Consider the following 57349-nt stretch of genomic DNA (forward strand, 5'->3'; position numbering starts at 1 on the left):
CCCCCCCCCGCCCCCCCCCCCCCCCCTCCCCCCCCCCCCCCCCCCCCCCCCCCCCCCCCCCCCCCCCCCCCCCCCCCCCCCGCCCCCCCCCCCCCCCCCCGCCCCCCCCCCCCCCCCCCCCCCCCCCCCCCCCCCCCCCCCCCCCCCCCCCCTCCGCCCCCCTCTTCTCATGCGGAGGCGGGCGTACCCGCTCCATTGGTGACCGATGTCCAGACGCGTGCTCTTCCGACCCGGGGCGGCGTCGGAAGGCGCGGCCGCGGGCGGCCGGGGTCGCGGCGGTGCCGGCATGGGCGACGGTGGTGGCCGTGGGGGCATGGGCGGCCTCCTCCAGTCGCAGAAGGTCGGCTCCGCCGTGAAGGCGGCACTGGAGAAGAACGCGTCGCGCTACACGTGGGTGGCGGCCGCAGTGGGCTCGCAGAACGCGGCGGGCTACCAACTCGCCACCGAGCGGCCCGTGATGCCCATCGGGGGCTTCAACGGCAGCGACCCCTCCCCCACGCTCGCGCAGTTCAAGGCGTACGTGGCCCACGGCCGGATCCACTACCTGCTGGCGTCCGGTCAGGGCGGCGGTGGCGCCGGCCCGGGCGGCGGCACCAGCAGCGCCATCACCAGCTGGGTGGAGAAGAACTACACCGAGGTGACGGTGGGCGGCACGACGCTCTACGACCTCACGCAGCCGAAGAACGGCTGACGCGGCCGACGCCGAGGGGTGAAGGGCCGGAGAGGCACGGCGAGGCGCCTCTCCGGCTTTGCCTACATGATGTAGTAATTCGGTAGGCTGCCCCTCATGGCGAGGACCTACGCGGACGAGGCGGAGTCGGCGCCGGCCGGGAGGCGTGCCGCCACGCCGCGGGCCGGCGGCGGTGACCTGTGGCTGGTCGCCGTGGCGCTGGCCTTCACGGCGTGCGAGTTCCTGTTCGTACGCGTCCACCTGGGCCTGGGCTTCGACGAGTCGGTCTACGTCAGCCAGGTCAGCCCGCGGGCCCCCGCCGCGTTCTTCAGCGCTCCGCGCGCCCGCGGCGTCTCCTACCTGGTCGCCCCGGTCGTGGCGGTGACATCGTCCACCGCCGCCCTGCGCTGCTACCTCGCCCTGCTCGCGGGCGCCGGCCTGCTGGGGGCGCTGTGGGTGTGGCGGCGCTTCCTGCCCGCACGCAGGGTCGCGCTCGCGGGCCTGCTGTTCGCCGGTCTTTGGATCACTCAGTTCTACGGTCCGCAGGCGATGCCCAACCTGTGGGTCGCGCTCGCCGCGCTCGCCTGCGTGGGGTTCTTCCTGCGGTCGGCGAGCGTCCCGCATCCCGCGCGCACGGAGCGGGGCGCGCTGCTCGGCACCGCGCTGACCCTGGCGGCCGCGGTCCAGTTGCGCCCGCCCGACGGGTTCTGGCTCGTGCTGCCTCTCGCCGTGGCGGCACTCGCGGTGCGCGCCTGGCGCCGTGCGCCGGTGTTCGGCGCGCTGGCCGTGGGCGTGGTGGCGGGCGGGGCGCAGTGGGTCGTGGAGTCGTACACGCGGTACGGGGGCGTGCTGCAGCGGCTGCACACGTCGGGGAAGGTCGAGGGCGGCTTCAGCTGGAGCCCCGCGTTCGCCGACCAGCTGCGGTCGCTCGGCGGGCGCACCCTGTGCCGTCCGTGCGACATCCCGTGGCACCACAAGGGCGTCTCGCTGTGGTGGTTCGCGCTGCCGCTGCTCGTCGTGGGCGGGGTGCTCGTCGCGCGGCACGCCCGCCGCCTGCCGGCCATCCTGCTGCCCACGCTGTGCGGGGCGTCGATGGCCGTGCCGTACCTGCTGCTCATCGGGTACGCGGCACCGCGCTTCCTGCTGCCCAGCTACGCGCTGCTCGCGCTGCCCGCGGCCGAGTGCCTGGCGTGGCTCGCCGGGGGCGCGGGCAGGCCGCGGCTGCGTCCGGTGGCGACCGGCCTCGTGGTCCTCGTCGTCGTGGCCCATCTCGTCGTGCAGAACGTGGTGCTGACCCGTACCGCGACGCGCAACAGGGAGGCACACGCCGGCTTCGCGCGGATCGCCGCGGCCCTGCACGCCGCCGGCGTCACCCCGCCCTGCCTCGTCACGGGGACCAACGCGATCCCGATCGGCCTCGCGGCCCGCTGCGCGTCAGGAGCGACGTCGGGCCACAACGCGAACATCACCCCGCGGGACATCACGGCGACGGCACGCCACCGGCCCGTGGCCGTCCTCGTGCCGCGGGGCCACCCCCGTCCGGCCTACGCGAGAGGCTGGAGCGCCCACCCGATGCCCGTGTCGCGCCGGCTCACCCCGTACACGGCGTACGTGTCGCCGCCCTAGCCCGCGCCGCCGCCCTGGCCCGCGCCGCCGCCACCATCGCCGCCGCCCCGGGCGCGCTCCTTGGCGAGGGAGACGCACTCCCGCTCGCCCTCGCCGCGGCGCACGACGCCCGGCAGCGTCCTGAAGACCCAGGAGCGGTACGACCAGAAGCGGAAAAGGGTGGCCAGGCCGATTCCCAGGAACTTGAACACGTTGCTCTGAAGCGGTGAGTGCCATCCGAAGCCGTAGGTCGCCGTGTACAGCGTGCCGTTCTCGATCACCAGGCCCGCCGCACTGAACAGCAGGAACAGGGTCAGCTCGCGCGCGCCCTCGCTCTTGTCGCACTCCCGGTAGGCGAAGTAGCGGAAGCCCAGGTAGTTGAAGCCGATCGAGACGACCGTGGCCACGATGCTCGCCCGCACGACCGGCAGGTGGGTGGAGTGGCGCAGCAGGTTGAACACCAGCAGGTTCACCAGCACGCCGGCGCCGCCGACCAGGGCGAACCTGACCAGCTCCGACGCGAGTCCCGCGCGGGCCCGCGCCTGCGGCGGGGTCCTCACCGTACGGGTGTCCGTACGCACCAGGCCACCTCCTACAAGATGTAGTAGTACATGCAGGGTACCCCGGCGCGCCGCGCGGAGCGTGCGGGGCGTGCGGGGCGTGCGGGTCCGACGGAACAGATACCCCGCGACGGGGCACACTTCGCACCCCTGCCCTCGCACGGCGCAGCGGCGCGACGGCAGCCGCACGACGGGCGCGGCGCGACGACGCGGCGCCGGCCGCATGTTCGTCCCGCCCGAGTGCGGGCACACGGACTGCACCACACCTGTCCGGTGTGAAGGAGGAAGGGAGCGGACATGGCAGCGACGGCACGGTACGCGATCGGATCCGAGGTGCGCTGTTCGGACGGCGCGTGCGGAAGCCTGCGGCGGGTGGTGGTCGATCCGATCGCACAGTGCGTGACGCATCTGGTGGTCGGCCCGGGCAGCGACGGCGACAAGCTGGTGCCCGTGGAGCTCGTGGACGACCGTGCCGAGGCCACGGCGCTCACCTGTGACCGCGCGGCCTTCGACAAGCTGGAGCCCGCCGAGGAGCACCGGTTCCTCCAGGGCCGCGAGGGCGACCTCGGCTACAACCCCACGCAGGTCATGATGTGGCCGTACTTCGGCCCCGGCGTCGCCATGGCGGGGCAGCTCAGCGCGCCGGTGTTCGCCCCCTCGCCGTACGACCCGAAGCCGTCGGCCGAGGAGCGCGTGCCCGCGGGCGAGGTGCAGATCCACCGCGGTGACAAGGTGGAGGCCACCGACGGTGAGACCGGGCGGGTGCACGGACTCGTCGTCGACGAGGCGGACCACGCGGTGACGCACGTTCTGCTCGCCGAGGGCCACCTGTGGGGCAAGAAGACCGTCGCGGTGCCGATCTCCCAGGTCAGCCGTACCGAGGGGACGATCAGGGTCGCGCTCAGCAAGGAGCAGCTCAAGGAGCTGCCCGACGCGGAGGCCGGCTCCGACGGGTGATGCCGGGCGAACGGGCGCATGCTGGAGGTATGCCAGGTGCGCCGATAGTCGTGCTGCGGCCGTCCGGTACGGGCGGCCGTCGCGTCACGGCGCACGGGCAGGTGCTCGGCCTCGCACACGACGACTTCGACCTGGTCGAGTTCCTGCGCAGGGCCGGGCTCGACGACGCGTGGCCGCTGCTCGACAACCCGTCGTGGGTCGAATGGCGCGGCGGCCGGCCCCACCACTGGGACACGGCCTGACGCGGCCGGGGACCGGCCAGGGCGCGAGCCCAGGCCGGGGGCGCGGCTACTCGAAGCGCGACACGTCGCCGGCGCCGCGGCGCACGATCTCGGCCTCGTCACCGGAGAAGTCGACGACCGTGGTCGGTTCGGTGCCGCAGTCGCCCGAGTCGAGGACCGCGTCCACCACGTGGTCGAGCCGCTCCTTGATCTCCCAGCCCTGCGTCATCGGCTCGTCCTCGTCAGGCAGCAGGAGTGTGCTCGACAGCAGCGGCTCGCCGAGCTCGGCCAGCAGGGCCTGGGTGACGACATGGTCGGGGATGCGGACGCCGACGGTCTTCTTCCTGGGGTGCAGCAGCTGGCGCGGCACTTCCCTCGTGGCGGGCAGGATGAACGTATAACTGCCGGGTGTGGCCGCCTTGACGGCCCGGAAGACGTCCTTGTCGACGTGCACGAACTGCCCGAGCTGGGCGAAGTTCTGGCATACGAGGGTGAAGTGGTGCCGGTCGTCGAGGCGCCGGATCGACCGGATGCGGTCGAGGCCGTCGCGGTTGCCGAGCTGGCAGCCGAGCGCGTAGCAGGAGTCCGTGGGGTAGGCGACGAGCGCGCCGCCGCGGATGCTGGCGGCCACACCGCTGATGGTGCGCCGCTGCGGGTTGTCGGGGTGCACGTCGAAGTACTTCGCCATCCGCCGAGTGTAGGGCTTCTCCGCGGGCGTCAGGCCCCGACCGCGGCGGCGACGGCATCCGGCAGGGTGTGCGTGACACCGTCACCGAGCCGTTCGAACTCCCGTCGCAGAAAGGGGCCGGCGAGCTTCGCGAGGCCGTTGAACACGATGGTGGCCTCGTAGGTGATCCCGGTCCGCCCGCCGCGTTCCGTGAACGTCAGGTCGTCGGTGGACGTGGCGGTGTCGTTCGTCCCGACGAACGTCAGCCGGTCGCTCCCCATGCGGTCGAGCCGGTAGGTGAGTGTGGTCGAACGCCCCCTGAACTCCGAGACGTTGCGCCACAGAGCACCCTCGCGCACCGGCCCCTCGTCGAGGCGCAGGCACTCCCGGGTGCCGGGGTCCCACTCGACGGCGTGCGCGAAGTCCGCCAGGTAGGCGATCACCGCGGGCAGCGGCCTCGCGACGTCGATGTGCCGCACCACGTGCACCATGCTCCCGCTCCTCTCCGCGGTGGTAGGTCCTGCGGCCGGGCGGGGCGCGCACCGTCAGGTCCGACGCGCCCCGCCCGTGGCTGCCGCAGCAGACTCACATCTTCGGCATCAGCACGCTGTCGATGATGTAGACCGTGGCGTTGGCGGTCGGGACGTTGCCGCACACCACGTTGGCGGTGTCGTTGACCTTGAAGGACTCACCGGAACCCGAGGTCGTGACCTTGCCCTTCTCCAGGGTGGTGAAGGAGCCGTTGGACAGCTGCGACGGCGTCACCTTCTGGCCCACCACGTGGTACGTGAGGATCTTGGTCAGCGTGGCCTTGTCGGCGAGCACCTTGTCCAGCTTGGCCTTCGGGATCTTGGCGAACGCCTCGTTGGTCGGCGCGAAGACCGTGATGCCCTTGGCGTTGTTCAGCGTGTCGACCAGGCCGGCCTTCTTGACCGCCGTGACGAGCGTGGACAGGTCGGGGTTGTTCGACGCGGCGGTCGCGACCGGGTCCTTCGCCATGCCGTCGAAGCTGCCGGCGCCGGTCTTCGGCACCGAGGCGCACGCCGAGCCGAACGGCTGCGAGGCCATGTCCGAGGTGCCCGAGGAGGACATCGGGGCGGACGGCGTCGACGCGGCCGAAGAGCTGCTGCTGTCCTTGCTGTCGCTCTTGCTGTTGTCGCTGGAGCAGGCGCTCAGCGCGACCGGCAGGGCGAGAGCCGCGACGGCGAGGGCGGTGGTACGGCGGAAACGGTGGGCGAACATCTCAATCTCCTCATATCGACGTGTGGCGTGCGGGATGCGACCTCGCGCGGAATGTGACTCCCGTGCGTCCGGTGTGCCTCCCGGCGGCCTTCCACGCTGCGTGCACACCGGCTATTCGGCGGTGGGGCGGTTCCGGATTGGCCGTGTCACTCGATTAGTTGGGATTTTCCTGTGCGACGAAGAACACCGGACGCGCACCAATCCCGCGGCGCACCGGCTACGAAGGCAACGGGTCCGTCGGGCGGCGCGACCCGGGCTCACCTGCCGTCAGCCCCGTGTGACACGCCGGAACCTGCTCACCGCGAACACCATGAAGAACGCGGTGATCACCGCGGCGCAGACGAGCGCGTAGGGCAGGGCGTGCACCACGGGCCACGCGTGGCCGTAGGCGAGGCCGGCGGGCGGCTCGTTGCCGAACAGCCTGCGCACCGCCGTGGCGGTGGCGGACACCGGGTTCCACTCGGCGACGGCGCGCAGGGGCCCCGGCATGCTGCTGGTGGAGACGAACGCGGACGACACGAAGGTGACGGGGAAGAGCCAGATCAGCCCCGCGCTCTGCGCGACCTCGACGCTGCGCGCGACGAGCCCGATCGTCGCGCCGACCCACGACATGGCGAACGCGAAGAGCAGGATCAGGAGGTAGCCGAGGACCGCGGTGGGCACGGAGGCGCTGATGCGCCAGCCGACGAGCAGCCCGCACAGCGACGTGACGGTCAGGGTGACGACGCTCATCAGGAGGTCGGACAGCGTCCTGCCCAGGATCACCGCCATCCTGGGCATGGGCAGGCTGCGGAAGCGGTCCACGATCCCCTTGTCCATGTCGCTCGCGAGGCCGAGGGCGGTGAACGCCGCGTTGAACGTCACGGCCTGCGCGAAGATGCCGCCCATGAGGAAGGTCCGGTAACCGGCGCCGCCGAGGCTGCCGCCGAACACGTAGGCGAGCAGCAGCACGAACATGACGGGCTGGACGAGCGCGGCGATCACGGAGCCCGGGGTGCGCCGCAGGTTGAGCATGTTGCGCCACGCGAGGATGGCCGCGTCCCTGGCGACCCGGTTCACGATCCTCACCGGCCCTCCCCCCTGGCGTGGGAGCCGGTGCCGGCCGCGGCGGCGGCGGGTGCGTGTTCCGGCGTGCTGTCACCGCCGCCCTCCCCCGGTGGTTCGCCCCCGTCCGACTCCCCCGCCGGCCCGTCCCCTGTGAGGGCGAGAAACGCGTCGTCGAGGGTGGGCGGCGCCAGCGCCACGTCCTGGACGGGGATGTCCGCGAGGCGCAGGAGCCCCAGCGCGTACTCGAGCGTGCGGGCGCCGTGCTCCGTGGTGACGGTGAAGCGGCCGGTGCGCTGATCGAGGTCGGGGGTGTGCGGGCCGAGCGTGGAGAGGATGTTCTCGGTGAGCGTGCGCGCCCACGCGGCGGGGACGGTGAGGCTCAGCCGTTCGCCGCCGACCCTCGCCTTGAGGTCGGCCGCCGAACCGCGTGCGATGACGCGGCCGCGGTCGATGACCGTGATGGAGTCGGCGAGCTGGTCCGCCTCCTCCAGGTACTGCGTGGTGAGCAGCACGGTCGTGCCGCCTGCCACGAGCTCCCTGATGGACGCCCAGGTGTCGGTCCTGCCGCGCGGGTCGAGGCCGGTGGTCGGTTCGTCCAGGATCACGACCGGCGGGCTCGCCACGAGCGCCCCCGCCAGGTCGAGGCGTCGCCGCATGCCACCGGAGAAGGTGCCGCTGGGGCGGTCCGCGGCCTCTTCGAGGCGGAAGCGTGCCAGCAGTTCCGCGGCTCGGCGCCGCGCGGCACCGCGTCTCATCCCGTAGAGGCGTGCGACGAGGTAGAGGTTCTCCCGGGCCGTGAGCTTCTCGTCGACGGCGGCGTACTGGCCGGACAGCCCGAGGCGTTCCCTCACTGCGTGCGGGTCGCGCCGCACGTTGTGTCCCGCGACCCAGGCCCTGCCCCCGTCGGCGCGCAGCAGCGTGGACAGGATCCGCACGGTCGTCGTCTTGCCCGCCCCGTTGGGGCCGAGGACGCCGAGCACGGTGCCTTCGGCCGCTTCGAGGTCCACTCCCGCGAGTGCCTGCTTGCTCCCGAACCGCTTGGTGAGCCCGACTGCTCGTATCGCCGCTTCGTCCTGGTGCCGCGCCATGTGCCTCTTTTCGTCGGGTGGGGTGTGTCGCCTCGGGCCCGGGGGTCAGGCGACGCGGACGCGGGCGCTGCGGGGGGTTATGTCCGTCCAGTTGTGCTCCACGTACTGCAAACACTTGGCCTGTTCCGCCGGGCCGAAGACGACGGTCCAGCCGTCGGGTACCTCAGCGAAGGAGGGCCACAGGGCGTGCTGCTCCTCGTCGTTGACGACGACGTGGTGCTCGGTGCGGGGGTCGTCGAAGGGGTTGGTCATCTCGTTCTCCTCGTGCGTTCGGTGCTGTCGGGTGATGTGCGGGGTCAGGAGGGGTCCTGTTTCGCGGTGTGGTGGAGCGAGCGGAGCGCGGCGGCCACGGTGGGCCCGATCCGGTCCCTCGATTCCGGGCGCATCATGTGGGCGTGGGCGCAGGGCACGTCGTGGTTCTCGATGTGCCCCGTGATGTACGGGTCCCACAGGGCGAGCCGGAACATGTCGGCGGGACGCCCCTGGGTGGCGGTGAAGAACAGCACGGGACCGTGGAACGTGTGCGGTGCGAACTGCCTCATCAGGCGCCCCTGGTCGACGAAGCCGTCGACCATCGCGTCCAGGGTGGCCGGTTCGAGCGAGCCCATGGGGCTCCCGTTCCTGCGGAACTCGTCGCGCACCGCGGTCACGTCGAGCGGGCCCTCGCCCGCCATGGCCTCCGGATTCATGCCGAGGTTGGCGAGCAGCGCCCGGAACATGGTGTCGCGGTCGGCGCCGTCGAGGCCGTCGAGGGGGGCGACGGGGAACGCGTCGAGCAGCGCGAGCAGCGCCACCTGCTCGCCGGCGTCCTGGAGCTGTACGGCCACCTCGTGGACGATGTTGCCGCCGAAGGACCAGCCGAGCAGGTGGTAGGGGCCGTGCGGCTGGACGGCGCGCAGCTCGGCCACGTACCGCGCCGCCAGGTCCTCCATGGTGGCGGGGAAGGGTGTGGTGCCGTCGAGGTGCGGCACCTGGAGCCCGTACACGGGCTGGTCGTCGTCCAGGTAGGGCAGCAGTCCGCCGTAGGTCCAGGCGAGCCCGGTGGCGGGGTGGACGCAGAACAGCGGCGGCCGCCCGCCCCTGGCGCGCAGGGGCAGCAGGGTGGCCAGCGGGTCGTCGGCCGCGCCGTCGTCGAGCCGTGCGGCCAGCAGGGCGACGGTCGGCGCCTCGAACAGCGACCTGATGGAGAGTTCGACGCCGAGTACGGTGCGGATGCGGCCGATGAGCCGGGCGGCGAGCATCGAGTGGCCGCCCAGAGCGAAGAAGTCGTCGTCGATCGAGACCTTCTCCGTGCCGAGCGCCTCGGCGAACAGCGTGCACAGCACGTCCTCCCGCGGGTTGCGCGGGCTGAGCCTGCCCGTCCCGCCGTGGGCGGCGGTGGTGGCGGCGGGCAGTGCCCGGCGGTCGAGCTTGCCGCTCGGGGTGAGCGGGATGTGGTCGAGCAGCAGCCAGGCGGTGGGGACCATGTAGGCGGGCAGCAGCCGGCTCGCGTGCTCCCGCAGCCGCTCCACGGTGTCCTGCTGTTCGGCGTCCTGCTGTTCGGTGTTCTGCTTTTCGGCGTCCTGCTGTTCGGCGTTCGCCGGCACCACGTACGCGGCGAGCCGCGATGTCCCGTCCTCGTCGTCGCCGGCCACGACGACGGCCCGGGCCGCGTCGGGGTGGGACGCGAGGACGGCGGCGATCTCGTCGGGCTCGACCCGGAAGCCTCGTATCTTCACCTGACCGTCGGAGCGGCCGGCGAACACCAGCTCACCGTCGGCGGTGCGCCGCGCGCGGTCGCCGGTGCGGTACATGCGTCCGCCGCCGGGCCCGAACGGGTCGGGCAGGAAGGCCTGCGCCGTCTGGGCGGGCCTGTTCAGGTAGCCGAGTGCGAGGCTCTCGCCCGCGAGGTAGAGGTCGCCGGTCACGCCCACCGGCACGGGCCGCAGGGCGGCGTCGAGCAGGTGGACGCGGGTGCCGGTCACGGGCGTGCCGAGGACGGGCCGCTCGTGTGCGGCCAGGCGCGTTTCCAGCGTGTCGACGGTGGCCTCGGTGGGCCCGTACAGGTTCCAGCACGTCACGTCGTCGCCCGCCTCCTCGCGCAGCCGGGACCAGAGCGCGGCCGGGACGGCCTCGCCGCCGAGCGCCACCACCGCGGGCCGGTGCGCGTGCGGGGTGAGCAGTCCGGCGTCCAGGAGCTGCGCCACGTGGGTCGGGGTGGATTCGACGACGTCGTAGCCGTGCGTGCGCACGGCCTCGACCAGTGCCTCCGGGTCGCGGCGTGTGAGGTCGTCGACGATGTGCAGGGTGTGGCCGTCGATCATCCACAGCAGCGGGTCCCACGATGCGTCGAAGGACATCGCGGCGGTCAGGGCGACGTGGAGCCGCGGGCGGCCGCAGGCGCGTGCCGCGGGGGTGAAGACCTCGCGGTGGTGGTGTTCGAGCAGCCGGGCCAGTGAACGGTGGCCGACGAGCACGCCCTTGGGCCGGCCGGTCGATCCCGAGGTGTGGATGAGGTAGGCCGGGTCGTGCGGCGCGGGCGGCGTGAGCACCTTGCCCGGCGCGCCCGCGTCCGCGCCCGCTCCGGTCTCCGGCGGCGCGGCGCGGTCCAGTACGAGTACGGGGTGCGCACCGGAGACCCTGGCCACGGACTCCTCGGTGGCGAGGACGAGCCGTGGCGCCGCGTCGTCGAGTACGGCCTGGACGCGCCCGTCCGGCAGGTCGCGGTCGACCGGGGCGTACACCGCGCCCGCCTTGAGGACGCCGAGCAGGCAGGCGACGGACTCGGTCGACCTGGGCAGGAGGACGGCGACGACGTCACCGGGTCCGACCCCGGACGACACCAGCAGGCCGGCGACGCGGTCGGAGCGTTCGTCGAGCTCGGCGAAGGAGAGCCGGCCGTCGGGCGCGACGACGGCGGTGTCGTCGCCGCGCACCGCGTCCACGGTCCTGGCGAACCGGTCGAGGACGGTGGTGGCGGGGGTGCCGGCGTCCCCTCCGTCGCCGAGGGCCAGCAGCCTGGACTCCTCTTCCCCGTCGACCAGGCGCAGCGCCGAGAGTGGTGTGCCGGGCCGCGCCACGGCGTCGTCCAGGAGGGCCACCAGCAGCGAGCCGAGGCGCTCGGCCGTCTCGCGGTCGAACAGGTCCCCGCTGAACTCCAGTGTGCCGTCGAGCCCTTGGGGCGCTTCGGCGGTCCCGGTGTCTCCCGTGAAGCTGAACGACAGGTCGAACTTGGCGCCACCGGTGTCGACGGCGTCGAGCCGCGCACGGAGCCCGGGGAGTTCGAGGCGCGGGGAGCGGGTGTTGTTCAGTGTGAGCATCACCTGGAACAGGGGGTGGCGGCTGAGCGAGCGGACCGGTTTGACCTCCTCCACCAGCCGCTCGAAGGGCAGTTCCTGGTGGGCGTACGCGGCGAGGTCGCACTCGCGCACACGTCCGAGCAGTTCGCGGAAGGTGGGGTCGCCGGTGGCGTCCACGCGCAGGACCAGCGTGTTGACGAAGAACCCGACCAGTCCGTCGAGCGCCTCGTCGGTCCGTCCCGCCACGGGCGTGCCGAGGGCGATGTCGTCGTCGCCGCCGACGCGGTGCAGCAGCGCGGTCAGCGCCGCGTGCAGCACCATGAAGGTGCTGGACGAGGTCTCCCTGGCCAGCCGGGCGAGTCCGGCGGTGACGGCGGCCGGGAGGTGCAGCGGCACGGTGCCGCCGCCACCGCCGGAGACGGCGGGCCGCGCCCGGTCGGTGGGCAGGCTGGTCTCCTCGGGTGCGCCGGCCATCCGGTCGCTCCAATAGGCGAGTTGGCGCGCCGCCAGGGAGTCGGGGGTGTCCGGCGAACCCAGCAGCTCGCGCTGGAAGAGCGTGTAGTCCACGTACTGCACGGGAAGCTGGGCCCAGTTGGGCCCGCGGCCCGCGGTCCGCGCGGCGTAGGCGCCCGCGAGGTCCTCGGCGAGCGGGCCCATCGACCAGCCGTCGGCGGCTATGTGGTGCACGGTGACCGCGAGGACGTGCCGGTCGTCGGCGAGCCTGAACAGCTCGGCGCGCAGCGGTATCTGCCCGGCCAGGTCGAAGGGGCGGGCCGCCGCGGTGCGCAGCGCGGCGGCGAGTCCCTCCTCGCCGACGGGTGCCAGCGGCAGGTCGGGCCGTGCGTCGCCGGGGTCGAGCACCGCCTGGTACGGCTCGCCCCCGTGCTCCTTGATCAGGGTGCGCAGGCTCTCGTGGCGTGCGACGACGTCGGCCAGCGCGAGGTTCAGCGCGGTGCGGTCGAGACGCCCGTCGAGGGTCACCGCCACGGGTATGTGGTAGGCGGGGTCGCCGGGTGCCATGCCGTGCAGGAACCAGAGCCGGCGCTGGGCCGGGGACAGCGGCGGGTGTTGCGGCCTGACCGCCGCGCGCAGGGCGGGACGCGCCGCGCCGCCCTCGTCGAGCCGGAGCGCGAGCGCGGCCGGGGTGCTCGACTCGAAGAGGGTGCGCACGGGCAGTTCGACGCCGAACGCCGCGCGTACGCGGCCGACGAGCCTGGTGGCCATGAGCGAGTGGCCGCCCAGGTCGAAGAAGTCGTCCTCGCGGCCGACGCCGTGCCGGCCGAGGCTCTCCGCGAACAGGGCGCAGAGGATCTCCTCGCGCGCGGACCTCGGCGGCGCGCCTTCGTGGCCGGCGTCGCCTTCGGCGCCGGGCAGTACGGGCATGGCGTCGAAGTCGACCTTGCCGTGCACGGTCAGCGCGAGCGCGGTGACGGGTACGACCGCGGAGGGCACCATGTAGCGCGGCAGGCGGTCGGCGGCATAGGCACGCACCGCGGTGCCGGAGAGCTCCTGGCCGTCGCAGGGCACGACCCAGGCGACCAGCCGCCCGTCGCCGTCCGCGCCGGGCCGTACGGCGACCGCGGCCTGGGCGACGCCCGGGTGGCCGGTGATCGCGGCCTCGACCTCCGCGGTCTCCACGCGGAAGCCCCTGATCTTGATCTGCCCGTCGGCCCTGCCCACGTACTCGAGGCGGCCCTCCCTGCGCCGCACCAGGTCGCCGGTGCGGTACATGCGCGAGCCCGGTGCGCCGTAGGGGTCGGGCAGGAAGCGTTCCGCGGTGGCGGGGGCGCGTCCCTCGTAACCGCGGGCCAGGCCCGGTCCCGTGAGGTAGAGCTCGCCGGTGGTGCCGGGCGCCGCGGGCCCGAGCCTGGCGTCGAGCACCCGCGCCCCGGCGCCCGCCACGGCGCGGCCCAGATGCGGGCGGGCGCCGGGGGTGACGCGTCCCATGACGCTGTCGACGGTGGCCTCCGTGGGGCCGTAGAGGTTCCACACCGCGACGTCGGGCAGGTCGGCCAGCTCGCCCCAGAGGGTCCCGCCCAGGGCCTCACCGCCGAGCGCGAGCAGCCGGGGCCTGGGGCGCCCAGGGGCGAACAGGCCGCAGGCCCTGAGCTGTTCGACGAACGACGGGGTCGTCTCGACCACGTCGACGACCTGGTCGCGCAGGTAGGCGGTGAGCGCCTCCGGGTCCCTGCGGGTCGCGTCGTCCACCACATGCAGTTCGTGGCCGCGCACCATCCACAGCAGCGGGTCGAAGGAAGCGTCGAAGGTCATGGCGGCGGTCAGCGCGACCCGCAGAGGCGCGTCACCGGCGGCCTCGGTGGGCGCGAAGAGCCGTTCGCTGTGGCTCGCGAAGAGGTTCGCGAGGGCGCGGTGCTCGACCACGACGCCCTTGGGCCGGCCGGTGGACCCCGAGGTGTAGAGCACGTAGGCGGCGTCCTCGGGACGCGGGGGCTCGGGCAGGGGCCCGTCGGCGGCGCCGGGCAGCGCGGGGCCGTCCAGCAGGAGGAGGCGGCCCGTCTCCGGCAGCACGCCGTGCAGGGCCGGGGTGGTGACGACGAGCCGGGGGGACGCCGTCGAGAGGATGACCCGGTTCCTCGACGCCGGATGGGTGGGGTCGAGGGGTACGTAGACGGCGCCTGCCCGCAGCACGCCGAGCACGGCGACGATGTTCGACGTGCTCCTCGGGAGGGCGACGGCGACGCGGTCGCCCCGGCCGACGCCTTCGGCGGCGAGCAGGCGTGCGAGGCGGCCGCTGCGTTCGAGGAGGTCCGCGAAGGACAGCCGGCCGTCGGCGGCGACCACCGCGGTGCGGCCCGGTGTGGTGGCGGCACGCACGGCGAGGGCGTCGAGGACGGTCCCTCCGGGCGGGGCCGCGGGGCTTTCCTCCGTCCCGGCACGCCCGCGGCCGTCGCCGGCCGGCGCGCCGGGTCCCGGCACGCCCTCGTCGAGCGCGGCCGCACGCTGCTCAGGCGTGAGGAAGCCGACGTCGGTGAACGGGGTGCGGGGGGCTTCGAGGAGCGCGCCGAGGAGCCGTGAGAAGTGCTCGGCGAAGCGTTCCGCCGTGTCGCGGTCGAAGAGGTCGCGGCTGAACTCGAGCTCGCCGGTGATCCCGGCCGGCCCGCCGTCGTCGTCGCGCTCTTCCGTGAAGTCCCACGTGAGGTCGAACTTGGCGCCGGTACGGCCGATCGAGGGGTCGTGGCGAGCGTCGAGTCCGCCCAGCGCGGGGCGCGGCGCGGGCACGTTGTTCAGGGCCAGCATCACCTGGAACAGCGGGTGCCGCGCCAGGGAGCGCGAGGGGGCGAGCTCCTCCACCAGCCGTTCGAAGGGCAGGTCCTGGTGGGCGTAGGCGGCGAGGTCCACCTGGCGCAGCCGGCGCACGAGCTCCGGGAACGTGGGGGCGCCCGAGGTGTCGGCGCGCAGGACGAGCGTGTTGACGAAGAATCCGACCAGCCCGGTCAGGCTCGCGTCGCCGCGCCCGGCGACCGGGGTGCCGACGGGGAGGTCGTCGCCCGCACCGAGCCGCGTCATCAGTGCGGCGAGTGCGGCGTGCAGCACCATGAAGGTGCTGGCCTCGCAGGAGGCGGCGAGCTCCGTCAGCGCGCGGTGCGCGGCGGCGTCGACACGTACCGGCACCACGCCGCCCCGGCCCGAGGGCCGGGTGGGGCGCGGCCGGTCGGTGGGGAAGGACGCCTCGGCGGGCAGGCCGTCGAGGACGGCTGCCCAGTGTGCGAGCTGCCGCCCCGCGACGCTTTCCGGGTCCTGCGCGTCGCCCAGCAGCTCGCGCTGCCACAGTGCGTAGTCCGCGTACTGGACGGGCAGGCCGTGCCATGCCGGGTCCGTGCCGTCGCACCGTGCGGCGTAGGCGGTGGACAGATCGCGCAGCAGCGGCCCCATCGACCAGCCGTCGGCGGCTATGTGATGGAGCGTCAGCACGAGGGTGTGCTCGTCCTCGCCGGCCGGGAACAGCTCGGCCCGCACGGGGAGTTCACGCTCCAGGACGAAGGGCGCCCCGTCGGGCCGCACCCCGGCGCGGCCGGTGTCCGTGCCGGTGCCGGTGCCGGTACCCATGCCCGTGCCGGTGTCCGTGTCCGTGTCCGTGTCCGTGTCCGTGTGCACCGTCAGCGGGACGCGTACGGTGGCGGCGTCCAGCACGCGCTGGTACGGCCCGTCACCGTCCTCGGCGATCAGCGTGCGCAGGCTCTCGTGGCGCCGGACGACGTCGGTCAGCGCGTCTCCGAGGGCCGCGCGGTCCAGCGCTCCGGTCAGCCGCAACGCGACCGGCAGGTGGTAGGCGGCGCCGCCCTCCCCCATGCGCTCGAGCAGCCACAGCCGCTGCTGCGCGTGGGACAGCGGGACGCGCGAGGGCCGGGGCGAGACCGCCACGACGGGCGCGCGGGCGGGGCGCGCGGTCCCGAGGGCGCCGACGAGGCCCGCGGGCGTGGGGGCCTCGAAGAGGGCGCGTATCGGCAGTTCGACGCCGAAGGCCGCCCTGATCCGCCCGACCGTCTCGGTCGCGAGCAGCGAATGACCGCCGAGGGTGAAGAAGTTGTCGTCGCGGCCCACCCGCGCGGCCCCCAGCACGTCCGCGAACAGGGCGCACATCCGCTCCTCCGCGGGGGTGCGCGGCTCGCCGCCACCTGCCGCGACGGGCTGGGCGGCGGGCAGGCGCGCCGTGTCGAGCTTGCCGTTGGGTGTGAGCGGGAGTCGGTCCACGGTGGCGTACGCCGTCGGCACCATGTGCTCGGGCAGGACCTGGTGCAGCGCCTCGCGTACGTCGGCCGGTTCGGGTGACGCCCCGTCGGGGCCCGGCACCAGGTAGGCGCTGAGCCGCTGGGGCCCGTCGCCCGGCGCCACCAGGGCGACGGCCGCCTCACCGACGCCCGGCAGGCGGCGCAGGGCCGCCTCGATCTCGCCGGTCTCGACGCGGTGGCCGCGTATCTTCACCTGGCTGTCGCTGCGGCCGAGGAACTCCAGACTGCCGCCGGAGCTCCATCGCGCCAGGTCGCCCGTCCGGTACATGCGCGAGCCGGGCGGCCCGAACGGGTCGGGAAGGAACCGCTCCGCCGTCAGGTCGGGGCGGCCGGCGTACCCGCGAGCGACGCCCTCGCCCGACAGGTACAGCTCGCCCGTGCCGCCCTGGGGCAGCGGGTGCAGCGCGGAGTCCAGCACGTAGGCGCGCGCCCCGTCGACGGGCCGTCCGATCACCGGGGAGGTGGTGTCCGTGACCCGGGCCGTCACCGCGTCCACGGTGGTCTCGGTCGGCCCGTAGAAGTTGAAGACGAGCAGGTCACGCCGGGCCGCCAGGTCCTGCCACAGCTGCTCGTCCACGGGCTCGCCGCCGAGGGCGACCACCCGCGGCCTGTGGTGCGGGGAGGTCAGCAGTCCGGCGAGCAGCATCTGGCGCAGGTAGGTGGGCGTGGTCTCGATGGCGTCGATGCGTTCGGCGATCAGGAACGCGACGAGCGCCTCGGGGTCGCGGCGCACCGTGTCGTCGACGATGTGCAGTTCGTGTCCCGCGACCATCCACAGCACCGGGTCCCACGACGCGTCGAACGACGTGGCGGCCGTCAGCGCCACGCGCAGTCCGCGCTCCAGCGTGTCCCGCGCCAGCGCGTGGGCCTCGCTCCTGTGGTGTGCCAGCAGGTTGGCCAGGGACCTGTGCTCGACGACCACTCCCTTGGGCCGGCCCGTGGACCCCGAGGTGTAGATGACGTACGCGGCGTCGTGGCTGCCCGCGGCGACGGGGGCGTGAGGCGTGCCGCCGGTCCCGTCGGCGTGGTCGCCTTCGCCGGATCCGGCGTGTCCCGGCCGCGGGTCGATCAACGGCAGCGCGCCGGAGGGGTCCATGCGTGCGGCGGTCCCCGCCGAGGCGATCAGGGCGACCGGTTCCGCGTCGCGGACCATGTGGGTGAGGCGGTCCGCCGGGTAGGACGGGTCGAGCGGGAGGTACGCGGCGCCCGACCGCATCACGGCGAGCATGGCCACGACGAGGCCGGTGCAGCGGTGCAGGCCGACACCGACGCGCGTGCCGGGGCGTGCTCCGCCGCGTACGAGTGCGGACGTCAGCTCGGCCACGCGCGCGTCGAGTTCGGCGAAGGTGAGCCGCTCGTCGCCCGACACGACGGCCGTGGCGTCCGGGGTGGCCCTGACCTGCCGGGCGAACTGCTCGGGCAGCGTGGCGGCGTCCTCCGTCGCGCCGGCGCGACCGGGCGTGCCCGAACCGAGACCGATGATGCGGCGGTGCTCGTCGTCGCCCAGGAACTTCAGCGACCCGACGCTGCGGTGCGGGTCGTCGGCGAGCGCCGCGGCGAGGCGGCCGAAGCGCTCGCGCTGGGCTTCGAGTTCCGCGCTGTCGTGCAGGTCCGGGTTGCCCAGCAGTTCGATCCGCAGCCCGCCGTCGCCGTAGGAGGCGTGCACGGCGAGGGCGAGGTCCTCGACGGGGCCGATGGACAGGTTGTGCAGGGTCGCGGTCGCCGCGCCGAACCGCAGCGCGTCGTCGAACGCGAGCACGTTCACGGACGGGCCCGCGAGGCGCCGCGTCGTGCCGCTCATGCCGAGGTCGCGCCGCAGCTGCTCCGAGGGGTAGCGCTGGTGCCTGAGCACCTGTCTGGCCTCCGCCGAGGCCCGGCGCGCCACATCCGACACCAGGTCGGACGGCGAGACGCGCAGCCGCATCGGCAGGATGTTCGAGACCATCGTCGGCGTCGTGCGTGCCCTCTTGGTGCGGCGCCCGGTCACCGGGAGCCCGAGCACGACCTCCCCGAGGCCGCGGCCACGGTGCAGGTAGATGCCCATGGCGGCCATGAAGAGGGTCGGCCAGGCGACGCGTGCCTCCTTCGCCGCGGCCTTCAGCCGGGCGGCGTCTACGGGCGGCGCGTCCCTGCCCGCGACGACGAAGCCGTGGCCGAGCGGCGCGGAGGAGTCGAAGAGGCCGGTCGCCGCCGGCGCGTCCTCGAGGTACTCGGCCCAGAAGCGTGCGTCCTCGGCGCGGTCCTGGGACTCCCGGTAGGCGCGCTCCTCCTCCCCGAGCGGTGCCAGCGGCGCGGGCACGAGGGGCACCGGGGTGCCGGGCGAGGCGACGAGGGCGCTGTAGACCTCCGCGATGCGGGAGAGCGCGAGTACGGCGCCGTAGCCGTCGAGCGCCAGGTGGTGGACCTGCTGGTGGAACAGGTGCCTGTGCGGCGCGAGCCGGTACAGCGTCAGCCGGATGAGGGGTCCTTCGGCGACGTCCGACGGGCGTGCGAGGTCGCGCTCCATGCGGCGCAGCGCCTCGTCGCAGGGCCTCTCGCAGTGGCTCAGGTCCACGAAGTCGTACGCCAGGACGCCCCCGGAGTGGACGCGCTGGAAGGGGACGCCGTCGCGTTCGCCGAAGGTCACGCGCAGGGCTTCCATCTCACGTTCCGCGTGGCGCACCGCGCGCAGCAGCACGGCTTCGTCGAACTCGCCGTGAATGTCCGCGTATTCGGCGATGTTGAACGAAGGGTTGTCGGGATCCAGTTTCCGCGCGAACCAGAGCCCGTCCTGGGACGAGGTCAGCGGAAGATCTTGCGGCGAACTCTGCTCGAATTTCGCGTCGGACACGCGGCATTCACCTTTACGTCACCGTGCGGCAGGGCCCCGGGAAATGACAGGGCATCCGGCCTGAGGAACTGTGCGAAGAAAGAAGTCGGGGGCCGAAGTCAGGTGGCTCCGTGCCGTCGAACGGGGCCGTGCGCGCCTCCCGGTACGCCATCCGGCACACGACGCACACGCAAACTCCACGTCGTTCGGCAGAACACCGACACCGCCTCCTCAAGGTCGACCTTCTGTAACTCCCCTTGCGAGAGGCCATTCGGAGTCACGGCGGCCCCGGATTGCTCCTGTGTCGCAGACCACTGCGGCGCCATCAGGGATTCACATACGCACAACATGAGACCTGCGTCACAGTCGTCCGGCCGCGCCAATCCTTTGGGCCGTCAGCACCGAAGGCGGGCCAGTGAATCGGCCCGAAACAGAGCAACCGGAGGACTTTTGAGCATCTCCCGAACTGTCACGCGCTGGAGCGCCGCAACCGCCGCCGCCGGAGCCCTGCTGATAGCCGGCACGAGTGCCGCGAGCGCGGCCACCGTCACTCCAGCCGCACATCAGGCGACGGCGACAAGGGCGGCCGGCGCGAGTCCGCAGCGCATTTCCATGCCGTCCTGGGCGGCGTCCTACCAGGGAATTCAGGGATTCAACCTGTGCCTGCTCGCCCGCTGCTCCGTGGGAGGCGGCGGGCAGGGCACGGGTCCGAGCAACACGCAGGGAGGCAGCCTTTGCCTGCTCGCCGTGTGCTCCGTGGGCCCCGGGCGGGCGTAGGCGCCCCGCCGGGCGCGCCCACCGGCTCGGACGCCGCCGGCCTCGTGCCATGACGGACGACACACGCTCGCGGCCGTAAGAGCGGCGCGGGAACGCACGCGTACGCGTGGAGAGGAGCCGCGGACCGACCGCGCGGCCCCTCTCCACCGACCGTCACCCGCAGGGACGCGCCACGAGGAGATGCCCATGCACCAGGAACCGCCGCGATCGACGAGCCCGCTGGTCCTCGACCCCACCGCCAGGCGGCGCGCGGAGGAGGAGCGGGTGCTGCGCAGCAGCCAAGCGCCGGTACTCGTCGACATACTCGGCGAACTCGCCTGGGCCGTGGGCGATCCCGACCTGCTCGCGAGGCTGCTGACGGACCCGCGGGTCTCCAAGGACCCGCGTCAGCACTGGCCCCGCTTCATCGCCGGGGAGATCGTCGGCAAGTGGCCCCTCTACCTGCAGGTCTCGGTGGACAACATGTTCACCGCCTACGGGCGGGCGCACCGCAGGCTGCGGCGCCTGGTCTCGCCCGCCTTCGCGGCGCGGCGCCTCGACGCGCTGGTGCCGTCGGTCGAGGCGAACACGGCGGAACTGCTGGACGCGCTGGAGGAGCACCGCGGCGAGGTGGTCGACCTGCGGGCGGCCTACGCGGTGCAGCTGCCCGTCCGGGTCATCAGCGACCTGCTGGGCGTCCAGGAGCGGATGCGGGGCCGGTTCAAGGCCACGATCGACGCCATCTGGAACACGACCGCGACGCCGCAGGAGGCGGTCGCCGCCGCCGAGGCCGTCTACGAGATGCTCGGCGAGCACGTCAGGGCCAAGCGCGCGCGGCCCGCGGACGACCTCACGAGCACCTTGATCGCCACGCGCGACGACGAGGCGGACGGCACGGCCCTCACGGAGCGGGAGCTCGTCGACACCCTGCTGCTCGTCGTGGCCGCGGGCTACGAGACGACGGTGAACCTCATCGACTCCGCGGTCACCGCGCTGCTGGCCGACCCCGCGCAGCTCGCCCATGTGCGTGAGGGGCGGGCGGCCTGGAGCGACGTCGTCGAGGAGACGCTCAGGTTCGCCGCGCCCGTCAGCCACATGCCCATGCGCTACGCCGTGGAGGACATCGAGATCCCCGGCGGGCCGACGATCCGGCAGGGCGAGGCCATCCTGCCCTCGTTCGGCGCCGCCAGCGGCCACCCGAAGCGGCAGGGCGTCTCCGCCGGCCGGTTCGACGCCACGCGCCCCGACAGGTCGCACATCTCGTTCGGGCACGGCGTCCACTTCTGCCTCGGTGCGCCGCTGGCCAGGGCGGAGGGCGCGACGGCGCTCGCCGGACTCTTCGGCCGCTTCCCCGAGGTACGGCTCGCGGTGCCGGCCGCGGAGCTCGAACCGCTCCCCAGCATCCTCGGCAACGGCCACCAGGAGCTTCCCGTGCGCCTCGGGTGACGGGGCGCGTCCGGGCGCCCCGGGCGACGGCGCGTCCGGGCGGCTAGCTGACGTCGATCCACACGGCGTGCGACGGCGTGCCGTGCCGGTCGGTGACGAAGATCATGTGCCAGCCGGCCGGGACGAGTGAGGGGTCGCCCGGGATGGTGAGGGTCACCGCGTCGCCCTTGCGCTTGATGCCGAGGGCCACGGAGCGCTGGTCGAAGTTGGTGACGTGGGTGGCGGAGCCCGGGTGCATCAGGCGGGCCGTGGCGATGCGGCCCGCGTCCGGTGTGTGGAAGGTGACGCTCTGGCCGCGCTTCACCGCCGTGGGCCCGGTGCCGAGACTGGGGCGGTCCGTGCGGTAGAGGTAGGGCGGCCGGTAGACCTCGACGCGCTGCTCGAACGTGCCGGGCCTGGTGTTGTCCTTGTCCCCGAACAGCGGGTCGGAGCCGAACACGGCGACGCGGCCGTCCGGCAGCAGCAGGGCCTCGCTGTGGTAGTTGCGGCCGAGCGTGGGTGCGGCGGCCGCGCGGAACGTGCCGGTCCTGGGGTCGTAGAACTGGGCGGTGAGGATGTCGCTCTCGCTGCGTCCCCGGTAGTCGCCGGAACCGCCGGTCGTGAACACGGTGTCGTCCGGCATCAGCACGGCGTTCAGGTAGCGCGTGCTGTGCGGCAGGTCGGGGCCCGAGGTGAACGAGGGGTGCGCGGCCTTGAGATCGACGACGGCCGTGCGCGCGGTGGCCTTCTTCGACTCGCCGATCCCTCCCCCGCCGAAGACCATCACCTTCTGGTCCTGGGCGGGCGGCAGCAGCACCGAGGCCGAGGTCTCCAGCACGTCGGGGTCCTCGAGACCCGGGACGGCGCGGAAGGTGTTGTCGTCCAGGTTCCAGATGCCGGGCTCGCGGCCCTTGTCGGCCGGGCCGTACCCCGCGTTCGAGCCGGAGTAGAAGACCTTCCCGCCGTTCATCAGGAACAGCGAGGGATAGGTGGGGAAGTAGTGCGAGGGCGCCTTGGACCAGTGCCGGGTCGCCGGGTCGTAGATCTCGTTCTTGCCGGGGACGACCTGGCCGATGTCGTCGAGGCCCGAGGTGGCGAGTACCTTGCCGTTGTCGAGTGTGAGCAGCGTCGGGTACCAGCGGGCCTCGCTCATCGAGTCGACCTGGGTGTACTTCTCGGTCTCCGGGTCGAACACGTAGGCCTGCCTGATGCCCTGGAAGTCCTTCTTGTCCAGGCCGAGTTTGTTGGCGATGCCGTAGAAGTTGTCGTCGTCCTTGCCGTGCAGCCCCTCGATCTCGTACTGCTGCGTGGAGTTGGTGACCCCGGCTGGGCCCTTCTTCGTCGCCTCGACGAACACGCGCGCCTCGCTCGCGGTCACCGTCACCTTGCCCGTGGCCGGGTCCGTGCGCTTCCTGGCCGCCGGCACGTGGACGGGGAACTGCGAGCGGTAGGTGAGTCCGGAGGCGGAGAGGAAGACGGTCCCCTTGGGGAAGGTGCGGCTCTTGGTGGGGTCCTCGTTCTTGACGAGCATGGCCCCGCCCGCCCGTTTCACGTCGCCGCCGAGCACCTCGTAGCGGCCCGTCCCGCCGGCGATCAGCACCTTGCCGTCGGGGAGCTGGGTGTGCCCGGCACAGAACATGTCGCGGGGCGTGTCGATCTTCTTGAAGGTGTTCTTGACCGGGTCCCACAGCGTGCTCTTGAAGGTGCCGCCCTCGAACAGCTTGATGTTGTTGCCCGATCCGGCGATCAGGAGCACCTTGCCGGTGTGGAGCAGGATGGCGTGGATCGCGTTGAGCTGGTAGCGCTTCGGCATGTCCACCACGTTCCAGTGGCCGCGCGCCTCCTTGTAGCTGTCCTTGTTGACCTCGTAGGTGTGGTAGCGGTCATTGGCGAACCCGAGCACGGCGGGCGCGTTGAGCCCTGCGAGTACGAGCACGGCCGCGGCGCCGATCCATGTCTTGCGTGACGTCAGACGGGATGGGCGAGCGCGCATGCGAACCTCCGGGAGCGGTCGGCCTGAACATGGTCCAAGGCTTCGACAGCTACCGCAGCCCGGCGAGCGGCCCGGGCCGACACTCTGCTCCGCGCCACGCCAACAACCCGAAGAGGGGATCGGCCCGCCGGCGGGCGCGGAGCACCGGGTTCAGCGCAGGGTGCCGCAGAGAGCCGGGTCGGTGGCTTCGGCGGGCAGGCTCGCGTCGAGCTCACTGGCGCCCAGGACGTTGTCGTACGTCCCGTTGTGGTTGTAGTCGATGCCGTGCACCACGACGACCGCCTTGCCGTCCTTGACGTTCTTCACGGCGTCATCGGACAGCTTGATGGTGCGGCTGTAGTGGAACGTCCCCTTGTTCGGGAAGCGGTCCACGGCCAGGGCGCTGGCGGGGCTGGTGTCGCCGCTCGTGGTGAGCGAGGTGCCGATCATGCCGTAGTTCTTCATCGCGTCGGCGACGTTGATGCTGCGGTGGCCGTTGTGCAACACGGAGGCCTTCGCGGTGGGGCAGGTGCCGTGGCCGTCGACGTGGATGTGCATGGCGTGCGGCACGCCGTTCAGCAGGCCGGCGGCGGTGACGTCCACGCGGGCGGTGGAGCCCTTCAGCGTGACGGACGCGAAACCGATGCCGTAGACGTGGTTGGTCGGCACCGGGAGCAGCAGGCCCGAGCTGAACGTGGTGCGCTGGTGGCCCCAGTGGTGGTGCCCGGTGCTGGCCGAAGCCGTGGTGGTGGTCAGCACCAGCGGAAGCACGGCGGCGGCCGCGACTGCCGCGTACTTGGCGGGGGTTTTCATGAGACGGCGTTCCCTTTCCTGGTGTGCCGGCCGCGGCGCTCTCCCCGGGTGGGGCGGCGTCGGCGGTCGGCACGGTTCGGAGATCCGCATGACGGCTGTATTCGGAACCGCGCGGTGTGCGGATTGCCGGGGGCGCGCCGTTTTTTCGGTGGGTTCCCTTGGCGTCCCGTCACGCTCTCGTGGCGGGACGGCGTTTGGCGCCCACGCGATCAGCGCGGGGAGCGGTCGATGCCGTGGCCTCGCGTGCCGCGTACGACGGCCACCTTTCCGAACCTGCTCCACAGCGTCCGCTGGGCCAGCAGGGTGAGCGTGCCGGAGATCAGCATCCCGGCCAGGTTCACCCCGAGTTGCACGAACGACACGGCGACCTCCCCGCCGTGCCCGAGCGCGATCGCGATCGCCGCGTTCCCCGCGGCCGGCACCGTGGTGACGGAGATGAAGACGCCGACCAGCACGGACGACTTGCCGGCCGTCAGCGAGAGGATGCCCGCGACGCCCGCGAGCAGCGCCACGATGAACGACCACTTGTCGGGATGGATGATGAAGTCGGTCAGCGGGCGTGAGGCCAGCATCCCCGGCTCCACCCAGCCGAGTCCCCGGCCCACGAGGGCGCACAGCAGCGTGGTGGCGATCGCGACGGCGAAGCCGATCAGCAGGGACCTCGCCGCCGGGAGGACGACACGTCCCTCCCGGCGCAGCAGGCCGAGGCACATGGCCGCGACGGGCCCGAACTCGGGCCCGAGCACCATCGCCCCCACGATCAGCACGGGCTGGTCGAGCAGGGCCCCGATCGCCGCGATCTGGGTCGCCAGGGTGAGAAAGGCGAGGAACGCCCAGGTGAGGCGGGCGTCGGCGGAGGTGCGCGCGGACAGCTCCGCCCAGACGACTGCGTCGTCCCCCTCGCCGGGCGCCCTGGTCTCGGCCGCGTCGGCCGCGGCCGACAGCGAGACGTCGAGCTGCTCGACGGTGATGCCGCCGACGTCCCGCAGGCCGAGCGCGCTCAGCTCGTCCAGCACGTCGTTGGCGGCCTCACGCGCGACGTCGAACTCGACGAGGTCGCCACGCGGCGAGAGGGCGGCGCCCGGCACGCGCAGGACGTTGACGACGGCGGGCGACGCGTCGGCGATCCGCAGGACGTCGTCGGTGTGAGCGGCGGGGCTGATCACTCGGACATGCAGCACGCACGCAGTATGCCGCCCTCGCGCCGCACGCCGGAACTCCGTACGCCCGCCGGTGCGGGGCCGGCCCCGGCGACCGGTGTGTCACTCGCGGCCGAGTGCTCGCAGGAGCCCGGCGATCTGGTGGGGTGCGACCTCGCGCACTTCCTGGGACTCGTGGACGCCTACCGAGGCGATCAGCTCGTGCACGGTGACCGCTCCCATCCCGGGCACGGCTCTGAGCAGCGCCGACATGCTGATGTGACCGGCCGCTGCGTCGCGGCCCTCGTGGGCGCGCCGGATGACGCACAGCAGGGCGGACGTGCCACCGTGTGCCACCTCGCTCAGCAGTCGCGTCCGGTCGTGGTGGTCGAGCCGGCGTGTGGTGGTGTCCGTCACGTCCTGGCTGATACGGCTCATGGAGCCCTCCTCGCCTGCGAGTTCCCGGCCGGGAACCCCCGGCCCGCGGCCTCTGCCGCTCGTCTCGGCGCCTACCCACCGTTGCACAGGGCAAAAGTCCACACTCGGGTCATCCGTGTCACTCGCCCACGCGACCCGCCTGCGCCGGCGCGTTCGGCGCCTCGCTCCCGCTGCCGCCCGCCGTGTCCCGGTGGAGGGCGTGCAGGACCGACTGGTGGGTGATCCAGCCGACGAGACGGGTACGGGACGCGTCGAAGACGGGCAGGCCCGCGCCCTCCGCCGAGACGAGCGCGTCGAGCGCGTCGGGCAGGGCGGTCTCCTCGGTGACGGGCCTGGGCAGATGCACGACGGAGCCGACGCTCGGAGCGGAGTCCGCCGCGGCCGCCAGGCCCTCCGCCGCGGAGCGCGCGGTGACGGTGCCCAGGTACGTGGCGTCCTCCGCGAGCACCGGCAGCACACCGTGGCGGGAGCGGGCCAGCGCCTCGGCCGCGTCCGCCAGCGGCGTCGAGGCGCGCAGCGGGTCGGGAAGCGCCTCCATGACGGAGGCGACGAGCCAGCCCGCGAGCGGCGCATCGCGCGGCGTCTCGCCGATGTCCACACCGCGGCGGCGCAGTTTGAGCGTGTAGACGGTGTCGGTGGACAGGGCGCGGCTGACACCGGTGGCGACGACGATGGCGGCCATCAGCGGGAGGATGATGGAGTACTCGCCGGTCAGCTCGAACATGATGATGACGGCCGTGATGGGCGCTCGCGCGGCCCCGGCGAACACGGCTCCCATGCCGATCAGGCCGTACGCGCCGACGGGCCCCGCGCTCCCCGGCAGGAGGTGGTGGGCGACCGCGCCGTAGCCGGCGCCGAGCATCGCCCCCATGAACAGCGAGGGCGCGAACACGCCTCCGGAGCCGCCGATGCCGATCGTCAGGCTGGTCGCGGCGATCTTCCCCACGAGCAGTACGAGCAGGAACACGACGGTGTACTTGCCGGCCACCGCGTTCTCCAGGACCGGGTAGCCGACGCCGTACATCTGCGGCAGCACCAGCAGGAGCAGCCCGAGCAGCGCGCCACCCGCCGCGGGGCGCGCCCATTCGGGTCCGCGCCAGACGAAGTCGCAGGCGTCCTCGATCCAGTAGAGGACCCTGGTGAAGCCGACGCCCACGGCGCCTGCCAGCAGTCCGAGCACGATGAACAGCGCGTACTCCGACAGGTGGTGCACCGCGAAGGGCGGCAGATGCAGGAACGGTCCGCTGCCCAGGGCCGCCCTGCCGATGACGGAGGCGACGACCGATGCGAGCACCACCATGCCGAACGACTCGGCGGTGAAGTCGCGCAGGATCAGCTCCATCGCGAAGAACACCCCGGCCAAAGGCGCGTTGAAGGTCGCGGCGATGCCGCCGGCCGCGCCGCAGGCGACGAGCACGCGCATGCGGTCCTCGGCGACCCGCACCAGGCGGCCGAGCGTGGAGCCGAGGGCGGAGCCGATCTGGACGATGGGCCCCTCGCGCCCCACCGAGCCCCCGCCGCCGATGCACAGCGCGGAGGCGAGGGACTTCACCAGGGCCACCTGCGAGCCGATCTTCCCGCCGCGCCTCGCCACCGCGAACATCACCTCGGGCACGCCGTGGCCGCGCGCCTCCTTGGCGAAGCGCTGCACGAGCGGCCCGTACAGCAGCCCGGCCACCACGGGTGCCAGCACGACGAACCACTTGCCCAGCCAGGGCACATGGGGGTTGCCCGTGTGCGCCGCGGCGGAGTAGTCGGCGTGGCCGGAGAGCAGCAGCGTGAAGGTCTTGATCAGCCAGCGGAACGCGACCGCGCCGAGTCCGGCGCCCGCCCCGACCACGAGGGCGAGCAGCAGCAGACCACCCTTGGCCTCTCTCAGGAGCGCGAGCAGGCGCGGCACGCCCGTGGGGACGGGAAGGGACTCTTCGGCGGCGAGCGCGGGGCGCGGCACTCGGCGGGCTCTGATCGGCATGTTTGCATTATGCAATACAAATCATTGCCCTATGCAATGCTCCGCATGGTGAGACGTATCCCTTCCCCGCCCCGCCGCCCGACGCGGTAGAAAGGGAGGATGCCTGAGCGAGCGCCCGCCCCACGCCCCGACGCCCCTCACGACGGGGAGGCCGACGAGGTCGTCACCGCCGTACTCACCGCGTCGCGCCTGCTCGTGGCCGTGTCCGCGCGTTCGCTCGCGTCCGTCGAGGAGACCCTGACGCTCCCCCAGTTCCGGATGCTGGTGGTGCTCTCGACGCGAGGGCCGATGAACATCTCCCGGCTGGGGACGCATCTGGACGTCATCCCGTCCACGGCCATGCGGATGGTCGAGCGGCTGACGGGCGCGGGCATGCTGGAGCGCGAGCTCAACCCCGGGAACCGGCGCGAGATCCTCATCCGGCTCACCGCCGAGGGCCGCCGGGTGGTCGACGCGGCGACGGACCGCAGGCGGGCGGAGATCGCCCGCATCGTGGGCGCCATGCCGCCGGCGCATCGCACGGCGCTCGTCGAGGCGCTGCGCGCCTTCAGCGAGGCGGGCGACGAGCCTCCCGTCGCCGAGCAGGCGGCCCCGGCGCGGACGGGCACCGACATGCGCTGGTGAACCCGGCTGTGGACGGCCCGGAGGCCGGCCGTCACATGGCCTCCTTGACGCCCCTGCGGATCAGCCAGGTGTTGACGGGCCACGCGGTGAAGAACCCCGCGACCATGCCGATCTGCATCAGGAACCAGTACACGGGGCTGTCGGGACGCAGGTGGTGCGGTGCCGGGAAGAAGACGAACGCCATGAGCGCCATCCAGCCGAAGAGGCCGATCTCAAAGGCGGCCAGCGACAGCACGTCGGCCTTCGCCGCCTCGGTCAGGCCCTTGCGCACGCCGAGGCCGCGCATGGGCGCGATGGCGAAGTACTGGAACGCCACGCCGAGCACCAGGGCCAGCACGAAGTCGCCGACGTACTCGGCGAACAGCGCCCGGCCCGCGATCGTGGCCCCGAGGGCGAACACCGCGAACTCGGCGATGACGTCGCCGAGCGTGCAGCCGGCGCCGCAGTGCGACACGCCGACGGCCGTGGCCGCCCACGCCGGCTTCGGCGGCGGGTCGCCGTGGCGCTGCTGCCACCGGCCGCTCGCCGGGCGGCCGAGAGCGCGGTAGCCGGCGACGGCGGCCGGGCCGAAGTACAGGGCGGTCACCGGCCAGACGGCCTCCATCACCCCCATCGGCTGGCGGTGGCCGCGGCCGTAGATGTCGAAGAGGATCCATGCCGCGCTCAGGAAGGCCGCCCCGAGGGACACCCAGGACAGCACGGTCAGCCACGCCGCGGGCACCGGCGGCCTCCTCACGTCGACGGCAACTTGGATACCCCTCCCCGGTAACCCGTAGCGGTGGATCCGAAACCCGGGGCGCCCGCACGCGACCGCGCACACGGCCGGGCGGGCCGACACGGGGACCGGCCGGGGCGGCCGGCCAGACGTCGATTGAGTAACTTCTGAGTGGGTGGGACACCACGGGGCAGGCCTGTTCTTGTCCTCATGACGCAGAAGCGGAGGGGAGGCCAGGTGACGCCTCGGACCGGACGGCCCTCGCCGCGCATTGCCTCGCGCGCTCACCCCGCGCCCGCGGACCAGGCGACCGCCGCGGGCCGTTCGCCGGAGATGGCGCGCAGGATCCTGAGCGTCCTCCCGTTCGGCGTGATGGCCCTCGTCGTGGTCGTCGACGTCACGGCGGGTTCGGGGGTCGGCCTCCTGCCGCTGATCTCCCTGGGCCCCGCCTTCTCCGGCCTCGTGGGCGGGTGGCGGCGCACCCTGGCGGTGGGGCTGCTCTCCCTGCTGCTGTGCACCGCCCTGGGCTGGTACGACGGGCTTCTGGACAGCCGTCGCGAGTACACCGCGCTGGCCTCCGTGGCCGGGGTGACGGCCGCGGGGTTGCTGGCGTCGGTCAACAGGCTGCGGCGCGAGCGTGAACTGGCCAGCGTGCGCTCCATCGCGGAGGTCGCGCAGCGTGTGCTGCTGCGGCCCGTCCCGCGCCACGCAGGCCACCTGACGACCGCGGTCGCCTACACGTCGGCGGTGGCCGAGGCCAGGATCGGCGGTGACCTGTACGAGGTCACGCCCGTGCCCGACGGGGTGCGCGTCATCATCGGCGACGTCCAGGGCAAGGGCCTCGAAGCGGTGGAGACCGCGGCCGTCGTGCTCGGCGCGTTCCGTGAGGCCGCCCCGGAGGAGGCCCTGCTGACCGAGGTCGGCGCACGGGTCGAGCGCGCCATGGAACGCGAGCTGAACGGCGAGAAGTTCGTCACGGCGCTCCTCGTCGACATCAGCCCGGAGTACGGCGCCACGTTCCTGAACTACGGGCATCCGCCGCCCATGTGGGTGCCGTCGCACGGCGAGCCCGTCTTCCCCGAACCCGAGGAGTACGCGCTGCCGCTCGGTCTCACGGCACACGGCGCGGAGGGCCCGAAACCCTTCCACGTCGACTTCGGGCCCGGCGATCAGATCCTGCTCTACACGGACGGCGTCACCGAGGCGCGCGACGCGGACGGCACCTTCTACCCGCTGGGCGAGCGCGCCGGCCTGCTGGCGGACGCGGACCCCGAGCGGGCGCTCGCCGCGCTCCGCGCCGACCTGGAGCGCCACGTCGACGGGCCGCTGCACGACGACGCGGCGACGCTGCTGCTGCGCCACCGCAGCTGAGCGGGCATGCCGGCAGCGGGCGCGGCCGGGAGCAGACATGCGGGAGCGGGCGGAGGCCGCGGTGGGTCTCCGCCCGCTCCCGGGCGCGGGGGCGCCGCGCTACTTCGTGAGGTGCCCGTAGACGACGGTGTTCCCGTCGTACTCGTGCTTCGCGGCGTTCCAGTCGCTGCACGTGATCAGCCGGATCTCCGGGTCAGGTGTGTTGCCGTAGACCTCGAGCGTGGGGAAGTCCTTCTTCTCGTACTTCCGCACGGCGTCCACCGTGAAGTGGACGGTGCTGTGATCGGCCCGCGTGACACTGATCTTGTCGTGCGGACGCACCGAGCCGAGGCGGTAGAACACCGCGGGGCCCGTCTGGTACGAGTCGACGTGGCCGAGTATGACGGCGGGGCCGTCCTGCCCCGGCCGCGGCGAGTCGTGGAACCAGCCGGCCTGGAGCGGCTTCTTCGGCACCTCGACGGTGCCGTCGCCGTTGAGGCCGAGATCGAGCAGCTTGCTGTGGACGCCGATCGCCGGGATGTCGATGGCGGTGGGACGTGCGGCGGGCGCCTGCGACGTGGGGCTCGGCGAGGGGGCCGCCTTCGTCGTACCGTCACCCGCCGGCGAGGACGAGGACGGCGCGGGGACCGCGGCCCCGGCCGTGTGGCCGGGCAGCTGCCCGGCCGCCGCGGGGCGGGGCTGCGGCGGGGGTGACCCGCCGCCGCCCCAGCCCGCGGCGACAGCCGCCAGGCCGCCCGCCACGCAGACCACGACGAGCGCGATGACCAGGATCATGCGCCGCGTGCGGCTGGTGGTGTTCGGCTCGGACGGTGTCATCGTGCGCCGGCGCTCCTGCGACGCAGGGCGTAGCCGCCGGCCGCCGCACCGAGCAGCGCCAGGGCGCCGCCTCCGGCGACCAGGCCCGTGTCAGGGCCCTGGGCCTGCGTGGCGCCGTCACCCGTGGCGGCGCCACCATTGGGCATGGACGACATCTGCGACGCGGCCAGCGCGCCGCACAGCGCCGGGTCGGTGGCCTCGGCCGGCAGGGACTTGTCGAGCTCGCTGGCGCCGAGGACGTTGTCGTACTTGCCGTTGCCGTTGTAGTCGACACCGTGCACGACGATGACGGCCTTGCCCGACTTGATGTTGTCGGCGACCTTCGACGACACGGTCATCGTGCGGCTGTAGTCGACGCTGGAGCCGGACGGGAAGCGCTTCACCGCGAGGGCGCTCTTGGCGCTGTTGTCACCGCTCGTGGTGAGCGAGGTGCCGATCATGCCGTAGTCCTTCATGGCGTCGGCGACGTTGGTGGAGCTGTGCCCGTTGTGGTCCTTCGCCTCGGACGGCTTGGGGCACGTGCCGTTGCCGTCGATGTGGATGTGCATGGCGTGCGGCGAGGCCCCGCCGGCCAGACCGCTGGCCTTGACGGTGACCTTGGCCTGGTCGCCGGAGAGCTGGATCATCGCGTGGCCGCTGCCGGTCACCTTGTTGGCGGTGACGGGGTCCAGGGAGCCCTGGTAGGTCGTCCAGCCCGAGGAGGAGGACGTGGACGACGCCCACGCCGTCGCCGGAAGCGCCAGCGGCAGGGCCACCACCGCGGCTGCTGTCAGAACACGTGCCTGTATCGAATGCATGATGGTGCCCTTCACTCGCCGGTACCACGGGCCGAGCGGCTCGCGGCCCCGAGGGACGTTCCTTCCACCGCCTATTCGGAACGGAGCGGCCCGTGGATTGGAGGCGATTCGCGAGAGCCCGGCACGGGCACAGGCGACGAGTGTGCGCCTTCACTTCTGAAGGTGCGTCAGGAAAGACCGCAGGGCGGCCGCGACGTCGGCAGGTGCCTCCAGGGGCAGCAGGTGACCTGCGGCGGGGACGGTGGTCAGAACGGCGTGCGGGATGTGCGGCAGGAGGCACTCGCGCAGCACGGACGGCGGTTCCACCCTGTCGTTCTCCGCGGCCAGCACGGCCACCGGGACCTCGATGCCGCCCACCGCGCCCGTGATGTCCCGCGCGATCCCGTGCAGCGGCCACTCGCGCCCGGCACCGGCGGCCGAGGCGAGGCTGTCGCGCACAGCAGAGGCCCGCGCGTCAGCGGGCAGTGGTGTGGCGGTCAGGACGTGGTCGAGGGCGTGCGCGACCGTCGCGGGCGAGTCGTACGCGTGGGAGAGGCCCTGCCGGTACTCCTCCGTCACGGTGGCCGGCGGCCGCGGCGGCGCGGGCGCGACGAGCACCAGGCCGGCGAGCCCGGCCGGCCTGCGTGCCGCGACGAGCTGCGCCGCCTTGCCGCCCATCGAGTGGCCGACGAGGACGTAGGGACCGGGCGCGCAGGCGCCGGCCACGCGGGCGAGATCGTCGGCGAGCCGGTCGAGACCGTAGGGGCCCGGCAGCGCCCGGGAGCGGCCCCAGCCGCGCTGGTCGAAGCGGACCGTCGCCTGCTCGGGCGGCAGGTGGCCGAGCACGCCGCTCCAGGTGTCCGCGGAGCCGCCCCAGTAGTGGGCGAACACCAGCGCGGGGCCTTTTCGGCCGCCGGCTCGCGCGTGCAGTACGCCGTCCGCCACGGGGACCGGGATTGTTGTTTCCTTCATCGTCACACCTCTCGCATCGGCCGCGGAGCGACCGTCGTCGTGCTGCCACGGCTTCGAACAGGTGGCCTGGCGTGCCTGTCAGGCCCGGTTTCGACCGTACGGGCGGCATCGCGCGCTCCCCGGTGAAAAGAGACGCGATGGTTGTGAAAAGCGGACACACCGCGGTACGGCAGCTGCGCTACCTGCCCGCCGCGGGATCGCCGTACGGCGTGGAGGTCGTCGACTTCGCCGCGCTGCGTGCCATGGACCCCCAGCGCCGCCGTGTGCTCCCGCAGCGCCCCGACTTCCACGTCTTCGCCCTGGTCGCCTCCGGCACGGGCCGCCATGAAGCCGACTTCCGCGAGTACCGGCTGACGGAGGGAAGCGCCGTGTGGATCAGGCCCGGCACGGTGCACCGGTGGAGCGACGTCGACGCCTGCGACGGCCCGCTCGTGCTGTTCAGGCCGGGCTTCCTGCCCGCCTCCACGGGGGCGGATGCCACCGGGCCCGTCTGCCGGCACCTGGACAGGCAGCCGCTCGACCTCGCGCTGCTCGCGGCCGGGCACCTGGGCCGCGAACACGACGCGGCGGCGCGCACGCCGCGCCTCACCTCGCCCGCGCTCCTTTCCCACCTGCTGGCGGCGCTGGTCCTGCGCGCCCTGCCGGACGCACCCGCCCCGGCGGACGCGCCGCGGGACGGCAGCCGGTACGGCGAGGTGTTCCACGCCTACCGGGCCGCCGTCGAGGAGCACTTCACCGACTGGCACCATGTGGCCGACTACGCGCGTGCGCTCGGCTACGACGTGCGCACGCTCACCCGGGCGACGCGCACCGCGGCGGGCACCGGTGCCAAGACCTACCTCGACCAGCGCGTCCTGCTGGAGGCCAAGAGGCTGCTCGCCCACACCGACCTGCCGGTCACCGCCTGCGCCCGGCGCCTCGGCTTCCGGGCCCTCGCCCCTCAGGGATGAGAGGCGCACGCACTCCAACTGCGACGCCTCGTCATACGGCCCACAGACACACCGATATGACAAGCCTTAAAAAGGGATAAAGCGCCTCATTCGTTCTAGTGTGTGCCGCGTTCCACTCTTCACACACGAAAAGGACCAATGATGCGCAAGCTCACCCGCGCCGCCGTCGCCGGCGCCCTGGCCGCTCCTCTCCTCATGGCCGCCGCAGGCGTGGCGTCCGCCGACGAGTCGTCCTACTGCCACCAGAAGACCTCGGCCAACGAGCACGGGGCCTGGTCCGACTCGACCTGCAACAGCGCCCGCACGAACGACCGCAACGACTACGGGCGCGGCGGGTACGACCGCTACCGCGGCGGGCTGCTCGGCGGGCTGGTCGACGTCCTCATCTGAGGCTGACGCCCTTCGGTGGGTCCGCCGGCGTCGGTCGCCGGTGGACGAGGAGGCGCGGGGCCGCCCGGTTGCCGGGTGGCCCCGCGCCTCCACGACTTCGATCAGCTCTTCGACGTGGCGGTGGCGTACACGACGACGTTGTCGCGGTAGGCGTGGCTCGCCTCGTCCCAGCCCGTGCACGTGATCAACCGGAGGCTCGGCCCCGCGGTGGGGGCGTACACGGAGTCGGGGAAGTCGTCCTGCGGGTACACCGCGACGGCGGTGACGGTGAAGTCGGCGGTCGACTTGTCCTCGCGCTCGACCGCCACGCGCATGCCGGGCTTCACCGAGCTGAGGGGGTAGAAGGCCGCGGGCCCCTTGGTGGAGTCGACGTGCCCCGCGAGGACGGACGTCCCCCGCTGCCCCGGCGAGGCGGACGAGCGCAGCCAGCCCGCCTTCTCCGGGTCGTCGGGCGGCGTTATCCGCCCGCTGTCCGTGGTGTGGATCGGCTCAAGGAGCGCGTGGAGCCCCACCGCGGATATCGCGACCGAGGTGGGCACGGAGTAGGGCATGGCACGCGTCGGCGGGGTGCCGGCCTGGTGGGCCGGGGCCCTGCTCGGCACGGTGCCCGCACTGATCGCGTGGGGCGGCGGGGGTGTCTGGCCGCCGAGCGCGAGCGCGACGGCCAGTGTGCCCGCGAGGGCGCCCGACACGGTCACCGCCGTCCATGCGCGGCGGTGACCTTTCCCGCGACCCCTACCGGGGCCCGTGCTCACAACGGGCTCCTGCTGGCCGTCAGGCACCCGGAAGCGTGCTCTTGCGGCGGCGCAGGGCGAACGCCCCTGCCGTGCCGACGAGCAGTGCGGCGCCGGTCCCGAGCAGGGCCGGGTGCTGCAGGCCCTGTGTGCCGCCCTCACCGGCCGCCACGCCGCCGTGGGCGCCGTCGGTGGTTCCGGGGAGGGTCTGGAACCACAGGAAGGTGTTGGTCGGGATGGGCTTGGTGACACCGGAGTTCGGGTCGGCCGCCAGCTTGTTCACGGTGGCGAGGTCCTTGCCCTGCTGGATCTTGGCGAAGGATGCGGGATTCGTGACGCCGACGACGTAGACGGGCCACCACTCGGGCCGGTTGTCGTTGCGGTCGGTGATGATGTGGTCGTGACCCGGCAGCGGGACGTTCTTCAGGGCGGAGGCCGGCATCTTGAGGGCCGGGGCCAGCCTGGAGAGGTCGATGTTGGTCGGGTGGTCGACGCAGGGCTTGCCCGCGGGGCACTGGAGCTTCGCCGGTCCGGGCTTGAACAGCGGTACCGGGATGTAGAGCGGGTCGGTCGACTTGATCGAGTCGGTCCCGGGCGGCACGTGGTTGAACTTGGCGCCGGTCTCGCACTTGCTGGGGGCCGCGGAGGGGACACTGGTGTCGCACCAGAAGTTCTGCGTGTACAGGAACTGGGTGGTTTCGCCGTTGAACCAGCCGTCCGTCACACCGATGTTGCGGCACACGTCCTGGGGCTGACCCGTGGTGCACTTGTCCTTCAGCGGCTGGCGGACGTGGTCGGCCGTGGGGGCGGGACCGAAGCCCGAGTCCGAACCGCCGCCCGTGCCGGGCATCCCGTCGGCCACGGCCGACCCGACGCTGCCACCGAACGCGAAGGCCATCGTGGCGACACCCGCTGCCGTACGGACCAGTGCGCGCCGGCCTATCTGCTTGCTCATCGAGGTGAGTCCTTTCGCGGCCCGGGCCGCGGCGGCAACGAGGAGGTGCCGGGGCCATCGGGCGGAGGGGCCGGCATCACGGACGCGATGCGGCTTCACGACCAGGATCACGTGGTGTGATCGGCATGTCGCGCTGTGATGGCCGACCGGGTGAGCACGCCCCCGGCGCCGGGGCGCACCGTCAGGCGAGCGGCGCAGGCGCCGACGGGTGCCGCGCCCGGAACCCGCCGGGCGGTGTGCCGCCGCGCCACTCCGCGAACACGACCGTGGCGTCGTCGTTCAGCATGCCCTCGTGGTGTGCCATGAGGGCGCGGATCAGCCGCCGCAGCGTCTCGGCAACCGGCAGCCCCTCGGCCTGCTCCCTGAGGACGAATTCGACGAACCGGGCGAGACCGAATTCGCCGCCGGCCCTGTCCCGGGCCTCGATCACACCGTCGGTGTACATCAGGATCCGGTCCTCGGGCTGGAGTTGCTCGTGGCACAGCTTCGTGGTGAGGCCGAGGTCGGTGCCCATCGGGTGGCCGGGTTCGCACCGCAGCGTCCGCGCCGAGCAGCCGCGGATCAGGACCGGCTCGTGATGGCCCCGGTTGACCCAGGTCAACTCGCCTGAAGCGGTGTCGAGTTCGGCGAACAGGCCGGTGGCGTAGCGGCCCGTGCCGAACTGGTCGAGCAGTGTGCGCTCGATGACGTTCGTCGTGCCGATCAGCCCGATGCCCTTGCGCCTGCTGGCCCGGCAGGCGGCCATCGCCAGGTTCGCCGTGAGCCCGGCGGCGCTGTCGTGGCCCATCGCGTCGACAATGGCGAGGTGCAGGCTCTGCCCGGCGACGGCGTAGTCGAAGGCGTCGCCCGCGATCTCGTAGGCGGGCTCCATGGTGGCGGCGAGCACGACCTGGTCGTCGGCGAAGGACATGGGCGGCATCAGGGACCACTGCATCTCCGCGCTGACGCCCATGGGCCTGGTGCGTACGAGCCGGGCGTACGAGTCGCTTGCCGCACGCTTGGCGACCAGCAGCATCGAGGTCAGCGACGCCAGGTCGCGCAGCGCCTCCTCCACGGCGCCGCGGTCGGCCGACGCGCCGATGTCCGCTCGCAGCACACCGATGCGCTCCGTCCCGCCCAGCAGCGGCAGCCACAATCGGCCGGGTACGTCGCGCGCTGCGGACCCGCCGGTGACGCGTGTGTGCCGGTACACGAGCCCGGCCAGGGTCCCGTCGACCGGGAGTGACTCGCCGTCCGCCCCCGCGTTCGCCCCGCGCCCCGTGAGCTCACGCAGCACCTCTTCGCGCAGGTCGACGACGTAGATGTGGACGTTCTCGATCCCTATGGCCGCCGCGTGCCGTCTCAGGAGCCCGGGCAGCTGCTCCACCCCGACCAGCTGCCCGGCCCGCAGCAGGCTCCGCAGTGTCGACCCGATCGGCGATGGCTCGGGCATGTCAGCACCACCAAGGGCCCAGGCCGGCGCGAACCCGGAGAGCGAGTAGGCCATGGCCCCCGAGAGCCACCCCGGCAGCCGCATCCGGCCACCGGCACGCGGCGCCCCTCCGGCCGGGAGCGCACGCGGACACCACCACACCAGCCTATCCGCCGCGGCGCGCCGACGGGGCCCGCAGGCTGCGGGGCCCCGCCCGGCCGCACCCGTCAGACGCGGATCTCGGGGCGGTACGTCTCGAACCACGTCCCGAGGTCGAGTGCCCGTTCCAGCAGCATGCGCTGTCCCTGCGTGACGGCGTCGGCCGCCACGGTCGTGGCCGCCGAAAGGGCCCGCTCGTCGATCAGCCCGACGGCCGGGTGCCCGGCGGTCAGCAGGTCGGCGGCCTGGTCCTGGATGGCGGTGACGTAGCTCGGGTCGAACGTCCCCGGGTAGCCGCTCTTCTTGCGGTCGGCCACCGACGCGGGCAGCAGCTCCCTGGTCGCCGCCCGCAGCAGGCTCTTCTCCCGGCCGTCAAAGGTCTTGAGCGACCACGGCGCGTTGAAGACGTACTGCACGAGGCGGTGGTCGCAGAAGGGCACGCGTACCTCGAGGCCGACCGCCATGCTCATCCGGTCCTTGCGGTCGAGCAGGATCTGCACCATGCGCGTGAGGTGAAGGTGGCTGACCACCCTCATCCGCGCGTCCAGGCCGCTCTCGCCGGGCAGCGGCGGGGTCTCGGCGACGGCCGTGCGGTAGCTGTCCGCGACGTAGGCCTCCAGGTCGAGCACGGCGGCGAGGTCGTCGCTCACCTGGCGTCCCCCCTGCAGCGACTGGGCGCCGGAGTGCTGCCGGGCCATCCAGGGGAAGGTCTCGGCATGCCGGCGGTCGTCGTGGAACCACGGGTAGCCGCCGAAGACCTCGTCCGCCGACTCGCCCGACAGCGCGACCGTCGAGTGCTTGCGGACGGCGGCGAAGAGGAGGTACAGCGAGTTGTCGCGGTCGCCGATGCCCGCCGGTATGTCCCGCGCGCCCACCGCGGCGCGGCGGACGGCGGGGGCCGACAGTGCGGCGCCGTCGAGGACGATGTCCTCGTGCCGGTTGCCCAGGTGCTCGGCGACGGCGTGCACGTACGGGGTGTCCTGCGTCGGCGCGACGTCGATCGCCTGGAAGTGCTTGTCCTGGTCGGGGAAGTCGACGGCGAAGCTGCGTACCGTCTCGCCCTGCGGCGCGAGGTGCAGCGCGGACAGCGCGGTGAGCGCCGACGAGTCGAGGCCGCCCGACAGCAGCGTGCAGCGCGGCACGTCGGCCACGAGCTGCCGTTTGACGATGTCGTCGAGCAGCTCCCTGACGTGCGCCACGGTCTCCTCGCGGCTGTCGGTGTGCGGCTCCGAGCGCAGCCGCCAGTACGTTCGCCGGCGCAGGCCGGCCCTGTCGAGCACGATGATCTCGCCGGGCCTGACCTCGCGCATGCCCTCCCAGATCGCCATGCCCGGCGTCTTGACGAAGGAGAACAGTTCGCGCAGGCCGTCCCGTCCGACGACGGGCGACACGAGCGGGTTGGCGAGGATGGCCTTGGGCTCGGAGCCGAAGACGACGCCGTCGTCCGTCTCGTAGTAGTAGAAGGGCTTGATGCCCATGCGGTCCCTGACCATCACGAGCCGCTCGCTGCGCGCGTCCCAGATTGCGAACGCATACATTCCGTTCAGGTGCTCGACCAGTTCCTCGCCCCATTGCACGTAACCGCGCAACACGACCTCCGTGTCCGAGTCGGTGTCGAACCTGTGGCCCTGGCGGCGCAGCTCGTCACGCAGCTCCGTGAAGTTGTAGGCCTCCCCGGAGTAGACCATCGACACGTCGCCCTCCGGCGTCCCGACCGTCATCGGCTGGGCGCCGCCCGGCAGATCGATGACGGCGAGGCGGCGGTGGCCGAGTGCGGCGTGGCGCGCGTACCAGGTGCCTGCCGCGTCGGGGCCGCGGCACGACATCGTCCGCGTCATCGCTTCGAGGTCGTCCCGGTGGCTGCTCAGGTCGCGCTGGTAGGCGACCCAGCCGGTGATACCGCACATGGTGATCCTCATTCCTTCCGCAAAGGTTGCCTAAGCGAACTGCCCAGCGGGCCCGCCCGGGCACACCTCCGCGCGCCGCCGGCTCGCGTGGTGTTTCTCACGGCAAAGGAATGGTCACGTAACGTTACGCGTGGCGGTGAGCCGGGCAGGGCCGGCTACTCCAGCGCCGGGATGATCGACTCCCCGTAGGCGTCGATCGTCGCCTCCTTGGCGTCGTGCATGTCGTACAGCGCGAACTGGTCCACGCCCAAGTCCCGCAGGGCCCGCAGCTTCGCGATGTGGTCCGCCACGCCGCCGAGGACGCAGAAGCGGTCCACGACGGCGTCGGGCACGAAGTCCGCCGACGGGTTGCCCGCCCTGCCGTGGTGCGCGTAGTCGTAGCCGCGGCGCCGCTCGACGTAGTCCGTCAGCGCCTCGGGTACGGCGCCGGAGTGCGCGCCGTACCTGGCCACCAGGTCGGCGACGTGGTTGCCCACCATCCCGCCGAACCAGCGGCACTGCTCCCTGGCGTGCGCCAGGTCGTCGCTGACGTAGGCGGGGGCCGCCACGCACACCGTGAGCGCGGCCGGGTCGCGGCCGGCCTCTGCGGCCGCCGTGCGCGCCGAGGCGATCATCCACGCGGTCAGGTCGGGGTCGGCGAGCTGGAGGATCAGCCCGTCGGCCACCCGCCCGGCGAGCGCCAGCGCCTTCGGCCCGTACGCGGCCATCCACACCGGCAGCCGCCCGTCCCGTACCCAGGGCAGGCGCAGCGGACGCCCGTCCACCAGCGCCTCGCGCCCCTCGGCCAGGTCGCGGATCACGCCGATCGCCTCGCCGAGGCGGGCCAGTGTGTTGGGGGCGCGCCCGGCGACGCGCATCGCGGAGTCGCCGCGCCCGATGCCGCACACCGTCCTGTTGCCGTACATCTCGTTGAGCGTGGCGAAGGTGGAGGCCGTCACCTCCCAGGCGCGCGTGCCCGGGTTGGTCACCATCGGGCCGACCACCAGGCGCTCGGTCTCCGCGAGTACACGGCTGTGGATGACGAACGGCTCCTGCCACAACACCGCGGAGTCGAACGTCCAGCCGTAGCGGAAACCCGCCGCCTCGGCGCGGCGCATCAGGTCCACGACCCCCTTGGCAGGGGGGTCGGTCTGCAGGACGAGGCCGAAGTCCATCGGGCGGTACCTCCTGGAGGTGCTGGACGTACTGGACGTGCTGGGCGTTCGTCGGTGCCCGGGGCCGACGGCCCCGCCCGCGTCAGTTCGCGTACTGGGGGACCCCGCGCGGCAGGTACGTGCCCTGCCCCGGGTGCCCCACGTACACCCGGTCCTCGATCACGGGGACCCCGCGGGAGAGCACCGTCCTCACGCGCCCGGTGACCCGCCGGCCCTCGTACGCCGAGTAGTCGACGTTCATGTGGTGCGTCCGCGCGGACATGGTCTGCTCCGCATGCGGGTCGTACAGGACGATGTCGGCGTCGGAGCCGGGCGCGATCGTGCCCTTCCTCGGGTAGAGGCCGAACATCCTGGCCGGTGCGGCGCAGGCGATCTCGATCCACCGGCGCAGGCCGATGTGGCCGTCGACGACGGCCTGGTGGAGCAGGTCCATGCGGTTCTCGACCCCGGGCAGGCCGTTGGGGATCTTGGTGAAGTCGCCCCGGCCCAGCTCCTTCTGCCCCTTGAAGCAGAAGGGGCAGTGGTCCGTGGAGACCACCTGCAGGTCGTTGGTGCGCAGGCCCTGCCACAGCGCCGCCTGGTGCTCCGCCGGGCGCAGCGGGGTGGAGCACACGTACTTCGCCCCTTCGAAGTCCGGCTCGGCCAGGTTGTCCGTCGACAGGAAGAGGTACTGCGGGCACGTCTCGCCGAAGACGGGGAGGCCGTCGTCGCGGGCGCGCGCCAGCTCGGCGAGGGCCTCGCGCGCCGACACGTGCACCACGTACAGCGGGGCGCCTGCCACCTGGCTGAGCCTGATCACCCGGTGGGTGGCCTCCGCCTCAAGGAGCGCCCTGCGCACCTCCCCGTGGTACCGCGGGTCCCGCTCGCCGCGTGCCAGCGCCTGCTCGGCCAGCACGTCGATCGCGAGGCCGTTCTCCGCATGGGTCATCACCAGGCCGCCGTTGGCCGCCGCGCGCTGCATGGCCCTGAGGATCTGCCCGTCGTCGGAGAGGAAGACCCCCGGGTAGGCGGTGAACAGCTTGAACGAGCTGACGCCGAGCGAGACGAGCCGGTCCATCTCCTTGAGGGACGACTCGTTCACGTCGGACATGATCATGTGGAAGCCGTAGTCGATCGCGCACTTCCCCTCCGCCTTGGCGTGCCAGGCGTCGAGCCCCTCCTGGAGGGAGCCGCCCCTGGGCTGGATGGCGAAGTCGACGATGGTCGTCGTGCCGCCCCAGGCCGCGGCCCTCGTCCCGGTCTCGAAGGTGTCGGACGCGAGGGTGCCGCCGAAGGGCATCTCCATGTGGGTGTGGGCGTCCACCCCGCCCGGGATCACGTAGGTGCCCGTCGCGTCGATGACGCGGTCGGCGCTCCACCCGTGGCTGCCGTGGGCGGCGATACCGGCCACGTGCGCGCCGTCGACCAGCACGTCGGCGTGGAGCTCGTCGGCGGCGGTGAGGACAAGGCCGCCGGTGATCAGGGTGCGTGTCACGACTCGTCTCCGTTCGCGATCGGCTTGCACGGCTTGCGGGGGCCCTCCAGCCCGCGGCCCGGCGCCTCGCGGCCCGGCGCCCCGAGGGCTCTAGAGCGCACGCAGCGCCCGGTCCATGATCTCCGCGCCTTCCTCCGCCTCGGCCACGGTGAGGGTGAGCGGCGGCGCGATGCGCAGCACGCTCGTGTCGTGGCCGCCGCCCTTGCCGATCAGCAGGCCCCTCTCGCGCGCGGCCTCGATCACCGCGGCGGCCCGCTCCGGTGACGCCTCGCCCGTGCCGGGCCTGACCAGCTCGACGCCCGCCATCAGCCCGCGGCCGCGCACGGCGCGTACGGCGTCGACCCTCGCGGCCGTCGCGCGCAGCCGTTCGAGCAGCAGCCCGCCGACGCGGCGCGCGTTGCCCTGCAGGTCGTGCTCCAGCACGTACGACAGGTTGGCTAGGCCGGCGGCCATGGTGACGGGGCTGCCGCCGAAGGTCGAGATGGAGTTGGTGTCGATGCAGTTCATGATCTCGGCGCGCGCGATGACACCGCCGACGGACATGCCGTTGCCGATGCCCTTGGCGAACGTGACGATGTCGGGCGGCCCGTTGTCCGCGTGTGCCTGCCAGCCCCAGAAGTGGTCGCCGGTGCGGCCCCAGCCGGTCTGCACCTCGTCGCTGATCCACAGCACGCCGCGCTCGGCCAGCACCTCGCGGAAGGCCGCGTACAGCCCGTCGGGCGGCATCGTGAACCCGCCGACTCCCTGGACGGGCTCCGCGATCAGCGCGGCGGGCGTCCTGGTGTGCCCGAGCAGGTCCTTGAGGTCGGCGACGCAGGCGGCGGTGAACGCCGCGTCGTCCAGGGCGGCGAACGGGCCGCGGTCGCGCACCGCGCCGTGCACGTACGTCGTCTGCAGCGGCGAGTAACCGGTGGGCGACCAGCCGCGGTTGCCCGTGACGGAGACAGTGGAGAACGACCTGCCGTGGTAGCTGTTGCGCATCGCGAGCACCTGGTTCGACGACCGGTACGCGGTGGCGAGCAGTAGCGCGGTGTCGTTGGCCTCGGTGCCCGACGTGGTGAAGAAGACCCGGGCGTCCGGGATGCCGGACAGTGCGGCGATCCGTTCCGCGAGCTCGACCATGGGGCGGTTGAGGTAGAGCGTGGAGGAGTGGATGATCCGCCCGGCCTGCTCGCTGACTGCCTTGGTGACCTCCGGCAGGGCGTGCGCGGTCATGGTGGTGAGGATGCCGCCGAAGAAGTCGAGGTAGCGGTTGCCGTCCGCGTCCCACACATGGCGGCCCTCGCCGTGCGTGATCTCCAGGGGCCGCTCGTAGTAGAGGCTGAGCCAGTCGGGCAGGACGGCGCTGTGGCGCTCGTGCAGCGGCGAGCGGGGACGCGGGGAGGTCACGGGCGCACCAGCCCCTCGTACGCGTCGGGCCTGCGGTCGCGGTAGAACGCCCACTGCCGGCGCACCTCGTCGATCAGGCCGAGGTCCAGGTCGCGCACGACGAGTTCCTCCTCCTTGTCGCTCGCGGTGTCCCCGACGAACCGGCCGCGCGGGTCGACGAAGTAGCTCGTGCCGTAGAAGTCGTTGTCGCCGTACTCCTCGCGGCCCACGCGGTTGATCGCGGCGACGAAGTACTCGTTGGCGACGGCTGCCGCGGGCTGTTCGAGCTGCCACAGGTGCGCGGACAGGCCGCGCGAGGTCGCCGACGGGTTGTAGACGATCTCCGCGCCGCCGAGGCCGAGTTGGCGCCACCCCTCGGGGAAGTGCCGGTCGTAGCAGATGTACACGCCGACCTTGCCCACGGACGTGTCGAAGACCGGCCAGCCCGCGTTCCCCGGCTTGAAGTAGTACTTCTCCCAGAATCCCTTGAGCTGCGGGATGTGGTGCTTGCGGTACTTGCCGAGGTACGAGCCGTCGGCGTCGATCACGGCGGCGGTGTTGTAGTAGAACCCGGCACCCTCCACCTCGAAGACCGGCACGACCAGCACCATGCCGGTCTCCCTGGCCAGTTCGCGCATCCTCGTGACGGTGGGCCCGTCGGGCACCGGCTCGGCCCACCGGTAGTGCTCGGGCTCCTGCACCTGGCAGAAGTAGGGGGCGTTGAACACCTCCTGGAAGCCCATCACGCGCGCGCCTCGGCGGGCAGCCTCGCGCGCGTGCTCCTCGTGCTTGGCGATCATGGACTCGGTGTCGCCGGTCCAGGTCGTCTGGACGAGCGCCGCCCGGACGACCCGCTGCGGGGCTCCTGCGGTCTCGGAAGGCTCGGTCACGGGCTGCTCCTCCTCCGGATCAGCGGACCCGTCGAAAGTATGCCCCGGTACGAACCGGGGCAAGACCACCTTCGCCCGAAAGGGTGCGCGCGCACCCCGGGCCACCGGGCTGTGCCCGGCACATGGCCCGGCTCGCGCCTACGTCTCCAGCAGTTCGACCGCGATGCCGATCATCGGGTGGCGCCGCCTGCGCCCCGAGAGCCGCGCCGACGCCTCGGTGATCCGGTACTGCCACCCGTACTTCCCGGCCAGCAGGCCGCGTACGTGGGCCATGCCGTCCGCCTCTTCGAGCAGCCGTGCCGTGCCCTCGGCGCGGACGGCGCCCTCCTTGATGCGGCCACGCACCGTGCACACCGTGACGACGGCGCGCGGGTCGTTGCGTACGCGTTTTACCTTCCACGAGCCGGCGTCGGTCCACACGTACAGGGTGCGGTCGTCCAGCGCGTGCCACACCGGCGTGTCGATGCCCACCCCGTCCCTGCGGTACGTGGTGAGGCTGACGTAGCGGCTGCGCGCGAGCGAGTCGAGGGTGCTTCGGTCGAGGGTGGCCACGAGCCGAAGGCTACGCCTTGCCCGAGCCGGGGTTGTCGGCGTTGGTGAGGGTCTCCCAGGCGACGAACAGGCCGTCGGTACCGCCCGGACGCTGCTTCTTGATCAGGCGTTCGGTCTCTGGCAGCGCCATGTGCAGCCGGTTGTGCAGGTGGTTGTAGGCGACTTCGAGGTCGGGGCCCATCGTGCGGGTGATCTTGCCGCCGCACAGCCACTTGGGCGCGGGCGCGCCGAGCTGGTAGCGGGCGTGGAACTCCATGGCGGCGCCCAGCCGTTTCGCCTCCTGCGCGTACAGGTCGACGCCCTGGTGCCATGCGGTCTCCGCGATGTGCGCGGTGGCGGCGAGCGAGTAGCCGATGTGCATGAAGTTGCGGCAGGTCTCCTGGCCGAGCCCGTCGACGTAGGTGTGCTGGCCGAACCAGTACGTGGCGAGCTGGTCCGGGCTCTTGATGGTGCCGCCGGGCGGCGGCTTGGGCAGCTTGCCGTCGGAGGAGAGGTAGAAGTACGCGGGGACGCGCGCGCGGAAGCGGGAGACGGCGTGGTCGAACATGGTGTGGTCCTCGAGGAAGACCGACATGCTCATCTCCGCGTCGGTCATGGCGAGTTCCCAGTTGCCGTTGTAGTCGGGCACCTTGGCGGCGACGTCCGGCAGGTACGCCTTGCGCAGCATCCACTTGAACCGCATCACGGCGGGTTCGCGCCACCGCGGGTAGGTGGCGTGCACGAGTTCGGCGGCCCGCGCCCAGGTTGAGCCGGTCCACGCCGCCTGGAGGTCGGAGTCGTTCAGCGTGTGCCGCTTCATGACGGCGGACCAGGCGTCCATGATGCGCACGGCCTCGCGGGCGTACGCCTGCTTCCCGGTCATCGACCACATCAGCGCCTGGGTGTACGCGGCGATGGCGTCGTCGCGCTCGAAGACGCAGGCGGGCGTGCCGTGATTGGACCGGCAGGCGACGGTGGCCGACGGGTGCGGCGTGTAGCCGGCGGCCGCGTACTTGCTCGTGCTCATCCGCCGGAACGCGGACGCCCAGGGCTCGCGTCCCGCGGCGACCATCTTCCGCGCGGTCCTGAGCTGCCCGGCCCCGACGACGACGCCCGGGTGCTGGAAGGCGGCGGGGCGGCCGTCGGCCGCGGGGCCCGCGTGCGGCGACGAGGGCGCGCAGGCGGGCACCAGGGCGAGGCAGCACAGCGCGGCGGCAGTGGCGATCATTCTGCGTAGAGGCACGGGGACACCGTGTCCCGGCCGGGCAGGGGCCGCAATCGGGGTGCCACCCAGGGGTGACGGCCGTGGCCGAGTGGCCGAGGACCAGGAAGACGCGTGGGCATGAGAAGAGAGCGGCGCCCCCGCCGCGCACACGCGCGGCGGGGGCCCGCTCCACGTCGAGCACAACCCGGCCGGCCCGCAGCTGACCTTCTCCCCTGAACAGAGAAGTGATCTCCGGCTGCTGCCCGAACCGGGCCATTGCCCCTGAGCTACTGCCCGCCCGGCAGCAGCGTCCCTGGTACGACCGGGGTGCCGTCCCCGGCCGCCGATCCCGGCAGGGATGAACCACCCATCGTAGTCCAGGTTCGGCCCGGAGGTCCTTCTCCGGGGGGATGTGGCTCGATCAACGGTTCGACGGCCATACGCTGCCCTACCCCATTCTCGGCTCTGTCGAGGTCAGCGCAAACTATCCACGCGTTTAAGGGACTTCACGGACGACACGCATAAAACCGGCATAAGCCATATTTGCTTTCAGTTACCAGCTACTGCGCCATTCGGGACGTCAGGCCTCGGCGGCCTCCGCGTACACCTGGGCCAGCTCGGGCACTCCGCTCGCCGCCCAGTCGAGGCCTGCCTGCACGACCTGGATCTCGCGGCCCGACACGAGCCGCACCACGGGGTGCCCCGTGGGCCAGACGTGCCAGACCGCGCCGGGGACCGCGCGGACGATCACCGACCCCAGGTAGAGGCCCGCGTCGTTGCCGAACCAGGGAAGCTCCTCCGCGTCCTGGCGCCACACCGGCGTCAGCTGGTCGAGCGCGGACAGCGATCCCGGCGAGTCGTCCAGCCTGAGGCCGAGCCGCATGGCGCGGACCCGCAGCAGCTCGCACTCGGACAGCAGCTCGGTGATCCCCTCCTGTTCACGGGCGGCAGCGCCCGGTGACGACCCCTCGTCGCCCCCGTGCCGTCTGCCGCGCCACGTGTCCAGAAAGCGAATATTCATACCGCTCAGCGTGCCACCCGCGCCTGGGCGGGGCCACAGGGCGCGCTGACGTCGTCCGGGACTGTGCGCCGGCTGTGCGGCCCGGGGCGCGCGGTGCCTGCCGTGCGGCCCCGCTGCCGGTCAGGCGGGTGCGGTGCCCGCCGCGGCCTCCAGCGCGAGCACGGCGAAGGTGGCCAGCCAGTGGTCCGTCGTGAAGTCGCCGGAGCCCAGCGCGGACATGCCGGCGTCGAGATGGGCCGACGCCGTGTCGCGCAGGATCCGGCAGCGGGAGTCGCCGAGCGCGTCCGCCAGCGCGTGGAGGGCGGCCGCCCGGCTGAAGCACAGGCCGTGCAGGTGGCCGATCTGGCCGTCCGATGCGTCCGTCACCTCCGGCGGATCCAGCAGCAGCGCCCGGCCCTCGCGGGCGGCCTCGGTGAGCTCGGGCAGGAAGGACGACGTCCAGCCGGTGAACTCGCCGGGCGCGGCGACCCGGCGGAAGGCGTCCGCCTCGGTCAGCAGCGGGGAGAGGAAGTCCTGCCCCGACGGCTCCCAGCGCAGCGCGCCGCCCTCGTCGCCCTGGAACCATGCGCGCAGCTTCGCGCGTACGGGCTCCATCACGTCGGGCACGCCGGCGCGCTCGGCGCTGTCGAGCACGAGGCCGAGCGCGAAGGCGCTGTTGGCGTGGGTGCCGTGTCGCACGGGGTAGCGGGCCTTCGGCAGCCAGGCGAGTATCAGGTCGGCGGCGGTCCTGGCGGCGGGCGCGAGCACCGAGAACCACCGGCCGTCGTCGTGCGCGGCGCTCTCGGCGGTGAGCATCAGCAGCCATGCCCAGCCGTAGGGGCGCTCGAAGGAGGGGTGGTCGCGGAGGTACCCGGCCTCGGCGGCCAGCGCGCCGGCGGTGAGGTGCGCGTCCAGGGCCTCGGTGACCGCGCCTGCCGCCGCGGCGGGCAGGCCGTGGCGCAGCAGCCGCATCGCCAGCCAGTGCATGTGGACCGAGGAGTGCCAGTCGTAGGCGCCGTAGAACGCCGGGTGCTGGATGCGGGGAGCGACCAGTTCCTCGGGGCCCGCCAGCAGGTGCGCGGGGAAGTTGGGGTACTCGCGGGTGATGTTGGCGACGGCGAGCCGCGCGAACGTCTCCGCGTGCGGGGCGAGAGCGGCGGACGGCAGGCCGCCTGTCGCGTTGGGGGTGCCGGGTGCGGGTGCGGCGTTCAATGCGTCGCTCCTTCCGGGACGCGCAGGTCGTCCGTGGTCGAGGCCGCCGTCGCGACGATCGCGCCGATGCCGCGTGCGATGTCCGCCACGGACATGGACGGCTCGAAGCGGTCGGTGACCTGCTCGGGCGCGTACGGCACGTGCACGAAGCCGCCGCGCAGGGACGGGCGTTCGGTGGCGATGAGGTGGGCCAGGCCGTAGAAGACGTGGTTGCACAGGAAGTTGCCGGCGGTGCCCGAGACATGGGCGGGCACCCCCGCCTCGCGCGCGGCGGCGACGCACGCCTTCACGGGCAGGCGCGAGAGGTAGGCGACGGGCCCGTCCGGCACGATCGGCTCGTCCACGGGTTGGTTGCCCGCGTTGTCGGGGAGGCGCGCGTCGTCGACGTTCACGGCGACGCGCTCGACGCTGAGGCCGCTTCTGCCGCCCGCCTGCCCCGTGCAGACCACGAGCGCGGGGTCCGTGGCGGACACGGCGGCCCGCAGCTCCTCGATCGCACGGCCGTAGACGCAGCTCAGCCTCACGGCGGTGACGTCGAGGCCCGCGGGCGGCGCCGCGGCGACGAGCCGGGCCGCGGCCCACGAGGGGTTCACGTCCTCGCCGCCGAACGGCTCGAAGCCGGTGATCAGGACTTTCATGGTGCGCTCCGTCCGGCCGTCAGAAGGCGAAGAAGTAGATGATGAGGATGTTGCACGCCAGGAGGATGAACCCGGTCGGCGCCTGCACCTTGATCGGGCCGTACTGGTCCTTCAGTTCGAGCAGGGCGGCGGGCACGAGGTTGAAGTTGGCGGCCATCGGCGTGCAGAGCGTGCCGCAGAACCCGGCGAGCATGCCCACGGCCATCACGGCCGGGGCGTTGCCGTGCAGGTGCTGGACGAGGACGGGCCAGCCGACGGCCGCCGTCATGACGGGGAACGCGGCGAACGCGTTGCCCATGATCACCGTGAAGACGAACATGCCGACGCAGTAGAGCGCCACCGCGGCGAGCAGCTGGCCGTTCGGCAGGATCTTCTCGGTCACCTTGCCGACCTGCGTGCCCACGCCGGCCGCCTGGAAGATGGCGCCCAGCACGGCGAGCAGCTGCGGCAGCAGCAGCGCCCAGCCCATGGATTCCAGCAGGCCGCGGCCCGCGTGGATCGGCACGGACACCCGCGGCTCGCGCAGCACCCACATGCCGACGCCGAGGGCGACGATCGCGCCGACGCCCAGGCCGAGGATCGTCTCGTTGCCCTTCTCGAAGATCACGTGGCCGCCGAAGTGGAACTTCGGGACCACGACGGCGCACAGCACGGCGACGACCGGGATGGTCAGGGCGGGGATGAACAGCTTGTTGCCGAATCGCTTGGCGAGTTCGGTGCGCTGCTTCTCGCCGGTCGTGCGCGGGGTGCCCTTGCCGACGAGGTTGAACCCGCCGAGGCAGATGAGGATGAGGACGGCGATGCCGAGCGGCTCGGCAGGCGCCGACTTGTCGACGACCCAGGAGCTGTAGAAGAACGTGGCGCCGAGGAGCGTCCAGAAGGTGCCCGAGGTGTAGCGCTTGGCGTTGCTCCGGTCGAGCAGGGTCTGCAGGCCCATGACGATGAAGACGGCCCCGACCAGCCAGTAGAACCATTCGGCCTTGATCACTTCGCCGACTCCTCGACGTCGGACTCGGCGTTGGCGACGACGAGTTCACGTTCCAGTGCGCGGTCGAAGCGCAGCAGCCTGGCGCCGTGCACGAGGAAGGCGCAGGCCGCGGTGGGTATCGCCCACAGCGCGAGGTCCAGCGGCTCCAGGTGCGTGTGGTAGGTGGCGTTGACGAGTCCCGTGATCAGCAGGATGGAGCCGATCGCCAGGAAGATGTCCTCGCCGAAGAACACGCCGACGGTGTCGGCGCCCGCCGCGTGCGAGCGGACCTTCTCGCGGATCGCCTCCGGCAGCGGGCGCCCGCCGTTCCTGCGCTCGGCGGCCGCCTCGGCCATGGGCGCGATCATCGGGCGGACGCTCTGCGCGGGGCCGCCGATGGTCTGGAGGCCGACGGCAGCGGTGAGCTGCCGCAGCAGCAGGTAGAGCGTGAGGAATCGTCCCGTGGTGAGGTTGCCCAGCTTGCCGATCAGGATGCGGGCCTGCTGCTGGAGGCCGTTGCGCTCCAGCAGGCCGATGACGGGCAGCGTGATGGCGAAAATCGTCACGGAGCGGCTCGACGCGAAGCTCTCGCCGAACGTCTTGAGGATCTCGTCGGGCGACAGCTTGCCGAGCGCTCCGGTGACGATCCCGGCTACACCGACGACCAGCAGAGGGTTGCGCCTCGTGGCGAATCCGAGGATCACCACGAGGACGCCGAGTAGAACGATCATGTGCTCTCGGCCTTCCGTACAGGGCTCCGCGACGGCGGCGGACCGGGGGGGGTGCCCACGGAGGCTAGATGATTGTTGAACGATCCGACAAGGGTGTGGCCGTCACGGGTTTTCCCGGGGTGGGCAGCCGGTCAGCCGGGCAGGCCCGCGCCGTCGGGGTAGGCCTCGGCCAACTGCCTTCTGGAGTCCTCCAGATAGAAGCCCAGCATCTGCTCGGCCCCCGCCGTGTCGCCCGACGCGAGCGCCGTGACGAGTTCGCGGTTGCGGGTGAGGTAGGGCTCGTGGAAACGGCGCGGGTCGTCCATGACGTGGAAAGCGAGGCGAAGTTCCGCGAGGACGCCGCGCATCATGTCGTCGAGGCGCTCGCTGCCCGCGAGGCCGGCGATCGCCTGGTGGAAGTGGATGTTCGCGGTGCCGCAGTCCGCCCAGGCGCCCGCCTCGGCCGCCCGCCGCCCCTCGTCCACCGCCGCCTCGACCTGGTCGAGAGGGCGGGGCGTCATGCCGTGCGACCTGACGGCCGCGCACTCGACCACCTGCCTGACCCGGTAGATGTCGGCGATGTCGGCGGCCGTCAGCACCCGCACGAAGGTGCCGCGGTTGAGCCGGTGCACCAGCAGCCGCTCGTGGGTGAGCAGCCGGAAGGCCTCGCGCAGCGTGTTGCGTGAGATGCCGAGCGCCTGGCCGATGCGCTCCTCGGACAGGCGGCTGCCCGGCGGGAACGACCCCTGCGCGATGCGCTCACGCAGTATCGCCGCGACCCGTTCCGCGGTGCTCGTCCGGGTCAGCAGGCCCCGGTCGGCGATCAGCTGGGTCACGGCAGGACCGAGGTCTGCGCTCATGCGGTCTTCCCCCCTGGGCGGACTGGTCGGCCCGTTGCAGCCGGGTTGGCGAAAGGAAACCCTAACGGCAGAGAGGATCGTTGAACAATTGTTTCGGTCGGATAACGAGCCGTGCGGGCGATCGCCGGGGCCGGCTCGTGCCGGCCGCTCAGACGTCGAGGTCGACCACGACAGGGGCGTGGTCCGACGCGCCCTTGCCCTTGCGCTCCTCGCGGTCGACGTAGCTGTCCTTGACCGCCGCCCCGAACGGGCCGTTGCCGTACACGAGGTCGATGCGCATGCCGCGGTTCTTCGGGAAGCCGAGCTGGCGGTAGTCCCAGTACGTGAAGGGGTGGTCGTACTTGAGCGGCCTCGGCACCACGTCCTGGAGGCCTTCCTCCCGCAGCGCCGCCAGCGCGTCCCGCTCGTCCGCGGTGACGTGCGTGGCACCCTCGAACGCCGAGCGGTCCCACACGTCCTCGTCGGCGGGCGCGATGTTGAAGTCGCCGAGGACGGCGAACGGCCGCTCCCCCACCGCGTCCCGCGCGACCGCGCCCCTCAGCGCGTCGAGCCAGCGCAGCTTGTAGGCGTAGTGGGCGTGGCCGACCTCCCGGCCGTTGGGCACGTACACCGACCAGACGCGCACGGGGCCGCACGTCGCCGCGACGGCCCGCGGCTCCGCGACGCCCTCGTACTCCGGGCCGCCGGGAAGCCCGCGCACCACGTCGGCGAGGCCGATGCGGGAGAGCACCGCCACGCCGTTCCACCGCCCGGTCGCGTGGACCGCGGACTCGTAGCCGATCTCGCTCAGCGCCTGCGCGGGGAACTGCTCCTGGGTGGTCTTGGCCTCCTGGAGGCACAGCACGTCCGTGCCACTGCTCTCCAGCCAGGCGAGCAGCCGGGGCAGGCGGGCCGTGATCGAGTTGACGTTCCACGTGGCGATGCGCATGCGGACCAGCCTATAGGCGGGGTACGACAGCCGGGGCCGAGCCGGTCACAGCTCCACACTGGCACCGGGTGCGAGCCTGCCGTGCTCGGCGCCCGAGAGCCCGCCGAGCATGTGGTCGTACATGGGCCTGGCGACCTCGGACAGCAGCGCGTCGTGCACGTCGTAGGCGCGGCGCGGCTTCACCTCGCGCAGGTAGTCGACGATCTCGGCGATCTTGTTCCAGGGCGCCATCACGGGCAGCATCAGCGTGTCGACGGGGCGCTCTGGCACGGTCAGGGCGTCGCCCGGGTGGAAGACCGACCCGTCGACGAGGTAGCCGGAGTTGGCGATCCGCGGGATGTCGGGGTGGATCACCGCGTGCAGCTCGCCGTGCACCTCGACGTCGAACCCGGCCGCGGTGAAGGTGTCGCCGTGGCCCACCGTGTGGACGCGGCCGGGAAAGGCGGCCGCGATCTCGTCCGTGACGCTGCGGGGCGCCCAGAGCTCGGCCGCCGGGTTGGCGCCGAGCCCGGCGCGCAGCCGCTCCTCGTCGAAGTGGTCAGGGTGCTCGTGGGTGACGAGGACGGCGTCGGCGCCCACCGCCGCGTCCTGCTCGCTGAAGCCGCCCGGGTCGATGACGAGCGTGCGCCCGTCCTTCTCCAGCCGTACGCACGCGTGTCCGCGCTTGGTGAACCTCACCGTCGACCGCCTTCGCTCGGGGATGCGGGTGCGGGGTGGCCCGCACCTCCATCCTGCTACTCCTGCGGCCGGGTCTCCTCCCGGATCACTTCGGCGGCGACCTTGAACGCCGCGTTCGCCGCCGGCACACCGCAGTAGATCGCGGTCTGCAACAGAACCTCCTTGATCTCGGCCGGGCTGAGGCCGTTGCGCAGGGCGGCCGTGGTGTGGAACCTCAGCTCGTCCAGGTGGCCGCCCGCGACCAGGGCGGTGAGCGTGATCACGCTGCGCGTGCGCCGGTCGAGGCCGTCGCGGGTCCAGATCTCGCCCCACGCGTAGCGGGTGATCAGCTGCTGGAAGTCCTCCGTGAAGGCGTCGGCGGACGCGGTCGCGCGGTCCACGTGCTCGTCGCCGAGCACCTCGCGGCGTACCCTCATCCCGGCGTCGTGGAGGTCGGGGCGGCCCTGCGGCCCGGCCGGCTCCGGCTGCGCCTCCTGCTCGTCCGGCACCTGCGCCTGCGCCTTCGCGGGCTCCTCACGCTCGGCGGGTGCCTCGGCCTCGGGCACGGGCGCCGGGGGCGCGGGCCTGCGGTCGGGCGGGAGCGTGATGCCCGTGGTCGTCTCGGACGGGTTGTACCAGCCCGTCGAGAAGTGGTCGGTCAGCAGGTCGGTGACGGCCGCCGGCTGCTCGACGGGCGCGAGGTGGGAGGCGCCGGGCACCAACGCGAGGCGGGCGTCCGGTATGCCCGCGACCAGCGTGCGGGCCTCGGCGGGCCCTGTGACCTGGTCCTCGGCGCCGACGAGGACGAGCGTAGGCACGGCGATGCTGCCGAGCTCGGCGCGTATGTCGAAGGCGGCGAGCGCCTCGCAGGCCGCGATGTAGCAGCCGGGTTCCGTGGTGCGGACCATCTGCACGGCCCACTCGACGATCGCGGGCTGCGCCGCGGCGAACCCGGGCGTGAACCAGCGCTCGGGCGCGCTGCGCGCCATCGGTTCCAGCCCGTTGGCGCGGACGATGACGCCACGCTGGCGGAACTCGTCGGCGGTGCCGAACCGGGGCGAGGCCGCGATCAGGGCGAGCGAGGCGACCCGCTCGCCGTGGCGCAGCGCCAGCTCGGCGCCGACGGCCGCGCCGAGCGAGCAGCCCGCGTAGCCGAAGCGCTGGACGCCGAGGCTGTCGAGCGTGTCGAGCAGGCGCTGCGCCAGCTCGGGCACCGCGGCGGTGGCCTCGGCGGGGGCGCCGCCGTGACCCGGCAGGTCGAAGCGCACCACGCACCACTGCTTGGCCAGCTCGGGGACCTGGCGGTCCCACATGTGCCAGGTCGTGCCGAGGGAGGGGCCGAGGATCAGGGCAGGGGCGTCCTCCGGCCCGTCAACGCGGTACTGCAGAGGCTGAGTCGATGTCTCACTCACGGGGACCACACCTTCTTCGTCACGATCTGTCACACTCCCCCCTCGCGAGACCGCCGCACGTGCCCGCAACCGGAAGCAGGTCCGCCACGTCCGGTTTCGGTACCACTTCTCGGCCGACTCCACGATCGCGTGCGCGGCCCACACGGCGAGCGGGCGATCCGGGACACCGTTGTCGGCCAGGTACGTCGCGCACGACGCCCGAGCATCGTACAGAGGAACCGGCGAAGGCCGTTCCCGTCCCTGACCTTGTACGCGGACCGCCCAAGCCGCCGGACGCCGGCACGCACGCCGCGGAGGTGCGTGCACCGTGCGTCAGGCGAGTTCCGCCTCGATGATGCTCTGGGGCGGCGTGGTGGGGGTGATGGAGACGACGTCGTAGCCGGCGGCGCCGAGGAGGGCCACCCATTCCGCCTCCGTGCGCTCCCTGCCGCCGTTGTCGGCCATGACCTCGATGTCGATGAACTTGGCCCAGTCGAACCGGTCGTCGTCGGCCACGATCGCCTCGACGAGGACGAGCCGGGTGTGCGGACGGCCCTTCATGGCGGCGGCGACGTCGGCGAGCAGCTCGGCACAGGTCTCGTCGGGGAAGCAGTGCAGGACGTTCTTGAACAGGTAGGCGTCCGCCTCGGCGGGGACCGAGCCGAGGGGGGCGAAATCGACGCGGCCCGCGAGCGGGCCGTCGGCGAACCGCCGCGCGGCGCTCTCCAGCACGTCGGGCCGGTCGACCAGGATGCCGCGCGAGTGGGGCAGCGTGGGCAGCAGCCCGGCGAGCAGCTCCCCGCGACCGCCGCCGATGTCCGCCAGCACCCCGAAACGCCCGAAGTCGAAGTCGCTCGCGGCCTCCTCGGCGAGCTCCTCGGTGAGCGGACCCCAGGCTCCCTGGTAGCGCCGCGCCAACTCAGGGGCGTGCGCGAGGTGTTCGAAGAGCGGCCTGCCGTGGGCTCGGTCGAATCCGGGGGCTCCGCCGCGTACGGTGCCGGTCAGCTCGGCGAACGAGGCCATGGTGGCCGGATCTCCGAGGAACAGCGTGAAGTCGCGCAGGCTGTGAGCGACATCCGCCCGCAGCACCGCGCCCATCTCTGTCATGCGCCAGCCGCCGGCGCCCGGTTCGCGGGCGACGACGCCCAGGCACTCCGCCGCCCGCAGTACCCGCCCGAGCCGATCGGCGTCGGCGTCGACCCTGGCGGCGAGTTCCCCGGTGTCCAGCGGCCCGTCGGCGAGCGCTCCCGCGACGTCGAGCTCGGCGAGCACGACGATCGGCTGTGCCATCCACTTGGCGGCCACGATCGTCATGAGGCGTACGTGGGGCGGAAGTTGCTCTACTCCGTACGGAAAAGGGCCGGTCATGGCGACCTCCTGGCGGGATCGGCTCGGGCGGTGCATCATGCTGCTAACACCGTTAGCAGCCAATGCTAGCCTCGGGCACCGGGGTACGACAGTCCCTCGGGCCGGGAACGGAGGGAATGCCGTGAGATGGCCGTGGCGTGGCGATCCGGAGGAGCGGGCACGGCGGGAGGTGGAGCAGCGCGAACGCGACGAGCGGCGCCGCCGGGCCGAGGAGGAGCGCCGCCGGGAGCAGCACTCGCGCGAGGACGCCCAACGGGAACGCGACCGTGCACAGCGTGAGCGGCAGGGCGACCGTGAGGAGGCGCGGCGCATGAGACAGCACCGGGGCCGCCGGTCCTGAGCGGCCCCCGAGGAGGGGGATCAGTCCGCGCCGCGAACGCCGATCCGCAGCGCGAGGCCGTCGAGGAGCACGTCGAGACCGTAGTGGAAGCGGCCGTCGAGACCGGGCTCGGCGAGGTAGGGCGCCGACTCGTGCACCCTGGGGAAGTCCTCCTCGGGGAACTCCTCGAGGAACGCCCGGATCGACGTAAGGGCCGACAGCCGGCCCTCGCCGACGGCGTGGGAGGCCGACAGGGGCGCCTTCTCGTGCAGCACGAAACCCTGGACGTGGACGATCACCAGGTACAGGGAGTACGCCGCGTCCCTTGGACCGAGTCCTGCCGCCCGCAGTGCCTCAAGCACCGGCTCGATCAGCCGGACAAGGTTCTGGCCGACCACGAAGCGCCCGGCGAGTACGCGTTCGGCGTCGCGGCGGGCCAGGAGGAAAGAGCGGTAGGAGGTGGCCACCCGCACCAGAGTGGCCCGCCAGTCCTCGTCGGCTGAGTACTCCAGGGCGGACTCGAAGTCGCCGAAGAGCGAGTCGGCGACCAGATCGACCAGTTCCTCCTTGTTCTGCACGTGGCGGTAGAGGGAGGCCGCCTGCGTGTCGAGGCGGTCCGCGAGGCGGCGCATCGACAGGGCCTCCAGACCGTCGCGTTCCACGAGTTCCCGGGCACAGCGGATGATCCCGGTCGCCGAAAGCGGCTCCGCGCGGCGTGCGGTGCCGCGCGCGGGGCGACCGGTCATCGCGACGCCCCCTGCGTTCCGGCCTGCCGCCGGACGCGTCCGCCTTCCAGAGACATTGGAGTGACCATGCCCATCGCTGATCCCGATCCCCGCGAAGTGCGCCCCGCGGCGCCCGCGGTGGACAACCCCAGGGGGCTGCCGCTGAGCCGAGGACGGCGTGCCGCGGTGCTGCTCGTGCTGTGCGTGTCCCTGTTCATGGCGATGCTCGACAATACCGTGGTGAACGTGGCGCTGCCCAGCGTGCAGAACCATCTCGACGCGGGGATCAGCGACCTCCAGTGGATCGTCGACGGCTACAGCCTGAGCCTCGCGGCGCTCATGCTGACCGCCGGCACCGTCGGCGACCTCTACGGCCGCCGACGGGTCTTCCTCCTCGGACTTCTGCTGTTCGGGGCGGGCTCGGCCGTCTCGGCGCTCGCCGGGCACGTCGCCCTCCTGATCGCGGGCCGCGTGCTCCAGGGCGCCGGCGCCGCCGCGTTCATGCCGGGGACCCTCTCCATCATCCGGCAGGTGTACACCGACGAGCGGGAACGGGCGACGGCCATCGGGGTGTGGGCCGGCGTCTCCGGACTCGGGCTGGGCCTCGGGCCGATCGTCGGCGGCCCCATCGTGGACCACTTCGGCTGGCGTTGGGTGTTCTGGCTGAACGTGCCGATCGCGCTCTTCGGCATCGTCGCGGGACGGCTCCTGGTGCCGGAGTCGTCGGACCGCGCCGGACGGACGCTCGACCCTGGGGGCCAGC

The 57349-nt window shown here is 72.7% G+C and carries 48 protein-coding genes and 1 pseudogene (1 of these 49 cut by a window edge); 11 read left to right on the top strand and 38 right to left on the bottom strand.

Annotated elements, in window-relative coordinates; all coding sequences use genetic code 11:
• Positions 1-244: 244 nt before the first annotated feature.
• Positions 245-691: pseudogene (locus tag JFN87_RS03350) on the top strand (mannosyltransferase YkcB-related protein); the annotation flags it as partial.
• 96 nt (positions 692-787) lie between these two features.
• Positions 788-2296, top strand: a complete 1509-nt coding sequence (locus JFN87_RS03355; protein ID WP_209338325.1) for a hypothetical protein — start codon at positions 788-790, stop codon at positions 2294-2296.
• Here JFN87_RS03355 and JFN87_RS33440 read toward each other — a convergent pair.
• Positions 2293-2856 carry a GtrA family protein gene (locus tag JFN87_RS33440; protein ID WP_372449170.1) on the bottom strand — a complete coding sequence of 188 codons (564 nt, stop codon included), beginning with the start codon at positions 2854-2856 and terminating at the stop codon, positions 2293-2295. The two genes, JFN87_RS03355 and JFN87_RS33440, sit on opposite strands and share 4 nt — an antisense overlap.
• 276 nt (positions 2857-3132) lie before the next feature.
• Between JFN87_RS33440 and JFN87_RS03365 the strand changes: the two genes are divergently transcribed.
• Both JFN87_RS03365 and JFN87_RS03370 read left to right on the top strand, forming a co-directional pair.
• The gene (locus JFN87_RS03365; RefSeq protein ID WP_209338326.1) at positions 3133-3792 is read left to right on the top strand and encodes a PRC-barrel domain-containing protein; all 660 of its coding nucleotides are present in this window, start codon (positions 3133-3135) and stop codon (positions 3790-3792) included.
• Between the two features lie 29 nt (positions 3793-3821).
• Positions 3822-4034 carry a hypothetical protein gene (locus tag JFN87_RS03370; RefSeq protein WP_209338327.1) on the top strand — a complete coding sequence of 71 codons (213 nt, stop codon included), beginning with the start codon at positions 3822-3824 and terminating at the stop codon, positions 4032-4034.
• A 46-nt stretch (positions 4035-4080) separates the two neighbouring features.
• On the opposite strand, the gene JFN87_RS03375 is transcribed toward JFN87_RS03370, so the two are convergent.
• The 7 genes from JFN87_RS03375 to JFN87_RS03405 all read right to left on the bottom strand — a co-directional run bounded on the left by JFN87_RS03375 (position 4081) and on the right by JFN87_RS03405 (position 18916).
• Positions 4081-4701, bottom strand: a complete 621-nt coding sequence (locus tag JFN87_RS03375) for an L-threonylcarbamoyladenylate synthase (protein ID WP_209338328.1) — start codon at positions 4699-4701, stop codon at positions 4081-4083.
• A 29-nt stretch (positions 4702-4730) separates the two neighbouring features.
• Positions 4731-5171, bottom strand: coding sequence for an SRPBCC family protein (locus tag JFN87_RS03380; protein WP_209338329.1), 441 nt, complete (start codon positions 5169-5171; stop codon positions 4731-4733).
• Positions 5172-5265: 94 nt separating this feature from the next.
• A complete protein-coding gene (locus JFN87_RS03385) occupies positions 5266-5922 on the bottom strand; it encodes a fasciclin domain-containing protein (RefSeq protein WP_209338330.1) in 657 nt (218 codons plus the stop codon).
• A 267-nt stretch (positions 5923-6189) separates the two neighbouring features.
• On the bottom strand, positions 6190-6990 hold the full coding sequence (locus tag JFN87_RS03390; RefSeq protein WP_209338331.1) for an ABC transporter permease: 801 nt from the start codon (positions 6988-6990) through the stop codon (positions 6190-6192).
• Positions 6987-8057, bottom strand: a complete 1071-nt coding sequence (locus tag JFN87_RS03395) for an ATP-binding cassette domain-containing protein (RefSeq protein WP_209338332.1) — start codon at positions 8055-8057, stop codon at positions 6987-6989. Before JFN87_RS03395 ends, JFN87_RS03390 begins: the two co-directional genes overlap by 4 nt.
• Before the next feature lie 45 nt (positions 8058-8102).
• Positions 8103-8309, bottom strand: coding sequence for an MbtH family protein (locus JFN87_RS03400; RefSeq protein WP_209338333.1), 207 nt, complete (start codon positions 8307-8309; stop codon positions 8103-8105).
• Positions 8310-8353: 44 nt separating this feature from the next.
• The gene (locus tag JFN87_RS03405) at positions 8354-18916 is read right to left on the bottom strand and encodes a non-ribosomal peptide synthetase (RefSeq protein ID WP_209338334.1); all 10563 of its coding nucleotides are present in this window, start codon (positions 18914-18916) and stop codon (positions 8354-8356) included.
• A 942-nt stretch (positions 18917-19858) separates the two neighbouring features.
• Here JFN87_RS03405 and JFN87_RS03410 point away from each other — a divergent pair.
• A complete protein-coding gene (locus tag JFN87_RS03410; protein ID WP_209338335.1) occupies positions 19859-21097 on the top strand; it encodes a cytochrome P450 family protein in 1239 nt (412 codons plus the stop codon).
• 43 nt (positions 21098-21140) lie between these two features.
• Here the strand turns inward: JFN87_RS03410 and glxA are convergent, their stop codons facing one another.
• From glxA to JFN87_RS03435, 5 genes are all read right to left on the bottom strand, one after another.
• The gene (gene glxA / locus JFN87_RS03415; protein ID WP_209338336.1) at positions 21141-23069 is read right to left on the bottom strand and encodes a radical copper oxidase GlxA; all 1929 of its coding nucleotides are present in this window, start codon (positions 23067-23069) and stop codon (positions 21141-21143) included.
• 150 nt (positions 23070-23219) lie between these two features.
• A complete protein-coding gene (locus tag JFN87_RS03420) occupies positions 23220-23861 on the bottom strand; it encodes a hypothetical protein (RefSeq protein ID WP_209338337.1) in 642 nt (213 codons plus the stop codon).
• Between the two features lie 209 nt (positions 23862-24070).
• On the bottom strand, positions 24071-25042 hold the full coding sequence (locus JFN87_RS03425) for a DUF389 domain-containing protein (RefSeq protein ID WP_209338338.1): 972 nt from the start codon (positions 25040-25042) through the stop codon (positions 24071-24073).
• A gap of 81 nt (positions 25043-25123) precedes the next feature.
• On the bottom strand, positions 25124-25438 hold the full coding sequence (locus tag JFN87_RS03430; RefSeq protein ID WP_209338339.1) for a hypothetical protein: 315 nt from the start codon (positions 25436-25438) through the stop codon (positions 25124-25126).
• Positions 25439-25556: 118 nt separating this feature from the next.
• Positions 25557-27293, bottom strand: coding sequence for a chloride channel protein (locus tag JFN87_RS03435; protein ID WP_209338396.1), 1737 nt, complete (start codon positions 27291-27293; stop codon positions 25557-25559).
• A 216-nt stretch (positions 27294-27509) separates the two neighbouring features.
• On the opposite strand from JFN87_RS03435, the gene JFN87_RS03440 reads away from it, so the two are divergent.
• Positions 27510-28034 carry a MarR family winged helix-turn-helix transcriptional regulator gene (locus JFN87_RS03440; RefSeq protein WP_209338340.1) on the top strand — a complete coding sequence of 175 codons (525 nt, stop codon included), beginning with the start codon at positions 27510-27512 and terminating at the stop codon, positions 28032-28034.
• Positions 28035-28065: 31 nt separating this feature from the next.
• On the opposite strand, the gene JFN87_RS03445 is transcribed toward JFN87_RS03440, so the two are convergent.
• On the bottom strand, positions 28066-28755 hold the full coding sequence (locus tag JFN87_RS03445) for a DUF4396 domain-containing protein (RefSeq protein ID WP_307865280.1): 690 nt from the start codon (positions 28753-28755) through the stop codon (positions 28066-28068).
• A 327-nt stretch (positions 28756-29082) separates the two neighbouring features.
• On the opposite strand from JFN87_RS03445, the gene JFN87_RS03450 reads away from it, so the two are divergent.
• Positions 29083-30120: a PP2C family protein-serine/threonine phosphatase gene (locus JFN87_RS03450; protein WP_209338397.1), complete on the top strand. Its 1038-nt coding sequence runs from the start codon at positions 29083-29085 to the stop codon at positions 30118-30120.
• Between the two features lie 99 nt (positions 30121-30219).
• On the opposite strand, the gene JFN87_RS03455 is transcribed toward JFN87_RS03450, so the two are convergent.
• The 3 genes from JFN87_RS03455 to JFN87_RS03465 all read right to left on the bottom strand — a co-directional run bounded on the left by JFN87_RS03455 (position 30220) and on the right by JFN87_RS03465 (position 32684).
• Positions 30220-30936 (bottom strand): class F sortase, encoded by a 717-nt coding sequence (locus JFN87_RS03455; protein WP_209338342.1) that lies wholly within the window; start codon positions 30934-30936, stop codon positions 30220-30222.
• Positions 30933-31733 (bottom strand): GVDTG sorting domain-containing protein, encoded by an 801-nt coding sequence (locus tag JFN87_RS03460; RefSeq protein WP_209338343.1) that lies wholly within the window; start codon positions 31731-31733, stop codon positions 30933-30935. The genes JFN87_RS03455 and JFN87_RS03460 overlap by 4 nt, the downstream gene beginning before the upstream one ends.
• 150 nt (positions 31734-31883) lie before the next feature.
• Complete coding sequence (locus JFN87_RS03465; protein ID WP_209338344.1) at positions 31884-32684, bottom strand: alpha/beta fold hydrolase; 801 nt, start codon at positions 32682-32684, stop codon at positions 31884-31886.
• Between the two features lie 143 nt (positions 32685-32827).
• Here JFN87_RS03465 and JFN87_RS03470 point away from each other — a divergent pair, with 143 nt between their 5' ends.
• Together JFN87_RS03470 and JFN87_RS03475 are read left to right on the top strand one after the other, a co-directional pair.
• Positions 32828-33634, top strand: a complete 807-nt coding sequence (locus JFN87_RS03470) for a helix-turn-helix transcriptional regulator (protein WP_209338398.1) — start codon at positions 32828-32830, stop codon at positions 33632-33634.
• A 141-nt stretch (positions 33635-33775) separates the two neighbouring features.
• On the top strand, positions 33776-34024 hold the full coding sequence (locus JFN87_RS03475; RefSeq protein ID WP_209338345.1) for a hypothetical protein: 249 nt from the start codon (positions 33776-33778) through the stop codon (positions 34022-34024).
• Between the two features lie 101 nt (positions 34025-34125).
• On the opposite strand, the gene JFN87_RS03480 is transcribed toward JFN87_RS03475, so the two are convergent.
• The 20 genes from JFN87_RS03480 to JFN87_RS03575 form a co-directional block, all read right to left on the bottom strand.
• Complete coding sequence (locus tag JFN87_RS03480) at positions 34126-34722, bottom strand: sortase domain-containing protein (RefSeq protein WP_209338346.1); 597 nt, start codon at positions 34720-34722, stop codon at positions 34126-34128.
• A 76-nt stretch (positions 34723-34798) separates the two neighbouring features.
• Positions 34799-35713, bottom strand: coding sequence for a hypothetical protein (locus tag JFN87_RS03485; RefSeq protein ID WP_209338347.1), 915 nt, complete (start codon positions 35711-35713; stop codon positions 34799-34801).
• Positions 35714-35894: 181 nt separating this feature from the next.
• Complete coding sequence (locus tag JFN87_RS03490) at positions 35895-37145, bottom strand: PP2C family protein-serine/threonine phosphatase (protein ID WP_209338348.1); 1251 nt, start codon at positions 37143-37145, stop codon at positions 35895-35897.
• A gap of 206 nt (positions 37146-37351) precedes the next feature.
• Entirely contained in the window at positions 37352-39190 is a 1839-nt protein-coding gene (gene asnB / locus JFN87_RS03495) for an asparagine synthase (glutamine-hydrolyzing) (protein ID WP_209338349.1), read from the bottom strand.
• A 155-nt stretch (positions 39191-39345) separates the two neighbouring features.
• The gene (locus JFN87_RS03500; protein ID WP_209338350.1) at positions 39346-40344 is read right to left on the bottom strand and encodes a TIGR03842 family LLM class F420-dependent oxidoreductase; all 999 of its coding nucleotides are present in this window, start codon (positions 40342-40344) and stop codon (positions 39346-39348) included.
• 82 nt (positions 40345-40426) lie between these two features.
• A complete protein-coding gene (gene hydA / locus JFN87_RS03505; protein WP_209338351.1) occupies positions 40427-41818 on the bottom strand; it encodes a dihydropyrimidinase in 1392 nt (463 codons plus the stop codon).
• Between the two features lie 90 nt (positions 41819-41908).
• Entirely contained in the window at positions 41909-43207 is a 1299-nt protein-coding gene (locus tag JFN87_RS03510) for an aspartate aminotransferase family protein (RefSeq protein WP_209338352.1), read from the bottom strand.
• Positions 43204-44076 (bottom strand): nitrilase-related carbon-nitrogen hydrolase, encoded by an 873-nt coding sequence (locus JFN87_RS03515; protein ID WP_209338353.1) that lies wholly within the window; start codon positions 44074-44076, stop codon positions 43204-43206. Before JFN87_RS03515 ends, JFN87_RS03510 begins: the two co-directional genes overlap by 4 nt.
• A 138-nt stretch (positions 44077-44214) precedes the next feature.
• Positions 44215-44628, bottom strand: a complete 414-nt coding sequence (locus tag JFN87_RS03520; RefSeq protein ID WP_209338354.1) for a PPOX class F420-dependent oxidoreductase — start codon at positions 44626-44628, stop codon at positions 44215-44217.
• Between the two features lie 10 nt (positions 44629-44638).
• Positions 44639-45835, bottom strand: a complete 1197-nt coding sequence (locus JFN87_RS03525; RefSeq protein ID WP_209338399.1) for an alginate lyase family protein — start codon at positions 45833-45835, stop codon at positions 44639-44641.
• Between the two features lie 556 nt (positions 45836-46391).
• The gene (locus JFN87_RS03530; RefSeq protein ID WP_209338355.1) at positions 46392-46832 is read right to left on the bottom strand and encodes a DUF6278 family protein; all 441 of its coding nucleotides are present in this window, start codon (positions 46830-46832) and stop codon (positions 46392-46394) included.
• A gap of 120 nt (positions 46833-46952) precedes the next feature.
• Positions 46953-48023: a DUF2891 domain-containing protein gene (locus tag JFN87_RS03535; RefSeq protein WP_245178672.1), complete on the bottom strand. Its 1071-nt coding sequence runs from the start codon at positions 48021-48023 to the stop codon at positions 46953-46955.
• On the bottom strand, positions 48020-48661 hold the full coding sequence (gene pcp, locus JFN87_RS03540) for a pyroglutamyl-peptidase I (protein ID WP_209338356.1): 642 nt from the start codon (positions 48659-48661) through the stop codon (positions 48020-48022). Before pcp ends, JFN87_RS03535 begins: the two co-directional genes overlap by 4 nt.
• Positions 48662-48680: 19 nt before the next feature.
• Positions 48681-49649 carry a DUF979 domain-containing protein gene (locus tag JFN87_RS03545; RefSeq protein WP_209338357.1) on the bottom strand — a complete coding sequence of 323 codons (969 nt, stop codon included), beginning with the start codon at positions 49647-49649 and terminating at the stop codon, positions 48681-48683.
• Entirely contained in the window at positions 49646-50359 is a 714-nt protein-coding gene (locus JFN87_RS03550) for a DUF969 domain-containing protein (RefSeq protein ID WP_209338358.1), read from the bottom strand. Before JFN87_RS03550 ends, JFN87_RS03545 begins: the two co-directional genes overlap by 4 nt.
• 131 nt (positions 50360-50490) lie before the next feature.
• Positions 50491-51198, bottom strand: a complete 708-nt coding sequence (locus JFN87_RS03555; protein WP_209338359.1) for a GntR family transcriptional regulator — start codon at positions 51196-51198, stop codon at positions 50491-50493.
• 148 nt (positions 51199-51346) lie between these two features.
• On the bottom strand, positions 51347-52126 hold the full coding sequence (locus tag JFN87_RS03560) for an exodeoxyribonuclease III (RefSeq protein ID WP_209338360.1): 780 nt from the start codon (positions 52124-52126) through the stop codon (positions 51347-51349).
• 45 nt (positions 52127-52171) lie between these two features.
• On the bottom strand, positions 52172-52804 hold the full coding sequence (locus JFN87_RS03565; RefSeq protein WP_209338361.1) for an MBL fold metallo-hydrolase: 633 nt from the start codon (positions 52802-52804) through the stop codon (positions 52172-52174).
• Between the two features lie 56 nt (positions 52805-52860).
• Positions 52861-54195 carry a bifunctional 3-oxoadipate enol-lactonase/4-carboxymuconolactone decarboxylase PcaDC gene (gene pcaDC, locus JFN87_RS03570; RefSeq protein ID WP_209338362.1) on the bottom strand — a complete coding sequence of 445 codons (1335 nt, stop codon included), beginning with the start codon at positions 54193-54195 and terminating at the stop codon, positions 52861-52863.
• Between the two features lie 312 nt (positions 54196-54507).
• Positions 54508-55542: a methyltransferase gene (locus JFN87_RS03575; protein WP_209338363.1), complete on the bottom strand. Its 1035-nt coding sequence runs from the start codon at positions 55540-55542 to the stop codon at positions 54508-54510.
• 121 nt (positions 55543-55663) lie between these two features.
• Here JFN87_RS03575 and JFN87_RS03580 point away from each other — a divergent pair, with 121 nt between their 5' ends.
• The gene (locus JFN87_RS03580) at positions 55664-55882 is read left to right on the top strand and encodes a hypothetical protein (RefSeq protein WP_209338364.1); all 219 of its coding nucleotides are present in this window, start codon (positions 55664-55666) and stop codon (positions 55880-55882) included.
• A 20-nt stretch (positions 55883-55902) separates the two neighbouring features.
• Here the strand turns inward: JFN87_RS03580 and JFN87_RS03585 are convergent, their stop codons facing one another.
• On the bottom strand, positions 55903-56607 hold the full coding sequence (locus tag JFN87_RS03585; protein WP_209338365.1) for a TetR/AcrR family transcriptional regulator: 705 nt from the start codon (positions 56605-56607) through the stop codon (positions 55903-55905).
• Between the two features lie 66 nt (positions 56608-56673).
• Between JFN87_RS03585 and JFN87_RS03590 the strand changes: the two genes are divergently transcribed.
• Positions 56674-57349, top strand: partial view of an MFS transporter gene (locus tag JFN87_RS03590; protein ID WP_209338366.1) — the start only. The gene runs 920 nt beyond the window's last position; 676 of the gene's 1596 nt are visible here — the first part of the coding sequence; the start codon lies at positions 56674-56676; its stop codon lies beyond the right edge, outside the window.

It is taken from the genome of Streptomyces montanisoli, assembly GCF_017813245.1.
GTDB lineage: Bacteria > Actinomycetota > Actinomycetes > Streptomycetales > Streptomycetaceae > Streptomyces > Streptomyces montanisoli.

What these genes read in the sequence shown, in the direction of transcription:
- JFN87_RS03355 (WP_209338325.1), top strand. Translation starts at nt 788, where the DNA reads ATGGCGAGGACCTACGCGGACGAGGCGGAGTCGGCGCCGGCCGGGAGG.
- JFN87_RS03365 (WP_209338326.1), top strand. Translation starts at nt 3,133, where the DNA reads ATGGCAGCGACGGCACGGTACGCGATCGGATCCGAGGTGCGCTGTTCG.
- JFN87_RS03370 (WP_209338327.1), top strand. Translation starts at nt 3,822, where the DNA reads ATGCCAGGTGCGCCGATAGTCGTGCTGCGGCCGTCCGGTACGGGCGGC.
- JFN87_RS03375 (WP_209338328.1), bottom strand. Translation starts at nt 4,701, where the DNA reads ATGGCGAAGTACTTCGACGTGCACCCCGACAACCCGCAGCGGCGCACC.
- JFN87_RS03380 (WP_209338329.1), bottom strand. Translation starts at nt 5,171, where the DNA reads ATGGTGCACGTGGTGCGGCACATCGACGTCGCGAGGCCGCTGCCCGCG.
- JFN87_RS03385 (WP_209338330.1), bottom strand. Translation starts at nt 5,922, where the DNA reads ATGTTCGCCCACCGTTTCCGCCGTACCACCGCCCTCGCCGTCGCGGCT.
- JFN87_RS03395 (WP_209338332.1), bottom strand. Translation starts at nt 8,057, where the DNA reads ATGGCGCGGCACCAGGACGAAGCGGCGATACGAGCAGTCGGGCTCACC.
- JFN87_RS03400 (WP_209338333.1), bottom strand. Translation starts at nt 8,309, where the DNA reads ATGACCAACCCCTTCGACGACCCCCGCACCGAGCACCACGTCGTCGTC.
- JFN87_RS03410 (WP_209338335.1), top strand. Translation starts at nt 19,859, where the DNA reads ATGCACCAGGAACCGCCGCGATCGACGAGCCCGCTGGTCCTCGACCCC.
- glxA (WP_209338336.1), bottom strand. Translation starts at nt 23,069, where the DNA reads ATGCGCGCTCGCCCATCCCGTCTGACGTCACGCAAGACATGGATCGGC.
- JFN87_RS03420 (WP_209338337.1), bottom strand. Translation starts at nt 23,861, where the DNA reads ATGAAAACCCCCGCCAAGTACGCGGCAGTCGCGGCCGCCGCCGTGCTT.
- JFN87_RS03430 (WP_209338339.1), bottom strand. Translation starts at nt 25,438, where the DNA reads ATGAGCCGTATCAGCCAGGACGTGACGGACACCACCACACGCCGGCTC.
- JFN87_RS03440 (WP_209338340.1), top strand. Translation starts at nt 27,510, where the DNA reads ATGCCTGAGCGAGCGCCCGCCCCACGCCCCGACGCCCCTCACGACGGG.
- JFN87_RS03450 (WP_209338397.1), top strand. Translation starts at nt 29,083, where the DNA reads ATGGCGCGCAGGATCCTGAGCGTCCTCCCGTTCGGCGTGATGGCCCTC.
- JFN87_RS03455 (WP_209338342.1), bottom strand. Translation starts at nt 30,936, where the DNA reads ATGACACCGTCCGAGCCGAACACCACCAGCCGCACGCGGCGCATGATC.
- JFN87_RS03460 (WP_209338343.1), bottom strand. Translation starts at nt 31,733, where the DNA reads ATGCATTCGATACAGGCACGTGTTCTGACAGCAGCCGCGGTGGTGGCC.
- JFN87_RS03465 (WP_209338344.1), bottom strand. Translation starts at nt 32,684, where the DNA reads ATGAAGGAAACAACAATCCCGGTCCCCGTGGCGGACGGCGTACTGCAC.
- JFN87_RS03475 (WP_209338345.1), top strand. Translation starts at nt 33,776, where the DNA reads ATGCGCAAGCTCACCCGCGCCGCCGTCGCCGGCGCCCTGGCCGCTCCT.
- JFN87_RS03485 (WP_209338347.1), bottom strand. Translation starts at nt 35,713, where the DNA reads ATGAGCAAGCAGATAGGCCGGCGCGCACTGGTCCGTACGGCAGCGGGT.
- JFN87_RS03490 (WP_209338348.1), bottom strand. Translation starts at nt 37,145, where the DNA reads ATGCCCGAGCCATCGCCGATCGGGTCGACACTGCGGAGCCTGCTGCGG.
- asnB (WP_209338349.1), bottom strand. Translation starts at nt 39,190, where the DNA reads ATGTGCGGTATCACCGGCTGGGTCGCCTACCAGCGCGACCTGAGCAGC.
- JFN87_RS03500 (WP_209338350.1), bottom strand. Translation starts at nt 40,344, where the DNA reads ATGGACTTCGGCCTCGTCCTGCAGACCGACCCCCCTGCCAAGGGGGTC.
- JFN87_RS03525 (WP_209338399.1), bottom strand. Translation starts at nt 45,835, where the DNA reads ATGATCGCCACTGCCGCCGCGCTGTGCTGCCTCGCCCTGGTGCCCGCC.
- JFN87_RS03530 (WP_209338355.1), bottom strand. Translation starts at nt 46,832, where the DNA reads ATGAATATTCGCTTTCTGGACACGTGGCGCGGCAGACGGCACGGGGGC.
- pcp (WP_209338356.1), bottom strand. Translation starts at nt 48,661, where the DNA reads ATGAAAGTCCTGATCACCGGCTTCGAGCCGTTCGGCGGCGAGGACGTG.
- JFN87_RS03550 (WP_209338358.1), bottom strand. Translation starts at nt 50,359, where the DNA reads ATGATCGTTCTACTCGGCGTCCTCGTGGTGATCCTCGGATTCGCCACG.
- JFN87_RS03555 (WP_209338359.1), bottom strand. Translation starts at nt 51,198, where the DNA reads ATGAGCGCAGACCTCGGTCCTGCCGTGACCCAGCTGATCGCCGACCGG.
- JFN87_RS03560 (WP_209338360.1), bottom strand. Translation starts at nt 52,126, where the DNA reads ATGCGCATCGCCACGTGGAACGTCAACTCGATCACGGCCCGCCTGCCC.
- JFN87_RS03575 (WP_209338363.1), bottom strand. Translation starts at nt 55,542, where the DNA reads ATGACCGGCCCTTTTCCGTACGGAGTAGAGCAACTTCCGCCCCACGTA.
- JFN87_RS03585 (WP_209338365.1), bottom strand. Translation starts at nt 56,607, where the DNA reads ATGACCGGTCGCCCCGCGCGCGGCACCGCACGCCGCGCGGAGCCGCTT.